General features: G+C 68.1%; 55 protein-coding genes (1 of these 55 cut by a window edge). 41 read left to right on the plus strand and 14 right to left on the minus strand.

Annotated features, from left to right (window positions below; all coding sequences use genetic code 11):
• Positions 1 to 897 (plus strand): restriction endonuclease fold toxin-2 domain-containing protein (locus ACIRON_RS28915; RefSeq protein ID WP_402998280.1); only part of this gene is annotated, 897 nt, incomplete at its 5' end.
• Entirely contained in the window at positions 897 to 1,310 is a 414-nt protein-coding gene (locus ACIRON_RS28920) for a hypothetical protein (protein ID WP_402998283.1), read from the plus strand. The genes ACIRON_RS28915 and ACIRON_RS28920, both read left to right, overlap by 1 nt.
• 80 nt (positions 1,311 to 1,390) lie before the next feature.
• On the opposite strand, the gene ACIRON_RS28925 is transcribed toward ACIRON_RS28920, so the two are convergent.
• From ACIRON_RS28925 to ACIRON_RS28935, 3 genes are all read right to left on the minus strand, one after another.
• Positions 1,391 to 1,990, minus strand: a complete 600-nt coding sequence (locus ACIRON_RS28925; RefSeq protein WP_402998285.1) for a hypothetical protein — start codon at positions 1,988 to 1,990, stop codon at positions 1,391 to 1,393.
• 238 nt (positions 1,991 to 2,228) lie between these two features.
• Complete coding sequence (locus ACIRON_RS28930; protein WP_402998288.1) at positions 2,229 to 2,783, minus strand: hypothetical protein; 555 nt, start codon at positions 2,781 to 2,783, stop codon at positions 2,229 to 2,231.
• Positions 2,780 to 3,946 (minus strand): DUF262 domain-containing protein, encoded by a 1,167-nt coding sequence (locus tag ACIRON_RS28935; protein ID WP_402998479.1) that lies wholly within the window; start codon positions 3,944 to 3,946, stop codon positions 2,780 to 2,782. Before ACIRON_RS28935 ends, ACIRON_RS28930 begins: the two co-directional genes overlap by 4 nt.
• A gap of 234 nt (positions 3,947 to 4,180) precedes the next feature.
• On the opposite strand from ACIRON_RS28935, the gene ACIRON_RS28940 reads away from it, so the two are divergent.
• The 3 genes from ACIRON_RS28940 (at position 4,181) to ACIRON_RS28950 (ending at position 7,616) form a co-directional block, all read left to right on the plus strand.
• Complete coding sequence (locus tag ACIRON_RS28940) at positions 4,181 to 5,242, plus strand: restriction endonuclease (RefSeq protein ID WP_402998291.1); 1,062 nt, start codon at positions 4,181 to 4,183, stop codon at positions 5,240 to 5,242.
• Positions 5,243 to 5,539: 297 nt separating this feature from the next.
• On the plus strand, positions 5,540 to 6,565 hold the full coding sequence (locus ACIRON_RS28945; RefSeq protein WP_402998293.1) for a DNA cytosine methyltransferase: 1,026 nt from the start codon (positions 5,540 to 5,542) through the stop codon (positions 6,563 to 6,565).
• 70 nt (positions 6,566 to 6,635) lie between these two features.
• A complete protein-coding gene (locus ACIRON_RS28950; RefSeq protein WP_402998296.1) occupies positions 6,636 to 7,616 on the plus strand; it encodes a NaeI family type II restriction endonuclease in 981 nt (326 codons plus the stop codon).
• On the opposite strand, the gene ACIRON_RS28955 is transcribed toward ACIRON_RS28950, so the two are convergent.
• Complete coding sequence (locus ACIRON_RS28955; protein ID WP_402998297.1) at positions 7,597 to 8,145, minus strand: very short patch repair endonuclease; 549 nt, start codon at positions 8,143 to 8,145, stop codon at positions 7,597 to 7,599. The two genes, ACIRON_RS28950 and ACIRON_RS28955, sit on opposite strands and share 20 nt — an antisense overlap.
• Positions 8,146 to 8,156: 11 nt before the next feature.
• Between ACIRON_RS28955 and ACIRON_RS28960 the strand changes: the two genes are divergently transcribed.
• The 9 genes from ACIRON_RS28960 to ACIRON_RS29000 all read left to right on the plus strand — a co-directional run bounded on the left by ACIRON_RS28960 (position 8,157) and on the right by ACIRON_RS29000 (position 17,248).
• Positions 8,157 to 9,179 (plus strand): LacI family DNA-binding transcriptional regulator, encoded by a 1,023-nt coding sequence (locus tag ACIRON_RS28960; RefSeq protein WP_402998300.1) that lies wholly within the window; start codon positions 8,157 to 8,159, stop codon positions 9,177 to 9,179.
• Positions 9,180 to 9,457: 278 nt separating this feature from the next.
• Positions 9,458 to 10,825, plus strand: a complete 1,368-nt coding sequence (locus ACIRON_RS28965; protein ID WP_402998302.1) for an extracellular solute-binding protein — start codon at positions 9,458 to 9,460, stop codon at positions 10,823 to 10,825.
• Positions 10,822 to 11,760: a carbohydrate ABC transporter permease gene (locus tag ACIRON_RS28970; RefSeq protein ID WP_402998305.1), complete on the plus strand. Its 939-nt coding sequence runs from the start codon at positions 10,822 to 10,824 to the stop codon at positions 11,758 to 11,760. Before ACIRON_RS28965 ends, ACIRON_RS28970 begins: the two co-directional genes overlap by 4 nt.
• Positions 11,757 to 12,596 (plus strand): carbohydrate ABC transporter permease, encoded by an 840-nt coding sequence (locus tag ACIRON_RS28975; RefSeq protein WP_402998308.1) that lies wholly within the window; start codon positions 11,757 to 11,759, stop codon positions 12,594 to 12,596. Before ACIRON_RS28970 ends, ACIRON_RS28975 begins: the two co-directional genes overlap by 4 nt.
• 26 nt (positions 12,597 to 12,622) lie before the next feature.
• Positions 12,623 to 14,158, plus strand: a complete 1,536-nt coding sequence (locus ACIRON_RS28980) for an alpha-N-arabinofuranosidase (protein ID WP_402998310.1) — start codon at positions 12,623 to 12,625, stop codon at positions 14,156 to 14,158.
• Between the two features lie 42 nt (positions 14,159 to 14,200).
• Positions 14,201 to 14,998, plus strand: coding sequence for a helix-turn-helix domain-containing protein (locus tag ACIRON_RS28985; RefSeq protein WP_402998313.1), 798 nt, complete (start codon positions 14,201 to 14,203; stop codon positions 14,996 to 14,998).
• Positions 14,991 to 15,944: a hypothetical protein gene (locus ACIRON_RS28990; RefSeq protein ID WP_402998315.1), complete on the plus strand. Its 954-nt coding sequence runs from the start codon at positions 14,991 to 14,993 to the stop codon at positions 15,942 to 15,944. Before ACIRON_RS28985 ends, ACIRON_RS28990 begins: the two co-directional genes overlap by 8 nt.
• 2 nt (positions 15,945 to 15,946) lie before the next feature.
• A complete protein-coding gene (locus tag ACIRON_RS28995) occupies positions 15,947 to 16,582 on the plus strand; it encodes a nucleoside/nucleotide kinase family protein (protein WP_402998317.1) in 636 nt (211 codons plus the stop codon).
• A gap of 225 nt (positions 16,583 to 16,807) precedes the next feature.
• The gene (locus ACIRON_RS29000) at positions 16,808 to 17,248 is read left to right on the plus strand and encodes a hypothetical protein (RefSeq protein ID WP_402998320.1); all 441 of its coding nucleotides are present in this window, start codon (positions 16,808 to 16,810) and stop codon (positions 17,246 to 17,248) included.
• 14 nt (positions 17,249 to 17,262) lie between these two features.
• Here ACIRON_RS29000 and ACIRON_RS29005 read toward each other — a convergent pair whose 3' ends face one another.
• Together ACIRON_RS29005 and ACIRON_RS29010 are read right to left on the minus strand one after the other, a co-directional pair.
• A complete protein-coding gene (locus ACIRON_RS29005) occupies positions 17,263 to 18,048 on the minus strand; it encodes a hypothetical protein (RefSeq protein ID WP_402998323.1) in 786 nt (261 codons plus the stop codon).
• A complete protein-coding gene (locus ACIRON_RS29010; protein ID WP_402998326.1) occupies positions 18,042 to 18,791 on the minus strand; it encodes a helix-turn-helix domain-containing protein in 750 nt (249 codons plus the stop codon). Before ACIRON_RS29010 ends, ACIRON_RS29005 begins: the two co-directional genes overlap by 7 nt.
• A 75-nt stretch (positions 18,792 to 18,866) precedes the next feature.
• On the opposite strand from ACIRON_RS29010, the gene ACIRON_RS29015 reads away from it, so the two are divergent.
• A complete protein-coding gene (locus ACIRON_RS29015) occupies positions 18,867 to 19,406 on the plus strand; it encodes a TOPRIM nucleotidyl transferase/hydrolase domain-containing protein (protein WP_402998328.1) in 540 nt (179 codons plus the stop codon).
• A 10-nt stretch (positions 19,407 to 19,416) separates the two neighbouring features.
• Here the strand turns inward: ACIRON_RS29015 and ACIRON_RS29020 are convergent, their stop codons facing one another.
• Positions 19,417 to 21,270 carry a hypothetical protein gene (locus ACIRON_RS29020; RefSeq protein ID WP_402998331.1) on the minus strand — a complete coding sequence of 618 codons (1,854 nt, stop codon included), beginning with the start codon at positions 21,268 to 21,270 and terminating at the stop codon, positions 19,417 to 19,419.
• A gap of 394 nt (positions 21,271 to 21,664) precedes the next feature.
• On the opposite strand from ACIRON_RS29020, the gene ACIRON_RS29025 reads away from it, so the two are divergent.
• Complete coding sequence (locus ACIRON_RS29025) at positions 21,665 to 25,645, plus strand: carboxypeptidase regulatory-like domain-containing protein (RefSeq protein ID WP_402998333.1); 3,981 nt, start codon at positions 21,665 to 21,667, stop codon at positions 25,643 to 25,645.
• Between the two features lie 139 nt (positions 25,646 to 25,784).
• Entirely contained in the window at positions 25,785 to 26,942 is a 1,158-nt protein-coding gene (locus ACIRON_RS29030) for a hypothetical protein (RefSeq protein ID WP_402998336.1), read from the plus strand.
• A 271-nt stretch (positions 26,943 to 27,213) separates the two neighbouring features.
• On the opposite strand, the gene ACIRON_RS29035 is transcribed toward ACIRON_RS29030, so the two are convergent.
• Positions 27,214 to 27,789: a mismatch-specific DNA-glycosylase gene (locus tag ACIRON_RS29035; protein WP_402998338.1), complete on the minus strand. Its 576-nt coding sequence runs from the start codon at positions 27,787 to 27,789 to the stop codon at positions 27,214 to 27,216.
• A 77-nt stretch (positions 27,790 to 27,866) separates the two neighbouring features.
• On the opposite strand from ACIRON_RS29035, the gene ACIRON_RS29040 reads away from it, so the two are divergent.
• The 5 genes from ACIRON_RS29040 to ACIRON_RS29060 all read left to right on the plus strand — a co-directional run bounded on the left by ACIRON_RS29040 (position 27,867) and on the right by ACIRON_RS29060 (position 32,529).
• Entirely contained in the window at positions 27,867 to 28,442 is a 576-nt protein-coding gene (locus ACIRON_RS29040) for a hypothetical protein (RefSeq protein WP_402998340.1), read from the plus strand.
• 10 nt (positions 28,443 to 28,452) lie between these two features.
• On the plus strand, positions 28,453 to 29,679 hold the full coding sequence (locus tag ACIRON_RS29045) for a site-specific DNA-methyltransferase (protein WP_402998343.1): 1,227 nt from the start codon (positions 28,453 to 28,455) through the stop codon (positions 29,677 to 29,679).
• A 32-nt stretch (positions 29,680 to 29,711) separates the two neighbouring features.
• Positions 29,712 to 30,524: an MBL fold metallo-hydrolase gene (locus ACIRON_RS29050; protein WP_402998346.1), complete on the plus strand. Its 813-nt coding sequence runs from the start codon at positions 29,712 to 29,714 to the stop codon at positions 30,522 to 30,524.
• A 109-nt stretch (positions 30,525 to 30,633) separates the two neighbouring features.
• Entirely contained in the window at positions 30,634 to 31,284 is a 651-nt protein-coding gene (locus ACIRON_RS29055; RefSeq protein ID WP_402998349.1) for an HNH endonuclease family protein, read from the plus strand.
• Between the two features lie 129 nt (positions 31,285 to 31,413).
• Positions 31,414 to 32,529: an aromatic acid exporter family protein gene (locus tag ACIRON_RS29060; RefSeq protein ID WP_402998352.1), complete on the plus strand. Its 1,116-nt coding sequence runs from the start codon at positions 31,414 to 31,416 to the stop codon at positions 32,527 to 32,529.
• Positions 32,530 to 32,627: 98 nt separating this feature from the next.
• On the opposite strand, the gene ACIRON_RS29065 is transcribed toward ACIRON_RS29060, so the two are convergent.
• A complete protein-coding gene (locus ACIRON_RS29065; protein ID WP_402998355.1) occupies positions 32,628 to 33,755 on the minus strand; it encodes a glutamate--cysteine ligase in 1,128 nt (375 codons plus the stop codon).
• A gap of 82 nt (positions 33,756 to 33,837) precedes the next feature.
• Here ACIRON_RS29065 and ACIRON_RS29070 point away from each other — a divergent pair, with 82 nt between their 5' ends.
• The gene (locus tag ACIRON_RS29070) at positions 33,838 to 35,181 is read left to right on the plus strand and encodes a threonine/serine exporter ThrE family protein (protein ID WP_402998358.1); all 1,344 of its coding nucleotides are present in this window, start codon (positions 33,838 to 33,840) and stop codon (positions 35,179 to 35,181) included.
• Here the strand turns inward: ACIRON_RS29070 and ACIRON_RS29075 are convergent.
• From ACIRON_RS29075 to ACIRON_RS29085, 3 genes are read right to left on the minus strand one after another with little or no spacing between them, the layout of a single operon-like run.
• On the minus strand, positions 35,176 to 35,700 hold the full coding sequence (locus ACIRON_RS29075) for a DUF402 domain-containing protein (protein WP_402998361.1): 525 nt from the start codon (positions 35,698 to 35,700) through the stop codon (positions 35,176 to 35,178). The two genes, ACIRON_RS29070 and ACIRON_RS29075, sit on opposite strands and share 6 nt — an antisense overlap.
• A gap of 14 nt (positions 35,701 to 35,714) precedes the next feature.
• Complete coding sequence (locus ACIRON_RS29080) at positions 35,715 to 36,551, minus strand: SDR family NAD(P)-dependent oxidoreductase (RefSeq protein ID WP_402998363.1); 837 nt, start codon at positions 36,549 to 36,551, stop codon at positions 35,715 to 35,717.
• On the minus strand, positions 36,548 to 38,089 hold the full coding sequence (locus tag ACIRON_RS29085; RefSeq protein ID WP_402998366.1) for a flavin-containing monooxygenase: 1,542 nt from the start codon (positions 38,087 to 38,089) through the stop codon (positions 36,548 to 36,550). Before ACIRON_RS29085 ends, ACIRON_RS29080 begins: the two co-directional genes overlap by 4 nt.
• A gap of 49 nt (positions 38,090 to 38,138) precedes the next feature.
• On the opposite strand from ACIRON_RS29085, the gene ACIRON_RS29090 reads away from it, so the two are divergent.
• The 3 genes from ACIRON_RS29090 to ACIRON_RS29100 all read left to right on the plus strand — a co-directional run bounded on the left by ACIRON_RS29090 (position 38,139) and on the right by ACIRON_RS29100 (position 40,465).
• Entirely contained in the window at positions 38,139 to 38,729 is a 591-nt protein-coding gene (locus tag ACIRON_RS29090; protein WP_402998368.1) for a TetR/AcrR family transcriptional regulator, read from the plus strand.
• A gap of 144 nt (positions 38,730 to 38,873) precedes the next feature.
• Complete coding sequence (locus tag ACIRON_RS29095) at positions 38,874 to 39,398, plus strand: SigE family RNA polymerase sigma factor (RefSeq protein ID WP_402998370.1); 525 nt, start codon at positions 38,874 to 38,876, stop codon at positions 39,396 to 39,398.
• Complete coding sequence (locus ACIRON_RS29100) at positions 39,395 to 40,465, plus strand: nitrate- and nitrite sensing domain-containing protein (RefSeq protein WP_402998372.1); 1,071 nt, start codon at positions 39,395 to 39,397, stop codon at positions 40,463 to 40,465. Before ACIRON_RS29095 ends, ACIRON_RS29100 begins: the two co-directional genes overlap by 4 nt.
• Before the next feature lie 106 nt (positions 40,466 to 40,571).
• Here ACIRON_RS29100 and rocD read toward each other — a convergent pair whose 3' ends face one another.
• Entirely contained in the window at positions 40,572 to 41,822 is a 1,251-nt protein-coding gene (gene rocD, locus ACIRON_RS29105) for an ornithine--oxo-acid transaminase (protein WP_402998375.1), read from the minus strand.
• 201 nt (positions 41,823 to 42,023) lie between these two features.
• Between rocD and ACIRON_RS29110 the strand changes: the two genes are divergently transcribed.
• From ACIRON_RS29110 to glmM, 6 genes are all read left to right on the plus strand, one after another.
• A complete protein-coding gene (locus ACIRON_RS29110; RefSeq protein ID WP_402998377.1) occupies positions 42,024 to 43,445 on the plus strand; it encodes a hypothetical protein in 1,422 nt (473 codons plus the stop codon).
• On the plus strand, positions 43,442 to 43,681 hold the full coding sequence (locus tag ACIRON_RS29115) for a hypothetical protein (RefSeq protein WP_402998380.1): 240 nt from the start codon (positions 43,442 to 43,444) through the stop codon (positions 43,679 to 43,681). Before ACIRON_RS29110 ends, ACIRON_RS29115 begins: the two co-directional genes overlap by 4 nt.
• Positions 43,682 to 43,806: 125 nt before the next feature.
• Complete coding sequence (locus ACIRON_RS29120; protein ID WP_402998383.1) at positions 43,807 to 44,211, plus strand: hypothetical protein; 405 nt, start codon at positions 43,807 to 43,809, stop codon at positions 44,209 to 44,211.
• Between the two features lie 254 nt (positions 44,212 to 44,465).
• Positions 44,466 to 44,909, plus strand: a complete 444-nt coding sequence (rplM, locus tag ACIRON_RS29125; protein ID WP_091051763.1) for a 50S ribosomal protein L13 — start codon at positions 44,466 to 44,468, stop codon at positions 44,907 to 44,909.
• A gap of 14 nt (positions 44,910 to 44,923) precedes the next feature.
• Positions 44,924 to 45,424, plus strand: a complete 501-nt coding sequence (gene rpsI, locus ACIRON_RS29130) for a 30S ribosomal protein S9 (RefSeq protein WP_176884242.1) — start codon at positions 44,924 to 44,926, stop codon at positions 45,422 to 45,424.
• Between the two features lie 104 nt (positions 45,425 to 45,528).
• Positions 45,529 to 46,884 (plus strand): phosphoglucosamine mutase, encoded by a 1,356-nt coding sequence (gene glmM, locus ACIRON_RS29135; protein WP_402998387.1) that lies wholly within the window; start codon positions 45,529 to 45,531, stop codon positions 46,882 to 46,884.
• Between the two features lie 86 nt (positions 46,885 to 46,970).
• On the opposite strand, the gene coaA is transcribed toward glmM, so the two are convergent.
• Positions 46,971 to 47,936 carry a type I pantothenate kinase gene (gene coaA / locus ACIRON_RS29140; RefSeq protein ID WP_402998390.1) on the minus strand — a complete coding sequence of 322 codons (966 nt, stop codon included), beginning with the start codon at positions 47,934 to 47,936 and terminating at the stop codon, positions 46,971 to 46,973.
• A gap of 70 nt (positions 47,937 to 48,006) precedes the next feature.
• Between coaA and glmS the strand changes: the two genes are divergently transcribed.
• The 9 genes from glmS to ACIRON_RS29185 all read left to right on the plus strand — a co-directional run.
• Positions 48,007 to 49,854, plus strand: coding sequence for a glutamine--fructose-6-phosphate transaminase (isomerizing) (gene glmS / locus ACIRON_RS29145; RefSeq protein ID WP_402998393.1), 1,848 nt, complete (start codon positions 48,007 to 48,009; stop codon positions 49,852 to 49,854).
• A gap of 13 nt (positions 49,855 to 49,867) precedes the next feature.
• The gene (locus ACIRON_RS29150; protein ID WP_402998395.1) at positions 49,868 to 50,221 is read left to right on the plus strand and encodes a holo-ACP synthase; all 354 of its coding nucleotides are present in this window, start codon (positions 49,868 to 49,870) and stop codon (positions 50,219 to 50,221) included.
• A gap of 111 nt (positions 50,222 to 50,332) precedes the next feature.
• Positions 50,333 to 51,703, plus strand: coding sequence for an NAD(P)H-hydrate epimerase (locus ACIRON_RS29155; protein WP_402998397.1), 1,371 nt, complete (start codon positions 50,333 to 50,335; stop codon positions 51,701 to 51,703).
• Between the two features lie 20 nt (positions 51,704 to 51,723).
• Entirely contained in the window at positions 51,724 to 52,911 is a 1,188-nt protein-coding gene (gene alr, locus ACIRON_RS29160) for an alanine racemase (RefSeq protein ID WP_402998399.1), read from the plus strand.
• Positions 52,908 to 54,005, plus strand: coding sequence for an alpha/beta fold hydrolase (locus ACIRON_RS29165; protein WP_402998401.1), 1,098 nt, complete (start codon positions 52,908 to 52,910; stop codon positions 54,003 to 54,005). The genes alr and ACIRON_RS29165 overlap by 4 nt, the downstream gene beginning before the upstream one ends.
• The gene (tsaE, locus tag ACIRON_RS29170) at positions 54,002 to 54,946 is read left to right on the plus strand and encodes a tRNA (adenosine(37)-N6)-threonylcarbamoyltransferase complex ATPase subunit type 1 TsaE (protein WP_402998404.1); all 945 of its coding nucleotides are present in this window, start codon (positions 54,002 to 54,004) and stop codon (positions 54,944 to 54,946) included. Before ACIRON_RS29165 ends, tsaE begins: the two co-directional genes overlap by 4 nt.
• Positions 54,947 to 54,956: 10 nt before the next feature.
• Entirely contained in the window at positions 54,957 to 55,607 is a 651-nt protein-coding gene (tsaB, locus tag ACIRON_RS29175; protein ID WP_402998406.1) for a tRNA (adenosine(37)-N6)-threonylcarbamoyltransferase complex dimerization subunit type 1 TsaB, read from the plus strand.
• The gene (gene rimI / locus ACIRON_RS29180) at positions 55,604 to 56,059 is read left to right on the plus strand and encodes a ribosomal protein S18-alanine N-acetyltransferase (protein ID WP_091051789.1); all 456 of its coding nucleotides are present in this window, start codon (positions 55,604 to 55,606) and stop codon (positions 56,057 to 56,059) included. Before tsaB ends, rimI begins: the two co-directional genes overlap by 4 nt.
• 45 nt (positions 56,060 to 56,104) lie before the next feature.
• A protein-coding gene (locus tag ACIRON_RS29185) for a hypothetical protein (protein WP_402998410.1) crosses the window boundary here: on the plus strand, positions 56,105 to 56,140 show its 5' portion. Its footprint extends 528 nt past the window's final position; the window shows 36 of its 564 coding nt (coding positions 1–36); its start codon is at positions 56,105 to 56,107; the stop codon falls past the right edge of the window.

The following is a 56,140-nucleotide window of genomic DNA, read 5'->3' on the forward strand; positions in this document are numbered from 1 at the left end:
ACCTCGAAGATGTGGTTCGTGCTCCAGCTGGGGCTGATCGGGGTGCTGACCGTGCTGGCCTGGCGCCTCACCCGCCCCGCCGCCTACGGGATCCCCGGTCTAGAACACTTCCGCAGAGCCATGCACCAACGACTCGCGATTCGCCAGGGCGCCCAGGACGGAGTCGCAGCGACAGCACGTCCTCCCGCGGCCATCTCGGGCGTGGCTTCAGCACACCAAGCTGCTTTCATCCCCGGCTACTCTGACCGGCCTGCGCGCGCCACCTACGGATACGTCCTCCCTGAGAGCGAAAGACCTGATCTGCTTCCGCTTCCTGGGGCATCGGACGCATCTTTCGTGCCCGGCCTCGTGCTAGGGGCGAAAGATGCGCCTGCTCGGCAGCTTGGCCCTGAGAAAGCGAAGCCTGATCTGCGCTACCCCGGCGGCTATGCGAGCGCCTGGCCGGCCGACAAACGGCATCAGTGGGTCGTTCGGCTAATTTCCGATCCGTCCAACGTGAAGCCAGAGAATAGAGAAGGACCTGCCTACGACTTCCAGCGGAAGCACGCGGGACCGAACAACGTCGTGCTTCGCGGTGGCGGTTCGGAGATCAACGCAGACGGCCTCGTCGAGGACCCCGACAAGGTCGTCACCATCGAGGCGAAGTATGTCAACCGCCCTGGTGCCTCGAACGCCGTCAACGAAGGTCGGATCCCAGCGTTCATGAAGGAGAAGATCGAGCGCGAGTTCAAGTCAGAGATGATCCGCTACGGACGAGTCATGAACGACCCATCGAACCCCATCGATCGCCTCCGTATCACGGTGTCCACCGCTGCAGCCGGTGAGTATTGGGGCAAACTTGCCCAAGAGCACCTCGGCCCCAACGCCGACGTCGAAATCAGACTGGAGTCTGACTGATGTCCAACAACCCCTTGATATACACCCCCGATGGCGAAGGCAGCCTCGCGTTGGAGACCGACGCCTTCGTCGAGGCCGCCTTCTCGCGGTGGCCGGGAGCCGAGGTCGTCTGGACCAGTGAAGATCCAGATGATCCCGTCGATGTCACTCTTCGAGTCCAGGACCCCGGGGACACACATCACTTCCAAATCTTCCACGCGCGTGCGCTCGATTCGGTCTGGTCTGATGGCAACGAATCGCAGGTCCTGCGGGTGGCTCAGTGGATTCGTGCGGCTGTCCCGGACAAAGACAAGCGCGTTGTCCTCTTGGACCCAGTGATGTGGGTGGCGGCCGTTGTCCAACCCGGAATGACCGAGGACGAAATCCTGGCGGCATGGACCGCCGAGCCGCCGATGCCGACCGAAGGCCCCTGAATACCTGCGAGCCGCATCGCCGTGCCGGTGTCTGGAAAGGCGCTGTTCCACAGGCGGCTATGAATGGGCTCGTCGAACCGTCAATTTTGGAGGAGCGCGACGTACGCGGGAATCAACGCGGCAACCGACACCAACAGAGCTAGAATCGCGATCACGACACCAACAACCGTCGCCCGATTAACCGTGATGGTCGACGGATCCCATCTGCTGATGGGAGGTCTAAGGATTGCGGGCATGGTAATTCGACTCAACGCTCCTCTGGCCAAGAGCCACGTGAGAACCGTGTTGACCATGAAGTAGACCTGCAATCTTGCCGTCTCTGGCGAGTCTACGTCGCCTTTTTCTGTCAACATCAAGTTTGCGAACTGTAGAGTTAGAATGAGAGCGCAGAACGACAATGCGCCAATCCGAATAACCGATGCTGCTGCGCGTCTGGTGGTAAGATCCGATCCGAGTTCAAAGAGTTCTTCTGTGATTCGTTTATCGGCGTGGCGGGCGGCAATCTTGGCGAAGAACCGTCCTAGGCCTGACCGCGTTCCTAGTTCGATTTTCACGCTTCCTGCAGGCGCGCTGACTACCACTTCTGCTACCAGGTTTCCCCGAGTGTTTCGCGGGCTGGCGATGCGCCGCAAATCGTCCAGTTCCTCTGCATGGATTTCGAAGGTGCGGTTGTCTGTCACCAGAACTGAGGCCGTGGCCTCTGGGCCTAACACTTCCAGAGCGCTCTTGGTAAACTCGAATAGGTGATCAGCGCGAACGCGGCTCGAGGGAGCCCATGCCTGTCGGAGGAACACGTGAGATAGGTCAGCATGCACGCGTAGACTCTAATGGGTGGAGATCGCGCTTGGGTGTGTTCGCCAGGATGCGTAGCCGTGTGTCGCTGTCAGGCTATGTGTCTGGACCGCACGAATACAGGAATCAGCTCGTCCGCTCATAGGCGACGACACTCCGACCCGAGCCGTCCAGCACCTCGACGCTCTCGCCGAGGAAAGTATCTATGAGCCAGTCGTAGATCTCTTCGCAGAGAATTAGGTAACGCTCAGGTGCGAGTCGTTGTCCGTTGAAAACGCGACCGTGCGCGACGTCGTTTCGTATCCCGAGAAGGTCTCCCAGGGTGTCCCGTCGAGGTGTCGTTAGAAACACCTCAAGTTCAGCGACGTGATTTGAGCCGAATCGCGCAATGAGGCGGGTAAAGGCATCCACATTGAGGTTGGGAGCCTGGTTAAAGTAGCTCCGAGCGAAATCTCGAGTGGGTCCGCTCGTCTTCTGGGTGAGATACCCATCGAGAACGAGGAAGACCACCTGCTCCAAGAAGCCAGCGCAGCGAAGGCAGAGATAACGGCGTAAATCTTCTTGGACCTTGAGGAATCCGACTCCTTTTTGTGCTTGCAGAATGCGGATCGTTTCAAGATACCGGCCGTACTCACCTTGGAGTCGTTGCCAGCAGGAGAGCGCTTCCGCGCGAGCTGTCATTGACGACCGCCCAAAGTGTTGAGTGCGAGCCTCAGACGTCCGAGCACGCTCTCCCGATGGGAGGTACTTCGTGTCACGTACTCGATATACCTTTCATTTTTCCGCAATTCGGCCAGTGATGTCTCCAGGTCGGAAGCATCAGGAACCTGGTCATTGAGATGTAGCCACATCAGCGATGAAAGCACGGCGTCGACGTGGGCGGCGTTTATCCGATTGTTAAGTCGGAGTGCATCTCTATTGGCTGCTTGAAACAGGATATGACAACTGCCATTGAATGCTCTCGTGAAAGAGTCGACATCTAACCCCGTCAGGCTTCGATTTCTCGTAAGGAAAGAATTCAGGCAATCTGACATGGGTGGGCGGTATGCCGAAATTCGGACCGAGTCGTCATCCCACCTCCCTCCTACCCGAGAGACGACTTCCTCCATTGCGAGAGATCGTAAGATCAGTTCATGGTCCTTCAATCTTTGACTGGGGGGACCGTAGAGATTTCTCCAATCTTGATTGGTGTTAAGATCTCTCACCCAGTTGATGGCTGGCCCAAGGAAGAGCGCCACGCGTATCTCTTGCGCTGTGAGGGATACGCCGCCGCTATTTAGTCGGTCGAACAGGCGATAGACCGATTCGGGTCCATCGTCGCCACTTGGCTCGATTACAGTTGCCTGGATAAAGGTGTTGTTCAAGCGTCGCTTGCTATCTGGTCCGAGGGTCTCGTATGTGCTTCCTTGGAGGTGCTCGGCGACATTGGTGAGCGCGAACTCCTTGCCATCGGGATAGTAGCCATCGTAGAACCGCTGAAGTGCAGTCAAGCGCTGTTGGCCGTCGAGTACGAGATATCGTTGGTCGGAGTCAAGGACCATGAAAATGCTGGGCACGGGCCAGCCAAGGAGGAGTGACTCGATAAACTTCTCCATACGTGTCTTGTTCCAGACGGGGCGGCGCTGGAATCCGTCAAGAGAAGCGCCGTCAGACTCATCAGGGTCAAACCTGGGAATTACGATGTCCCCGTCGTTGAGTCGCTGGACCAGTCCGCGAACGTCAAAGTCAGCCCCGAAGTATGTGAGAGCCGACTCCTGCATGTGGAACAAGCCCTCGTCGTCATCGAGACTCTCGTCGACAACGTCGTCGACGGCGTCAGCGGGTTTGGCAGCCTGATCATCCATGTGCACGGGGGGACTCTAGTGAAGAGTCAGTGTCTCCGTTGCAGAAACCCTCCGACCCGGTCCCCAGATATGGGTATGACGCTGACCGGGAGGTGGACGTTGCGCTGCCCGGTCCACGTGCGCTCAAGACTGCGGACGACTGGGCTGGCGGGCGGGTCGCCCCTGCGATGCTGGGGGCATCGCGAGTTATGCAGACTACGACGCCTGCCAGCGTTTTGTGGAAAGCTGATCCGCATGGAAGAGGTTCCGTTCTCGGAGGTTGCACGGACGGACCTGGTCATCGACAGGAAGTACGCCGGGGGCGTGGCTGGGAACCGCGGAGATGACCCAATCTCCAAGATCCTGCCGGTCGGTAACGCCGGGGGCTTCAGGTTCCTTGGAAGCCCGACACGAGGCACTGTTCGTGCACTTGTCCTCTACACGTCGATGGCTGACCTTGAATGGCCGGATCGCTTGGACCTCGGCGCAGGTACATTCACGTACTACGGGGACAACAAGAAGCCAGGACGGGAACTTCACGACACCCCTCGCAAGGGAAACTTGGCGCTCCGGGACATGTTCCGGGACGCTGGCTCCGCGGAACGACGCCGGCGTGTGCCCCCGATCTTGTTGTTCTCCAAGGCAGGACGAGGAGCCGGGGTAGCCTATAGGGGTCTCCTAGTCCCTGGCGCGGCCACCGTTCCGCCGGAGGAGCAGCTTGTGGCGATCTGGCGATCGTCTGGCGACGAGCGCTTCCAGAACTACAGGTCGTTGTTCACTGTTCTCGATGCCCGGTTAGTCACACGTGCCTGGCTCGACGACATCAGGGCCGGCAACCCGATGACCATGAACGCTCCGAGAGCCTGGTCAGTCTGGGTGCGCACAGGTATGCCAGATCCGCTCCTTGCTCCACGTTCGGTCGAGCATCGAACCAGAGAGCAGCAGTTGCCATCGTCCCGCTCGGACATCGAGCTGCTGACGACCATGCATCGGCACTTCGCTGAGCGTCCTACAGACTTCGAGTACTGCGCTGCCCACCTGTGGTGGATGCTGGCGCCTGCCACCGACGAACTCGAAGTGACCCGGCCGTCCCGCGATGGCGGTCGCGACGCAGTGGGGCGGTACAAGATCGGGCCACCTGCAGACCAGATCAAGATCGACTTTGCACTGGAGGCGAAGTGCTACGGCCCAACCACTGCCGTCGGTGTGCGTGACATCAGTCGGTTGATCAGTCGACTTCGCCATCGCAACTTCGGCGTCCTAGTGACGACCTCGTACGTCCATGCCCAGGCCTACCGGGAAGTTCGCGAAGATTAGCATCCTGTAGCGATCGTGTGTGGACGAGACATTGTGGATCTTCTCAAAGGGCATGGTTTAAGTACCCCTGCCGCACTAAGGGCCTGGTTGGAGTCTGAGTTTCCGCCAGACATCTCTTCGCGTCCTGACCTGGCCTTTCCTCTCGAAGCTGTCGCCGAGATCCACCCCGGTGCCAATCGTCGCCAAGCAGCAACCTAGAGCGTCGTTGTGACGCTTCAGTGAGACCTGGGTCACGGGAACGGGTGTTCGACGGCGCGCCTTTCGGAGAGAGGTTCGGCACCGCGTACGCTACGTGCCATGACGTCCTCGACACTGACCTCCATCGAGATTTGTGCCGGTGCGGGGGGCCAGGCGCTTGGGTTGGAGCAGGCTGGGTTTGAGCACGAGTTGCTCGTCGAGTACTGGTCTCCTGCAGTCCAGATCTTGCGTGCCAATCGCCCAAAGTGGAACATCGTCGAGAAGGACGTACGGGAGGTCGACTTCCGCCTGTACCGCGACGCGAACATCGACCTTGTTGCTGGCGGCGTCCCGTGCACTCCGGCGTCGAAGGCCGGCAAGCAGCTTGGTGCTTCTGACGAGCGGAACCTCTGGCCAGAGGCCATCCGGATGGTCGATGAGGTCAGGCCGCGCGCTGCCATGTTCGAGAACGTGCGTGGGCTGATGGATCCCAAGTTCGAGGGATGGCGCAACGAGACCCTTGAGGCCCTAGCTGCCCTCGGGTACGAAGACGCAGTTTGGGACATGATCTATGCGGCGGACTTCGGTGTGCCCCAGCTGCGGCCAAGGTCCGTGTTGGTTGCCTTCCGTGACGAGGAAGCTCGCGAACGCTTCCGTTGGCCGGAACCTGTGACTCCTGAGGGGTCGAGGGTCAGCGTCGGGGAAACTCTCAAAGATCTAGTGTCTGCCAACGGTTGGGAAGGGGCCGACCACTGGGCCACTGAGGTGGCAACCACGATTGGCCCCACTCTTGTCGGAGGGTCAGAGAAACATGGCGGTGCAGACCTTGGGCCGACGCGAGCCCGTGCCCAGTGGCGTCGCCTTGGTGTGGATGGTCTCGGACTCGCGAACCACGGAGTAGCGCCCGCAAAGAAGCACGACCCAAATGGGCCCTTCAAATTGAACGTGCGCATGGCCGCTCGCGTCCAGGGCTTCCCTGACATCTGGAAGATCGACGAGGTTCTCCGGAAGACCAACGCGTACAAGACCATGGGCAACGCCTTCCCGCCTCCAGCGGCCCGGGCTATGGGCGAGGCGATTCGGGCGGCCCTGGGGCCCGGCGCGGACGCAGGTCACGAACGGTCCGGGCAAGTGCCGGTTGACTGACGTCACCCATTTCGGGCGCTGCGGATAAAGTCCGTCCCGGATGTCGGTGCCCACCGCTACTGTGGCGTCCGTGACTGATGCAGTTGTTCCGGAACTCGTGTTCACTGGCCTTGACCCTGACCCGCAACGGGACGTGGTGTACAAGGCCTTCTTCGAGGCTGATCCACGCGGCGACCGTGCTGCGCAGATCTTCCGCGAGACATTCGACCAACTGTACGATGGGCAACACACCGGGCGGTTCCGCTGGGACCAGTTGTTTAAAACGGAGAAGACGCATTTCGGGACGTTGCTTGAGATCAATCTCCGGCGCGCGTTCGACGACGTCATCGATGATGGCCACCACCTTGACTATCGAGTGTCAGGGGAAGACATCGACTGCAAGTACTCGCAGCGGCGGGGTGGATGGATGCTCCCGCCGGAGTGCTTCGGACACCTGCTCCTGGTCGCGACGGCCAACGATGAGCGGGGCACCTGGAGCCTGGGAATTGTTCGAGCGTCGGAGGAGAACCGGCGAACTACCACGAATCGCGATGGCAAGACGAACCTCAACCCCCGCGGCCAAGGTCAAATCGCATGGCTCCACAAGGATGCGCCCCTCCCGCCCAACGTTCTGCTCGGGATCGATGTAACGACACTTAACGCGATACTTTCAGCGCCGGGTAAGGGCCAGGGGCGAGTCAACGAGCTCTTCCGGCGGGTGACCAACACTCGGATCGGCCGCAACACCATTGCGACGCTTGCACAGCAATCGGACTACATGGCGCGTGTCAGGGATAACGGGCACGGAGCTCGCACGGTGTTGCGGGAGGAGGGTTACTTGATTCCGGGCGACTATGACCCCCATCGACGCGTCGCGATGGCGCTCGGTGCCGAGCAGCCTAGCCGCGGCGAGGTCGTGAGCCTCCGGGTTGTGCCCGCGGCCCCAGGTGACTCCTGGAGTGTCGAACTTGAAGGCAGGAGTTGGCGCCTGGCACGACCTGGCGAGACGGTCGTGGAGCCTGCGCCACGATTGCCTTCGACGAAGAAGTCCGTCACATCGAAGAAGAGGTGAGCGCCTGCCGAATGAGCGCTGAGACCTTGGCAGGACTCTCGTGTTCCCAGAATCGGAGAACCTGCCATCCAGCCTCTTGGAGCACCTCGGTGGTCTCTGCATCTCGGGCGCGGTTTGTCGCAATCTTCGAGGGCCAGTAGTCGACGTTATGGTTAAAATCCTTGCGCCCATGCTCGGGGCAACCATGCCAGAAGCAGCCGTCAATGAAGATCGCGATGCGCTGACGCGTAAAGACGATGTCAGCCTTTCTGCGTAGGGTCGGTTCGGGTTGGAAGTGGACACGGTAGCGATAGCCAGCGGCATGCAAGATGCGTCGGACGGCGAGCTCTGGTCCAGTGTCACGCGAGCGGTTTGCCTGCATGTTCCGTCGTCGCTCCGGCGAGGACGCCCATGACTCGGTACTCACGTCTCTAGGTTTCCATACGTCGATGCGATCTTTAACTGTGCCGGAACTTGCATAACTTCGGGGCATCGAGCAGATGAGGTCCGTCGACCGCAGACCGGCGATGACGTAGTGCGTCGTTCGCATACGCTGACCCCATGACCAGGGGGCCGCGCCGGGCGACGGTGAAGGATGTCGCGGCGCTGGCGGGGGTGTCGCCTAAGACCGTGTCGAACGTGATGAACGAGACGGTCTTCGTACGTCCTGACACCCGCGAGAGGGTGCTGGCGGCGGTGGAGGAGCTGGACTTCGTACCGAACCTGAGTGCCCGGAGCCTGCGGGGCGGGCGGTCGGGGGTGATCGCGCTGGCGCTGCCGGACCTGGCGACGGCGTTCTCGGCGGACATGGTGCATCGGGTGGTGCAGGCGGCGCACGAGCGGGGGATGGCGGTCCAGATCGAGGAGACGGCCGCGGAGCCGCAGCGGGAGCACGATCTTGTCTCGCGTGCGCGGGAGCACCAGGTCGACGGGCTGATCCTCAACCCGATCCGGCTCAAGGACAGCATCATCGTCCACGACGACCATCTGCCGCCGGTGGTGCTGATCGGGGAGGTCGAGCAGCACAAGGTCGACCGGGTGCTGATCGACAGCCGGCAGGCCGGGTACGAGGTGGCGGCTCATCTTCTGGACCGGGGTGCGCGGCGGATCGCGGTCCTGGGTGGGGCGACGGGGGCTGTCGACGCCACGGCTACCAGCGCGCAGAGGCTCGAGGGTTACCACCGCGCGCTCCGCGAGCACGGCATCGAACCTGACGCGAGGCTCGAGATCAACGCCGAGGAGTGGTCGATGAGGGGCGGGGCCGAGGCGGCGGAAGAGCTGCTGAACCGGGGAACAACCTTCGACGCGATCATGGCGTTCACCGACTCGATCGCGTTTGGCGCGATGCACGTGCTCCAGGAGCACGGGCTCGAGGTGCCGAGAGACGTCCTGGTCACCGGGTTCGACGACGTCGAGCACGCCCGGTTCATGAACCCGTCGCTGACCACCGTCGCGCTGGACCGGCGCGCGTTCGCCGAGGCGGCGGTCGATCTGCTGCTGGCGCGGATCGGTGACCGGACGACCCCTCCGCGCGCGGTGGCGATCCCGCACGAGCTGGTCGTCCGGGCGAGTACGACGCGGTAGCTAGTGAGCGGTCCGGCGGCCGCGTGCGATCCACGCGCCGACGAGGATGCCCAGCAGGTAGCCGATGCCGGCGCCGATGAGCAGCGTCATGCTCATCGCGAGAGTGGCCTTCGGGACTTCATCCTTCCATTGGCACTCGTGATCGAGGCGTGGTCGGCCGGCGTCGACAGGGATCCACCGAATCGGGGACGAGGAGACACTTGCCAGGCCGATTACAACGATGTAATAGTTCGAGATGTAACGCACGTCACACCCCACCTCTGTGACAAGGAGACGCGATGGCACGTCGATCCACGATGCTTTCCAGACGCGGGCTGCTCACCGGAGCGGCCGCGATCGGCGGGGCGGCCGCGATCGGCGGGGCGGCCGCCCTCTCCGGCGGGCTCTCCGCCTGCGGCGCGGCCGGCGCCACCGGAGCGGCCGACCAGATCCAGTTCTGGACCCCGCTCAGCGGCGGCGACGGCGGCACCATGGCCGAGATGGTCACCAAGGCGACCCAGGGCGCCGCGTACGACGTCAAGACCACCACCCTGGTCTGGGGCGAGCCCTACTACACGAAGCTCGCGATGGCGGCGACCGGCGGTCGCCCGCCCGAGCTCGCGATCATGCACGCCTCGCGCATGCCCGGCTACGCGCCCGGCGGTCTCCTCGACTCCTGGGACGTCGGTCGTCTGGCCGAGCTCGGGGTGAGTGAGGACGACTTCCCCGCGGAGATCTGGAAGAAGGGCCTGAGCGGCGACAAGCTGTTCGCCGTCGCGCTCGACGCACACCCGACGGTGCTGATGTTCAACCCCGAGATCTGCGACAAGGCCGGCGTCCTCGACAGCGACGGCAAGCTGCTCCCGACGGAATCGCCCGAGGCGTTCATCGACCTCATCAGCCAGGTGGGTGGTCAGACCAAGGACACGCCACCACTGTCGTACGGCTATCTCGGCGACGGTGCCCAGATGTTCCGGATCTTCTACACCTTCTACACCCAGCACGGCGCCGCGATGACTTTCCCCGAGGGCGGCAAGGCCGAGATCGACGACGACATCGCCATCGAGTCGCTCCAGCTCATGCAGACGCTCCTCGACGGCAAGCTCGCTGTCCAGCGCAACGACTACGCCGCGGCGCTGGCTGAGTTCGCGACCGGCCGGAGCGGCTTGCTGTTCACCGGCGTCTGGGAGCTCCGCTCGGTCAAGGAGGCCGGGGTTCCGTTCGACATGACGGCGATCCCGACGCTGTTCGGGACCCCGACGACGTACGCCGACTCGCACGCTTTCGTCCTGCCGCATCAGAACGATCCGGACGAGCATCGTCGCGACCTGACCTATCGGTTCGTCGCCGATCTCCTCAAGGGTTCCTACGACTGGGCGACCGCCGGCCACGTACCCGCCTATCTCCCGGTCACCCAGAGTCCGGACTACGCGAAGCTGACGCCGCAGTCGCACTACGCCGATGTTGCCGAGCAGGTCGTCTACGACCCGGAGGCCTGGTTCACCGGGTCGGCCTCCAACTTCCAGTCCAACTTCGGGAACGCCGTCCAGCCGGCGCTGATGTCGGGGAAGGACGCGCCCGGCGCCATCGACGCGTTCCGTGCCCGGGTCGACCGGCTGCTGACGACCCGGAACCCGGTCGACCCCGATGGGACGTGGAAGCCATGACCGCGACCGCCGCGACACCGCTCGCCAAGACGGCGACCCGACCGAGTGCGACCACGACCGCCGGCCCCGACCGCGAACAGCTGGTGAGCTGGGCGTTCCTGGCGCCGTTCCTGATCGCGTTCGTGCTCTTCCTGGTCTGGCCGCTGGTCCACGGCCTCTACCTGAGCTTCACCAACCAGTCACTCACGGGCGCAGGGGGCTCGTGGGTCGGGCTCGACAACTACCAGGAGGCGCTGACCGACCCGACGATGTGGCGGGCGCTGCGTACGACCGTCTGGTTCACCATCGTCTCGACGGTCCCGCTGGTGATCCTCGCGCTCGTGATGGCACTGCTCGTCCATCGCGGGCTACCCGGGCAATGGCTGTGGCGGCTGTCGTTCTTCATGCCGTTCCTGCTCGCCTCCACGGTGATCTCGCAGATCTGGGTGTGGATCTTCAACCCGGACATCGGCGCGGCCAACGCGTTGCTGAGCAGGGTCGGGATCGAGCCGGTCGCGTGGCTCCAGGACCCCGCGACCAACCTCTACGCGATCGTCATCGCCACGGTGTGGTGGACGGTCGGGTTCAACTTCCTCCTCTACCTGGCCGCGCTGCAGAACATCCCCGACCAGCTGTACGAGGCGGCCGCCCTCGACGGCGCCGGGCCGTGGCGCCGGCTCACCTCGATCACCTTGCCTCAGCTGTGGCCGGCGACGGTGCTCATCGTGATGCTGCAGATCCTGGCCTCGCTGAAGCTGTTCGACCAGGCGTACCAGATGCTCATCGGCATCTCGACCGATACGACGCGGCCGATCGTGCAGTACATCTACGAGTCCGGGTTCGTCGGCTACCGCTTCGGCTACTCGGCGGCCATCTCGTACGTCTTCTTCGCACTCGTCGTCATCGTGGGCGTCTTCCAGGTGACCGCCCTGAACCGGAGAAGGAGCCTGTCATGAGACCAGGGGAGAAGCGGTTCGGGGTCGGGCGCATCGTCGCCTTCGTGGTCCTGGCGGTGATGGCCGTCGGCTGGCTGCTGCCGTTCCTGTGGGCGATCGCCACCGCGTTCAAGACCGAGACCGACGCCGCGTCCGATACGGGCTGGATCGGCGGCGACGGCCTGACGACCGAGGCGTTCCGGGCGATGCTCGAGAACGGCAACGTCTGGATCTGGGCGTTCAACAGCCTGTGGACCTCGCTGGTCATCACGCTGTTGACGGTCACGATCTCCGCGCTGGCGGCGTACGCCTTCTCTCGGCTGCGCTTCCCGGGCCGCCGCTGGCTCTTCGCCCTCGTCGTGGCGGCGATCATCATCCCGCCGCAGGTGCTGATCATCCCGCTCTTCTACGAGATGCTCACCTTCAACCTGGTCGATACACCCTGGGGGCTGATGCTCCCGCAGATCGTGGCGCCGGCGATGGTGTTCATCCTCAAGCAGTTCTTCGACGGGGTGCCCGTCGAGCTCGAGGACGCGGCCCGCGTCGACGGCGCGAGCCGGCTGCGGGTGTTCGTCTCGATCGTGCTTCCGCTCTCCCGCCCGGTGATGGCGGCGGTCGCGATCTTCGTGTTCATCAACGCCTGGAACAACTTCCTGTGGCCGTTCCTCGTCATCAACGACACCAGGTTGATGACCCTGCCGACCGGGCTGCAGACGGTCATCGACGCCCACGGGATCCAGTACGCACAGACGATGGCCCAGGCCGTCCTCGCCGCGCTGCCGCTGATCGTCGTCTTCCTGTTCTTCCAGCGGCAGATCGTCAAGGGCGTCGCGACCACCGGCTTCGGTGGCCGGTAGCCAGTTCGTATCGACCAAGGAGCTCCATGACCCGCGCACGTATCACCATCGACCGCGACTTCACGATCGCGGACGTACCCCGTCGTCTCTTCGGCTCGTTCGTCGAGCACATGGGGAGATGCGTCTACACCGGCATCTACGAACCCGGCCACCCGATGGCCGACGACCGTGGCTACCGCAAGGACGTGCTCGAGCTCGTCCGCGAGCTGGGCCCGACGGTCGTACGCTATCCCGGCGGCAACTTCGTCTCCGGCTATCGCTGGGAGGACGGGATCGGGCCTCTCGCGGATCGGCCGCGCCGTATCGACGGCGCCTGGCACACGATCGAGACCAACGCGTTCGGGCTCCACGAGTTCATGGGTTGGGCGCGTGAGGCCGACGTCGAGGTGATGGAGGCGATCAACCTCGGTACGCGTGGGGTCGAGGAGGCGCGGGCGCTGGTCGAGTACGCGAACCATCCCGGTGGGACGTACTGGTCCGATCTTCGACGGAGGAACGGAGCCGAGGATCCGTTCGACATCAAGCTGTGGTGCCTCGGCAACGAGCTCGACGGGCCCTGGCAGATCGGCCACAAGACAGCGCATGAGTACGGTCGGCTGGCCCAGGAGACGGCCAAGGCGATGAAGCTCGTCGACGACTCGATCGAGCTGGTCGCGGTCGGCTCCTCGAACCGCTACATGGAGACCTTCGGTTCGTGGGAGCACACCGTGCTCACCCACGCCTACGACGAGATCGACTACATCTCGATGCACGAGTACTACCAGGAGCGCTCCGGCGACGCCGCCTCGTTCCTCGCCGAGGCCGTCGGGATGGACGCGTTCATCGACGGCGTCGTGGCCACGATCGACGCGGTCAAGGCCGCCGGCAAGCACACCAAGCAGGTCGACATCTCCTTCGACGAGTGGAACGTCTGGTACGCCGAGGGGCTCGACTCCGCCGACCAGCCCCACCAGGTGAAGAACGAGTGGCGCGAGCACCCGCGGCTGATCGAGGACACCTACTCGGTCACGGATGCCGTGGTCGTCGGGACCTTGCTCAACAGCCTGCTGCGCCACGGCGACCGCGTACGCATCGCCAACCAGGCGCAGCTGGTCAACGTGATCGCCCCGATCCGCTCGGAGGAGGGCGGACCGGCCTGGCGGCAGACGATCTTCTGGCCGTTCGCCCGGATGGCCGCTCTCGCTCGCGGCCGGATCCTCCGGCTCGCCGTCTCGGCCGACCAGCTCGCCACCGAGAAGTTCGGCGACGTCGACGTCATCGACGCCGCCGCGACCTGGTCGTCGGAGGAGGGTCGGGTCGCGCTCTTCGTCGCCAACCGGGGGCTTTCCGAGGCCTCGGACGTGACGGTCGATCTGCGCGGGCTCGGGGTGTCTGGTGTGGTCAGTGCCGAGGTCCTCACCATCCCCGAGGGCGGCGACAGGCACACCTCGAACGTGGAGTCGGCGCCCGATGCTGTGGGGCTCGTGCCGCTGGAGGGCATCGGTGTCCAGGACGGGAGCGTGCGGCTGAACCTGCCGCCGTTGTCGTGGGCGGTCGTCGAGCTCGACGTAGTCTCGGAGTGATTCCGTGTTGCGGATCCGCAACACCAGGCGTACTTTGATGGCATGAAGGTCACGCTCGCGCAGCGGATCCGCAACGCCCGCCTGATGAACGCGCTGTCCGCGCGCCAGGTCGCGGCGCTGGCCGGCGTCTCCCCGTCGACCGTGACCAGGGTCGAGTCGGGAAAGATGAACCCGACGTACGACGTCGTTCTCAAGCTCCTCGAAGCTGTCGGGCTCGACGAGCGGTTCGATCCGGTCTCCGACCCGCTCGCGGTCGCCGCCGCACGCTGGGTGCTCGGGGTCGGTGAGGAGCCGCCGGACGTGGACTACTGGATCAACCGGTGGATCCTGACGGGGACGTTGAAGCTCGACCAGACCGGTGATGTCACCATCCCTGACCTGCAGACGTTCGCGTTCCGGGCCGGCCGCGGCGCGCCCCTGGCCTGGCGTCCGGACCTGGTGCTGTTGCGTCAGGATCGCGCCTGGGGGGACGTGTCGGAGGGTCTCCAGTCGACGGGTCTCGGGTGGGCGGCCACGGGGGATCGGGCGGCTAACCGGCTGGTGCCGAGCGCTACTGAGGCTTACCCCTTCTTCTATGTCGAGGATGTGAAGCGCGCGATCGATGCCCTCGGGCTCGTCTACAAGGCGCCGATGGAGTGGGGTGAGCCGATCACCTTGATGCCATTCGACGGTTTCAGCGAGGCTGGGCGTTGGCAGGACGACGATGGGGCTTGGTACGCCGCGCCGTGGCAGGTCGTTCTCGACTGCTACGGCGGCACCGACCGCATGCCTGAGCAGGCGGACGAACTGTTCTTCTCCATGACCGCATCATCGGACGACGAGGAGGCCACCAGTGCCTGAGCAAGGACGCTTCAACGTACGCCGGCCGGCGTTGGCCGGGGTGTTGAGCGCTCCCCGATCGAAGACCAATGTCTACGCTGGTCAGGAGGCACTGCTCGTCGAGAGTCGGGCGGCCCTCTGTGCCGCGATCGACGCCCTGGCTGCCCATCGCGACGCGGTGACGCTGGCGGGCGCTCACGCCGTTCACGAACGCACCAGAGATGTTGGCCTGCGTGCTCGCGAGACCAAGGACGGAGATCTGGCACTCACTCCAGACTTGGTCTCGGACTCGCCGCTGATCGAGAGCCTGATGCGTGGCGCGGGGTTCAGGACGCTCGCCGAGCTCGAAGCCGAGCTGCGCGAGCGCGATCCCGCATCCCGGAGGAGGTTCGAGGCCCAACCTGGCCTGTGGGGCACGGGGATGGCCACGGACGGGACCGCACTCGGCGAGGTGGACCTACTCGTGCCGACCTCGATCGCTGGCGGCGGCCGCCGGTCGGCGCGAGCGCTCAAACGACACGGAAGGCAGGCCACTCGCCACACGCCCGGTCTGGAACTGGTCGTTCTCGACCGTTCGTTGATGCCGCTCGAGAACTATGTCGACGGCACTGTCCGAGAAGTATGGGTCGCGGGTCACGCCGGGCTGCTCTGTGCCAAGGCATACAAGCTCGGCGAGCGGATCCAGGAGCGGGATGCGAACGGCCGGGACCGTGTCCGGACCAAGGATGGGCTCGACGTCTGGCGGCTGCTCGCCTCCAGCGACGGCGCAGCTGTGCGAGCGGTCTTCGACAGGCACCTCGAAGACGCGCAGAGCGGCCAAGCGATCCGAATCGGTCTGGATCACCTTCGAACGATCATCGGCGATGGCCATATCGGGCTGCTCGCCGCCGTCGATCTCGCGGGTACCGTTCCAGAGGGCGAAGTATCGCGGGTCGTTCGTGATTGGTACGCCGCGTTCGAGGGGTGACGGTGGACTTGCCCGACGATGCCGTCGCAGACCTGGCAAGACAGGTCCGAGCCAAGGTCACCGACAGGTTGGTCCTGGGGATCGTCGGGCCGCCGGGGGCGGGGAAGTCGACGCTGGCGGAGCGGCTGCGGGACGTACTCAATGAGGACGGGCGGGTTGCCGTGGTGGCGCCGATGGACGGGTTCCACCGGAGCAACGCGGAGCTGGACTCGATGGGCGCGCGAGCGCGCAAGGGGGAGCCGGACACGTTCGATGCCGAGGGGTATGTGGCCGCGCTGCGCCGGGTGCGGGAGCGGCGAGGGCGGGTCGAGTGGCCGACCTTCAGCCGGGTCACGGACGAGCCCGTCCCCGGCGGGGTGGTGATCGACGGCGAGCCGATCGTCATCACCGAGGGCAACTACCTGCTCCTGGACGAAGGGCCCTGGCAGGACGTACGCGACCTGCTGGACGAGGCCTGGTTCGTCGACGTCCCCGACGAGATCCTGGTGCCGAGGTTGCTCGAGCGGTTCCTCGCCGGCGGGAGATCGCGGGAGGAGGCGGAGGCGAAGATCGCCGCCAGCGATCTGCGCAACGCCGCGCTGGTGCGTACGACGCGGGATCTGGCGGATCTCATCATCGACGGCTTCGCGCCGGACTAAGGTCTGACGGCCTTGGCCGATTTCCCCGGGAGTGCGTGAACGATGAGTGATGCCCGGCATCGGCGTCGACAGAAGCGGCAACGGAAGTTGAAGGGCGGGTCGTCGCGAAGGGTTGTACGTCAGGTTCGCAGAGCTGAGGCACGCCGGTCGATGCCTGAGGCGTGGAAGGGGTGGCCCGACTGGCTGCGTTATTCACTCGGGGGCGCGGTCGTCATCGGAGGATTGATGCTTCTCCTCCCCGCAGGCGAATGGATCGACGTCCAGGGTGACACGAAGGAACGGGCTGAGGTCGTGGCGGTGCGTGCGCATCCAGGAACTGACAACTGCCATATGCGGGGAATCGGCGGGGGCAGACCCAACCGCGCCATCACCTGGTGGTCCCTGAATCCTCCGGACGGGATGGACGAGACCTTCGTACAGATCGAAGGTTGCTCGGTCCCGGCCGTCGGTGAGATCTACACTGTCTACCGCGTCGGGGGCGAGCCTGGAAACGTTCTGGTGCGGGTGAATCCGGTGGACTCGTTCGGTGAGGTTCTCCAGTGGGCGGGAATGGCGGCAGGATTCGGCGTCGTTGTCGGACTCATCTATCTCGGCTTCGACCGGGCCCAAGACCGATTCGCCGCTTGGCGCGCGAAGCATCCGGCTCGATGGTGGACCAGGCTCTGAATCGGCGTACGTCCTCAGGCCTCCGAGGCGGCGCAGTCGATGAGGAACGACATCAGCTCGGTGGCGTCGTCGGTCACGACGAGGGTGTCGAGGGCGTGGTCGAGCTCGAGGCGCCGGACGTGGGGGATGGCGATCGCGTCGAAGCCGTTCGAGATCAGGATGCCGGTCATCATCAGCAGGGCGGTGCGCTTGTTGCCGCCTGCGTAGTAGCGGGTCCGGGTGGCGGAGCAGAAGTAGATCAGCGCCTGCAGCCGCGGGTCGCCGGTCTCGGCGAGGCGATCCTGCAGCGCGGCGAAGCGGGCCCTGAGCAGCTCGCTGCCGTTGCGGCGCAGGGTGCCCTCACCGCGGAACCGTCCCGCGTCGAGCGTCTCGTGGCGGGCGACGATCCGGTTGAGGCGGTCGGACGTCGATTTGTCGACTCGGAACCTGCCGTAGCCGATCAGGTCGCGGAGCGCGCCGTAGGCCTCGCTGAGGGCCAGTACCTGCAGCTCGTCCTCAGCACTGTGGTCACCGACCGTGACGCCGGCGAGGAGGGTGCGAACCTCGGAAAGGGTGAAGTCGTTGCCCCCGAGCTTCGCGGCGTTCCAGACCAGCTCGGGCAGGCTCTCGCGGAGCCGACGCCAGGCGCGTTCGGTGTCGGTCGGGAGGACGCGGGCGGTGTCGACCTCGGTCCACCAGACGCCGGTGTCGTGCAGCTGGTCGTCGCGGTCCGCGACCGGGCGGTAGGTGTCGTCGGCGGCCGGTTTGCGGGCGGCGTACGTCTCGGGGTCGGGGGCCCAGCGGGGCTGCTTCGTCACCATGTCCGGATCTCCTCGCGGGCGCGGGCCGCGGCGTCGCCGCCGACCGAGATGGCATCGATGGCGATCTGGATCGGAGCCGCGTAGACGACCCGGTCGCGCTCGAACGTGCCGAGGAACAGGTCGGGCTCGGCGGCGGCGACGACCACGGTGGATCGGTGCGGGGCGGACGCCGCACGGAGGGCTCCGCCGGCGAGAAGTGGCCGGATCGCGTCCGGGTCCTCGCACCACAGCACGGTGATCAGCGGGACGGCTTCGTCGAACGCGGGCAGCTCGAGTCCGGCCGCGCCGGAGAGTGCCCACCGCTGCCCGGAGGAGTCTCCGGCGGAGGCGAGCCGCCCGACGGTGGCCTCGCCGGCGAACCGGACGGCTTCCGGCCGGTGCAGTACGCCCGAGGCCCGCGCGGCCTCCTCGATGATCTGGACGGGGTCGCCGTCGGTCCAGGTGTCGAGCCGTTCGGCCCACCTGTCGATGACGGTGGCCACGTCGGCCGGGTAGCGATCGTCGAGGATCGCTCGCGCCGCCGCGGCAGCCGCCGGGGTCGCCAGCGGCGCGGTGCTCATCGAGAGGCCGACGCCACAAGCGGTCGCGATGTTGTCGAGCGTGACGACCGATGGACTGACCTGGTCGTTGAGGATCCGGTGGACCGTCGAGGCGGACACCCCGGCGCGCGCGGCCACCTGGCGTGCGTTGAGCCCCGAGCGCTCGATGCACTCGGCGACGAGGCTGCCGACCTGCTGTTCCATATATGCAACCCTAAGGTGGCCGGTTGCATATATGGAACAGGCGTGCCGACGTACGTTTCTTCTAAGGTGTGCGGCATGACGCGACCGATCACGCTGCTTGTCGAGGGGGAGTCGGACAAGGCTCTGGTGGAGGCGCTGGCGCCGCGCTACGGGGTGGACCTCGAAGACCTCGGGATCGAGGTCGTCTCGATGAACGGCGCCGGCAACGCGGGTCGGTACATCCGGGAGACGACGGCCGCGGGACATCGAGTCGGCGGGCTCTACGACGAGGCCGAGGAGCACTTTGTCACCAACGCGCTCGGCCGCCAGGTCGGCGAGGACCTCTCCGGGCAGGGCTTCTTCGCCTGCCGACGCGACCTCGAGGACGAGATGATCCGGGCGATCGGAGCCGCGCGGATCGTCGAGATCCTCGAGGCCAACGGCGAGGGCGGCAAGTTCCGTACGCTCCAGAACCAGCCCGAGCACCGCGGCGAGGAGGTCGCCGACCAGCTGCACCGCTTCTTCGGCACCGCCTCCGGACGCAAGATCCGCTACGGCACGATCCTCGGCGAGGCCGTCGAGCTCGAGTCGATCCCGGACCCGCTCATCGGGCTGCTGACCTGGTGCTGGGGCTAGCCCCCGGGCCCTAGGGCTCCATGTCGTCGTGGACGACGACGCGAGAGAGCTCAATGGTGCCGTCGGGGCACTTCCAGAAGTGCAGCCGACGGGCGCTGGGCGTGTGGATCTGCATCGAGACGCGGTAGCAGACCGCGCCGTCGGGACGGGACTGTGGCGCGGAGTTGCCCCCGGCAGAGGTACGCAGCTGGTGCAGCTCGCGGCCGGTCGACTGCTCCGCGAGGCCGGTGAGCACCTCCATGACCACGTCCGCGATCTTGTCGACGGTGATGCCCTCGAGCGCGTCGACGCTGCCGAGGAACCTCTCCCCGATCGCATAGTCGGGCAGCGGGCGGGTCGGCTGCTCGCCGACCGGGATGCGGCGGGCCCAGGCGGCCTCGACCAGGTGGCGGAAGCCGCGCTCGCGGTCGGCGAAGACGGGCAGGGCGACCTCGGGTGGCGCGGTCCGCTGCTTGGCGCGCCGCAGCTGGGAGCGCATCCGGGCCAGCTCGGCGTCGCGGGTCTCGACCTGCCGTGCCGCCCGGGCCAGGTCCTTGGCGAACTGCACGCGCTCGTTGCGCAGCCCCGAGACCTGGTCGCGGAGCTCGGTCAGCTCGGCCTCGAGATGGGCCTTCTCGGCCTTGATCGCGGTGACCTGCAGCGACATCGACTGCACCGCGGCCTTCTTCGCCGGTGCGGGCTCCTTCTCCGGCATCGGCGCGGGCTCGGGTGCGGGTGCCGGAGCCGGCCGGACCGCGCGGACCGGCTCGCCCTTGCGGCGCGGCATCATCGCCGGGCTCGGGATCGCCGGCTTGACCGGAGCCGCCGGCGCTGCCGGAACCTCCGCAACCTCGAGCTCCGGAGCGACAGGCTCGACCGCTTCGACAGGCCCGACCGGCTCGACAGCCTCGGGCACGGTCTCGACGTGCTCGACGACCGCAGGCGGAGGAGCGTTCGGGTCGAGCCAGGGCGGGCCACCGGCGTACAGGGCTAGGGCCTCGCGGACGGTGTCGTGCTCACTGACCTCGCGCAGCGACAGCCGCCACTTGGGTCCGGTGGCGACGACCCGGGCGAGCACGACCTCACCGGGGGTGAGGAGCGCCTGGAGGTCGTCGTCGGGGTCGCCGGTCACATCCGAGCGGAAGAGCTCGACGGTGACGTCGGGGTGCAGGCGCAGGTCAGCGGAGCCGGCCAGGACGGAGCGGACCTCGGCGGGGACGACGTCCCCGGGGGCGTACGTCTTGAGCGCCTCTTCGGCGGTGGGGCGGCTCTCCCGGATGTCGAGCCAGCGTGACTTCTTCTCCAGTACGCCGTCGACGTGCATCCCGGGCGCCAGGACGCGCTCGATCGGGACCCCTGCCTGGGCGAGTTGGGGCGGGACCGAGGCCATGTCGCCACCGACGAGGTCGACCAGCGCGCGCTCGCTCATGATCGAGCGGACCGTGCCGGCGCGTCGCTCGCGGGTGGAGGCGGTGCGGGCGCTGTCGAAGAGGCCTGCCGCGGCGGCCATGTCGAGGGCGTCGTCGATGAGCTGTCCGGTGAGCTTGCGGCCCTCGGACTTGCTCCACGCGAAGCGCAGCGGGGCCTGCTTCAGATCGATGTTCCACCCCAGGCCGACCGGGTAGACCCGACCGGCGCCGCCGTAGACCTGCGTGCCCGGCGTCATCTTGTTGGAGAAGGCCCAGGTGTGCCCGCCCGTCGTGACCAGGTAGAGGTCGGCGAGGTCGCCGATCTCGGCGGCGATCCGCTCGACATCGGCGTAGGGATCGGTGTGCCCCGACGCGACCGTCACCACCACGGTCGGCTTCGTGCGGGAGTCGCCGTTGAGCAATGCCGCCAGGGCCTCGGCCTCGGACGTGTTCGTCACGCGCTTGATCGCAGACATGCCCCTCCTTTCACAAAAACTTACAGCGAACGGAAAGCGGACCCAGGTCAACGACCCGGCCTTTGACGGAGCATTCGGCTGATGCCGATACCGGGGGCGGCTGTCAATGACGCGCAGGTGTCATATTTGCCTCGCCCAGTCTATCTAGAGGCGTGACGCAAATACGACAATGGCAGGTATCTGCCGCGTTCCGGCGGCCCGAATGACTGCGGCTGTAACAAATTCGGAGAACGCTTTCCCCTGGCAATATTCGATCCGTCCGCATTACCCGGGAAACGCGCACGATCTGTCACGGGCTTTGCCGACGGTTTCCGCAAGGAGACCCACCTTGAGATATTCACGCCTCGGCCGATCGGCCGTAGCAGCCACAGGCATACTCGCCGCAGCGGCTGCGATGCTTGCCACCCCCGCATTCGCCGGCACCCCTACAGTCGACGACAAGGCCCCCGCGGCCAAGCTCTCATCCGTTCTCGAGTCGAAGTTCGAGAAGTCGGACTCGACCGACTTCTGGCTCCGGTTCTCCGACAAGGCCAACCTCGGGCCCGCTTCGTCCATCAAGGACTGGACCGAGCGCGGTCAGTACGTCGTCGACGCGCTGGAGAAGACGGCGAAGGCATCTCAGGCCGGCGCCGTCGCCGAGCTCGACTCCGCCAAGGTCTCCTACAAGACGTACGCCATCTCGAACGCGATCCTGGTGAAGGACGGCTCCGAGGACCTGGCGCTGAAGCTGGCCGCCGACCCGGAGATCAAGACCGTCCACGAGCGGGCCAAGCTCTCGCTCGTGGAGCCGGTCAAGGAGGAGGCGGCCACCAAGGCGCCGCAGGGCATCGAGTGGGGCATCGACTTCATCAACGCCCCTGAGGCCTGGGAGCAGGGCGCGACCGGCGCCGGGATCACCGTCTCCAGCGTCGACTCCGGGACGGACTACACCCACCCGGCCCTGGTGAACCAGTACCGCGGCAACAACGGCGACGGCACCTTCACCCACGACTACAACTGGTTCGACGCCTACGGCGACTGCACCAGCGGTCCCTGTGACCTCGACGGCCACGGCACCCACACCATGGGCACCATGGTCGGCGACGACGGCGCCGGCAACCAGATCGGTGTCGCACCCGACGCCGAGTGGATCGAGACCAACGGCTGCTGTGGCACCGACGCCGGTCTCCTCGAGTCGGGCTGGTGGCTGCTGGAGCCGACCGACCACAACGGGGAGAACCCGGACGTCTCCAAGCGCCCGCAGGTCATCAACAACTCCTGGGGCTGGAACGGCGTCGGCTACATCGACTCGTTCTTCGACGATGTGAACGCCGCTTGGAACGCAGCCGGCCAGTTCTCCTCGTGGGCCTCGGGCAACCCGGGTTCCATGTGCCAGGGGACGTCCTCGCCGGGCGCGAACACGCTCACCTACTCGGTGGGTGCGGTCGACTCCTCCGGCACCGTCGCCTCGTTCTCGGGCCGCGGTCCGGGTCAGGACGGTCTGGTCAAGCCCAACATCGCGGCGCCGGGCGTGAACGTACGCTCGTCCATCCCGGGTGGTGGGTACGCCAACTACAACGGCACCTCGATGGCGGCCCCGCACCTCGCGGGCGCGGTCGCGGCGCTCTGGAGCTACAACCCCACCCTGATCGGTAACGTCGAGGAGACCCGTCGCCTGCTCAACGAGGCGGCGACCGACGTCGACGACACCACCTGCGGTGGCACCGCCGAGAACAACAACGTGTACGGCGAGGGCTACCTCGACCTGGCGCGCCTGATCGCCCTGGCTCCGGCCGAGGGCGGCACCGTTGCCGGCACGGTCACCAGCGGCGGCGACCCGATCGAGGGCGCGACCGTCGAGCTCGACGGCTCGGCTCTCGACCGCACCCTCACCACCGACGCCGAGGGTCACTTCTCGGCCGACGTGTTCGTGGGTGACTACGACGTGACCACCTCGGCCTTCGGCTTCATCACCGAGACCGGGACCGCGTCGGTCACCGAGGACGCCACCACGACCGTCGACTTCGACCTCGCCGAGGCCCCCAAGCACACGGTCAGCGGCATCGTCACCAACGCCAGCACCAACGCCCCGATCGCGGGGGCCCAGGTGCTGCTGTCGCCGGGCAACCTGTCCGCGACCTCGGGCGCCGACGGGACCTACTCGATCGCGGGCGTCCCGGAGGGGACGTACACGATCTTCACCGAGGGGTCGGGCTGCGCCGAGGCGACGAGCTCCGAGATCGAGGTCACGGGCAACAAGACCCACAACGTGAAGGTCGTCTTCTCCTACGACGACTTCGGGTACTTCTGCTCGGAGGGTTCGAGCGGCGTACGCTCCGGCACCACCGCGCTCGGGCTCGAGGGTGACGACGCGGCCGCCTCGGTGGACCTGCCGTTCAGCTTCTCGCTCTACGGCGGCAACTACAGCAAGGCGTACGTAGCCTCCAACGGTCACGTGAACTTCCTCGCCTCCAGCACGGCCTTCAGCAACGGTGCGATCCCGTCCACGGGCGTGCCGAACGCAGCGATCTACCCGTTCTGGGACGACCTCGACGCCCGCGGCGCCGCGGACGTCTACACCGGGGCGACCACTGTCGACGGCGTGGACGCGTTCGTCATCGAGTGGCGTGACGTCTTCCCGCTGAACAGCTCCACGGACCTGCTCGACTTCTCGGTCACCCTCTTCGAGGACGGCCGCGTCGAGCTCGGCTACGGAGACCTGCCCAGCACCGATCGCGCCCGGGGCAACTCGGCCACGATCGGCATCGAGAACGCCACCGGCACCGTCGCCACGCAGTTCTCCCTCAACACCGCGTCGCTGAGCGACAACAAGTCGATCACCTTCGACCTGGCCCCGATGGGCACGGTCTCCGGTGTCGTCAAGGACTACAACACCAAGGAGGGCATCGACGGCGCCGAGGTCACCCTGACCCCGACCGCCGGTGGGACCGTCAAGACGATCGAGACCGGCGCCGACGGCTCCTACAGCGTCGACATGGTGACCGGGAAGTACGGCGTGAGCTTCACCGCGCCCGACTACGAGGCGATCAGCCGCAACCTCACCGTCGCCGAGGACACCACGCTCACCTCCAACGCCCAGCTCAAGGCCGGCCGGCTCGCCGTCACCCAGACGGCGCTGAACGCCAACCTCGCGATGGGTGGCTCGGTCTCCCGCAACCTGAAGATCACCAACACCGGGTCCGCGCCCGCCGAGGTCGATCTGGGTGCCAGCGGCGAGGAGGTCGTCATCCAGGGTGACAAGACCGCCTCGGCCGGCGTCACCAAGAGCGTCACCAAGAAGGCCACGGCGGTCAAGACCAAGGACGGCGCCGGCTCCAAGGCGTCGGGTCTGACCTCGTCGAAGGCGGGGAGCAAGCTCGGCTCGTCGGGCCAGCCCTCGGTCACGGCGCTCGCGCCCACGCCCGCGGGTGAGACGACCCTGTCCCACTCGAGCTCGCACGAGGTCGTGCAGGCCAGCTCGGTCGCGTGCCCCTCGGGGACCACGACGATCCTGCGGACCTACTCGCCGGGTGACTTCGGGATCTCCGGAGGCTTCACGCCCACCAGCGTGAGCTTCGCGGTCCAGGAGTCTGCCAACGGGAGCACGCCGGTGACGGCGACGCTCTACACGCTCCCGGCCGGTGCTGCGTTCACCTTCGCCAACCTGACCTCCATCGGGTCGGGCACCACGACGGTGACCAGCGACTTCGGGGCGACCTACACGGTGCCGATCGCGGCATCGACGGAGATCGCGCCGGACGACATCCTGGTCGTCTCCGTCGCCGGTGGCGCGGTCTACTTCGGCGGCAACCCCGCCGCCGAGACCTCGCCGACCTACCTGGCTTCCGACGCCTGCGGTACGCCGGAGCCGACGGATGCTGCGGACCTCGGGTTCCCCGACTCCAACATCATCCTCGATGTGACCGGTGAGTCCGGTGGCGCCGGCGGTGGCATCGCGTGGCTGGACGTCCAGCCGCCGTCGTTCACCTTGGCGCCGGGCAAGTCGGTCACCGCGATCGCCACGTTCGCCGCCACGGTCGACCAGCCGGGCACCTACACGGCGAACGTGACCATCGGGAACAACACCCCCTACACCGTGGCGCCGGTCCCGGCGACCATGATCGTGAAGGCGCCCGCGGGCTGGGGCAAGATCACGGGCACGGTGACGGGCTCGGGCTCGCCGGTCGAGGGTGCTGTGGTGGCTCTCGACGGGGTGTCGTACGACGTGACGCTGCGGACGGATGCTGACGGCACCTACGGGTACTGGATGCAGAAGTCCAACGCGCCGCTCCAGGTGGTCGTCGCGGCCGACGGGTTCGTCCCGGCGACCAAGAAGGCGCAGATCGTGGCTGGTCAGACGACTGTCTACGACTTCGACCTGAAGCCGCTCGACTAGCTCGACAGCGAGGCCCCGGGCACCAGCCGGTGTCCGGGGCCTTCGCTTGTTCGTTCGGAACCGCTCTGGCGCGGCTCGAATGTCGGTGCTGCGGTGTACGATCGCGGCGCTTGCGAGAACAACCCCCTAACCAGCCCCTATGCCTCATTCCTCCATGCCGGCCGTCGCCGAGATCCTGCGCCTGCGGGCTCCGTTGAGCCTGCAGGTTCTGCGCGCCGCTTTGAAGGGCAAACGGGTGCTGCTGACCGAGGAGGAGCTGCTCGCCGTGCTGAAGTCGGGCGGCTTCGTCGAGGGGCCGCCGGGGCAGTGGAGCCTGGCTCCTGCCTCGACCGCGGCGCCCGCGCCGGCTCGGTTCAACCAGGCCTCGCTGGCTTCGCGTGCGGGGGTCGAGGGTGACGTACTCCTGAAGGTGCTGGAGGCGCTGGTCACCGACCACCCCGAGGTCAACTGGGGTGCGCTGCGGGACCGGCTCGAGTCGGGCGCCGACGTGGCTGTCTCCGACCGCACGCTCGGGCTGCTCGAAGAGGGCGTACGCCGCTTCGAGGTCGCCCGGCTCAAGGCGGAGAAGCAGCAGGCCGAGGAGCGTGCGCGGGAGGCGGAGCGGCGCCGGGAGCTGCAGCAGCTGGCCGAGAGCGAGGTCGCGATGCTGCGCGCCGAGCTCGACGACGAGCGGCGACGCGCCCACGACGCGGCCCTCGAGCGGGACCGGCTGAGGCAGGAGGCCGAGAAGCTGGTGGCGCTGAAGGAGCAGGAGGCCGCCGCCTGGGTCGCCACCGCCGCGGGCGGCTGGATGCTCGACCTCGGCGCGCCGGAGACCTTCGGCGAGGAGAAGCTCCGCCAGGCGCTCGGCCAGCTCGAGTCGGCGCTGGTCGTCCTCAACGTGAGCATCGGGTCGCGGGAGCTCGAGGCGGTCGTGGTGCACCCAGGTGGGGTCGCGGTCATCGAGCAGCACGACATCCCCTCGACCGCCGGCATGGTCGAGGTGCCCGCCTCGGGTGCGGCCTCCGTCGACGGCCGCCCGCTGGAGGTCGCCGATCCGCGGAGCGATGTGCTCGCCGCCGTACGCCTCCTGCAGAAGACCGCCTCCCTCGACCTCGCCTACCTGCCCGTGCTCGCCTTCCAGGGGCCTGCCGAGGCCGAGGGTGAGGACGTGCTCGTCTGCCTCACCGCCGAGGTCGACCTCGCCGTCGACGACATGCTCCACTCCCAGTCGTCGCGGGTCTCGGCCGACGCCGCGGTCGCGCTGCTCGCCAAGCTCGGTGTCCCAGAGCTTCCCGAGCCACCTTCTGGTTTCTGACTCCCTGCCGAGTCGTCAGTGAGGTCGGCCGAGTTGTCAGTTAGGTCGGCCGAGTCGTCAATTAGGTCGGTCGAGTCGTCAGTTGGGCCGGCCGAGTCGTCACATGTGTGTGCACTCGATCGACGTACGTGACGCCCCGGGCGACGTGGGTGACGCCTCGGCAGGTCAGATCAGTAGTTCTGGCGGTCGAATCTGCAGTTGTGGGCGACGAATCTCTACTTTCGTCGCCCACATCTGCAGATTCGGCTCCCGTTTCTACCGACTCGGCGGGTCAGATCAGGCCGGCGGCGCGGGCGGCGTCGGCGTAGGCGGCGGCCAGGGTGGGGACGGTCTCGTGGGCGTTGAGGCCGGACGGGTTCGGTACGACCCAGAGCTCGGCGCCGGCCAGCGGCTCGGGCTGGCGGCCCTGCTTGGCCTTGGGACGGTTGAACGCGGTCCGGTAGGCGGTGATCCCGGCGATCGCGACGACGGCCGGTTTCCTCCGTGCGACCAGGGAGAACAGCTCGGCGCCGCCTTCCTTGAGCTCGGCGTTGTCGAGCTCGGACGCCTTCGCGGTCGCGCGCCGGACGATGTTGGTGAAGCCGATGCCCCGAGCCCGGAAGTAGTCGCGGTCTTCCGGTGTCATCCCGGCGGAGGCGTCGATCGGTCGGGTCGTGATCCCGGCGCGGAAGATCGCCGGATAGAACCGGTTGAGCGGGTGCGCGAAGTGGGTCTGGGTCGCTGCGGTCCACAGGCCGGGGTTGATGCCGACGAAGAGGAGACGCAGGGGCTGGTCGTCTGCGGGAAGGAGGTCGGGGACCGAGGCACCGTAGTAGGTCTGGAGCTCGGCCTGGGTGAAGCGGGCCACGGCGCGATCCTTCCATCTGGATAACGAGCGGGCCTGCGGGGGTGCAACAGCGGGGTGCCGTGGGGAGTATGTGGAATATGTACCCCACGCGTCTTCTCCCACTCGCACTCGCTGCGACGGCGCTCCTGGTCACCGCTTGCGGCACCTCTGACGAGGCGAGCGACCCGGGCACGAGCCCGTCGCCCTCGGCCTCTTCGTCGTCTTCCTCGGCGCCGGCCTCGCCGTCCCCATCCGGGACCCCGAAGCCCAAGCCCAAGCCTCAGCCCGAGCCGTCCCGCCCGCCGAGCTCGGAGAAGCCCGTACGCGGCCTGGTCTCCGCCGGCGGCGCGGCCGAGGGCGACCTGGAGAAGACCGCGACGCCGCTTCCGGACGAGGCCGCGATCAGGGCGTACGCAGCCACCCTCGGCACCTCGCTCCAGACCCCCTTCACCACGAAGGCGACCACCTTGCTCGCGCACGTCCCGGCGGGCCAGCGGCTCTATGCCCAGACGGTCTACGACGGCTGCGAGGCCCCGGACCCGGCGACCATCACCGCCACCACGTCCGGCGCCGACGTGGTCCTCCAGGTCACCCCGCCGAAGAGCACCAAGATCCAGTGCCTGGTGGCCGAGCGATCGGTCGCGTTGCTCTCGACCGACATCCCCGTCGGCTAACGTTCCCCGCGTGCGGGAGCCGTGGAACACCTTTGTCGAGGGCGACAACCTCGATGTGCTCCAGGCGCTCGCGAAGGCGGGGGAGAAGTTCGACCTGATCTACATCGACCCGCCCTACAACACCGGGAGCCTCTTCGCCTACCACGACGACCGTCGCGGGGAGGACGGCAAACGGGCCGGCCGCCATGAGGCCTGGGCCGCGATGATGAGGCCCCGCCTGGAGGCGGCGCGCACCGTGATGTCCGAGCGTGCGGCGATCTACGTCTCCATCGACGACAACGAGGCCGCCCACCTGAAGGTCCTGATGGACGAGGTCTTCGAGGAGCGCAACCAGCTCGCGCAGATCGTGGTCAACCTCAACCCCAAGGGCCGCCAGCTCGGCAACGGGTTCGCCACCTCCCACGAGTATCTGCTGGTCTACGCCAAGGACGCCCGGGCCTGCGCGCTGGAGTCGAGCATCCCCGAGGCCGTCAACGAGCAGGACTTCCCGCTCGTCACCGACGACGGGCGTCATTACCGGCGGCTGCCGCTGCGCAACACCAACAAGAAGTTCAACCCGGCGACCGCCCGGACGCTCCACTTCCCGGTGTGGGGAGACCCGGACTCCGGACGCGTCGCGGTGGAGCCGTTCGACGGCGGCCAGGAGATCTGGCCGGTCTTCGGCGACGGCCGCCCGGCGGTCTGGCGATGGAGCGCCCCGCTGATCGCGGCCCGTCCCGACGACCTGATGTGCCGTCGCGTACGCGGGAAGCTGGGGGAGCGGGTCGACGTCTACCAGCGCGACTGGCTCGCCCGCGACGCCTCCGGCGAGGCCCGCCGCAAGAAGCTCACCACGATCTGGCTGGCCGAGGAGATCGGCTCGACCGACTCCGCCGTCGCCGAGCTGAAGTCCCTGGTGGGGCCGCTGTTCGAGTCGCCGAAGCCGACCGGTCTGATCCGGCGGATCCTGGCCACGATGCCGGCCGACGCGCGGGTCCTCGACTTCTTCGCCGGCTCCGGCACCACCGGCCACGCGGTCGCGCTCGCCAACGTGGAGGACGGGGCGCGGCGTACGTGCTGGTCGGTCCAGATCGCCGAGACGACCCGGCCGGGGTCGAATGCGGCCAAGGCCGAGATGGCGTACGTCTCCGATGTCACCCGCGCCCGGCTGCGGGCCGTGGTCGCGGCTCACGGGAACGGCGGCGTGGAGGGGTTGGTCGAGCGCGACCTGGGTGAGCTTCTCGAGAAACCGGCGTGACGCGGGGCGCGTAGGAGGGCAGGATCGCGGCCATGGCTCTCAGCGTCCCCCGCCTCCGGATCGGCTCGACCGAGATCATCGCCCTCGCCGACGGCGAGGGCGCGTTCTTCTCCCCGCGCGCGGATGCCTTTCCTGAGGCCACGGCCGCGCAGTGGGCCGAGGTCGACCGCTACGACCCAGGCGCGGTCGATGCCGAGGGCCGCTGGCGTCTCCAGTTCCGTGCCTACGCGATCCGCGGCGACAAGGGCCTCACCGTCGTGGACGCCGGGATCGGTCCGGCGGACGGCCCGGCCGCCTCGTGGGCACCCGTGCCCGGTGTGCTTCCTCGGTCGCTCGAGGCCGCGGGCATCGACCCGGCCGAGGTCGACACGGTGGTGCTCACACATCTGCACACCGACCACGTCGGATGGGCGGTCGTGACCGAGGCCAACGGCCGCCGTCCCTACTTCCCGAACGCCGAATACCTGCTCCAGCGGGCCGAGCACGACGCTCTCGACGCGCTCAACCCCCAGCTTCGCGAGACCCTCACCGACCCGCTCGCAGCGGCTGGTCGGCTCCGGCTCCTCGACGGCGACACACCCCTGCGCGCCGGGCGTACGGTCGCCACGCCCGGTCATACGCCCGGGCATCAGAGCGTGCTGGTCGCCGAGGGGCGCGAGCTGGTGCTCGTCACCGGCGACCTTCTGGTGCACGCGCTCCAACTGCTCCACCCCGAGCTCGCCTACTCACACGAGATCGACCCTGAGGCGGCCAGGCACTCGCGAGAGCGCATGCTCAGCCGCGAAGCCGCCACCACGCTGCACCTGGCAACGCCGCATCTGACGGAGCCGTTCATCTCGGCGTGATCGCGCCGCCGGGTGAACTTCTCGAAAAATCTGGTAACCGTGTTACATGGGCCGCGTAAAACGCGGCATCGTGAGGGCGCGACAGAACACCTCACCTCGGGAGACCCCCATGAAACTCCGTGGCCTGTTCATCCTCGCCTGCGGCGCCCTCGTGCCGCTCACGATTCCGACGGCAGCCAATGCTGCGTCCTACTCCGGAACCCTCACCTCGGCGATCTCGTCCCTGACGGTCGCCTCCGAGAACCGCACCGGCTACAGCCGTGACCTCTTCCAGCACTGGATCGACGCCGACGGCGACGGCTGCAACACGCGCAACGAGGTGCTGATCGCGGAGGCCGAGGAGGCCCCCACGGTCGGCTCCAGCTGCTCGCTGTCGGGCGGCCGCTGGTACTCCTACTACGACGGCGTCTCCTGGACCGCCACCAGCGACATCGACATCGACCACATGGTCCCGCTCGCCGAGGCCTGGGACTCCGGGGCCCGCACCTGGACCTCGACCGAGCGCCGCGACTACGCCAACGACCTCGGCTACTACGGCTCCCTGGTCGGCGTCACCGACAACGAGAACCAGGAGAAGTCCGACGCCGACCCGGCCGAGTGGATGCCCGACCTGCAGAAGTGCCGCTACCTGAAGGAGTACGTCTCGGTGAAGATCCGCTGGCGCCTCGCCGTCGACAGCACCGAGAAGTCCGCGCTGCAGAGCCTCACCTCCGCCAACGGCTGCGGCAGCCAGACCGTCTCGGTGACCCTCGCCCGCTGACCCGCCCCGCCGAGACGTCACCCGCGTCGGTCGAGTGGGCGCCCCCATGCCCACTCGGCCGACGCGGCTGACTTCTCGGCCGGCGGGAGTGACGCCTCGGCGGGGGTTGGGGCCGATAGGATCTCGGGCATGGCGTTCTCTGCTCCGCGACTGACTCGCGAGCAGGTCGATTCCGACGTACGTCGCCGGCTGGCGCGCCTGAAGTCGAAGCGCTGGCACGTGCTGCAGGCCGCCGGGGCAGCCGGGGCGGCCTGGTTCATCGCGGCGTCCCTGTTCGGCCACGTGCAACCCGTCTTCGCGCCGATCGCCGCGGTGGTCAGCCTCGGCACCTCCTACGGCCAGCGGCTGCGGCGAGTGACCGAGGTGACCATCGGCGTGGCGCTCGGGGTCTTCCTGGGCGACATCGTGGTGCAGGTCATCGGCGAAGGCGCCTGGCAGATGACCCTTGTGGTCGCGATGGCCATGGCCGTCGGGATCTTCATCTCCTCGGGGCAGGTCTTCCGCAACCAGGCCGCGGTGCAGTCGATCTTCGTGATGGGGCTGCTGCCGACGCCCGGCGCGGCGTTCACGCGCTGGACCGACGCGCTGATCGGCGGTGCGGTCGCGCTGGTGGCCGCCTCGATCGTGCCTGCCGCGCCGCTGCGTCGGCCCGGCGAGCAGGCGGCCGTGGTCGCCAAGAAGATCGCCTCACTGTTGCGCGCCGCCGGCCAGGTGATGCTGGACGCGGACGCGGTGTACGGGCTCAAGGTGCTCGCCGACGCGCGCGCCACCGACCCGCTCATCCGCGAGTTGCAGGACGCCTCCGACGAGGGCATGTCGGTGCTGGCCGTCTCGCCGTTCCGGTTCCGACATCGCAGCCACGTCCACCGGATGGCCGAGCTCGTCGAGCCGCTCGACCGCGCGCTGCGCAGCACCCGGGTGCTGGTGCGGCGGACGGCGGTCTCCGCCTACCGCGGCGACGTGGTGCCGGAGAGCTACTACCAGCTCGCCTTCGGGCTCGCCGACGCCGTCGACGTCGTCGAGGCCGAGCTCGCCGCCGGCCTAGGCCCGGACGGACTGAGCCAGGAGGCCAGGTCGGTGCTGCTGGCGGTCGGCGAGCACTCCTCCGAGGTGGAACGTACGGAATCGCTCAACGCCGAGGTCATCCTCGTCCAGATCAGGTCGATCATCGTCGACCTGCTCGGGGTCACCGGGATGGGACAGTTCGAGGCGACCGACGCCCTGCCGCCGCTGCCGTCGCGCTGAATGTTCACCGAGGTAACTCGGTGAACGCGGACTCCCCTCGGGGAACTCCACGAGGGCAGCGACGGCCGACCGAGTTACCTCGGTGAACATTCGCCACGCTAGAGCGACCCGCGCAGGTCGCGTACGACCGAGTCGACGACCGCGACCAGATCGCCCTCGGTGGAGGCAGCGATGGCGCGTTGTCGCTGGTAGGAGGCACCCTTGTGGATGATGTCGTGCACCCCGGCGAGCTCCTTCTCACAGCCCAGCTGGGCGGCCACCGGCTCCAGGCGCACCAGCAGATCGGCGAGGTCGTCGGTGACCAGTCGCTCCTCGGAGGCGTCGTTGAGGATCACGATCGCGTCCAGGCCGTAGCGGGCGGCGCGCCACTTGTTCTCCTGGACGTGCCACGGCGGCATCGTCGCGATCGGTTCGCCGGCCGCCACCCGGGAGTCCAGATCGACACAGAGGCAGTGGGCCAGGGCGGCGATCGCGGCCAGCTCCTGGACCGTGGAGACCCCGTCGCAGATCCGGTTCTCGATGGTGCCGATCCGGGGCGAGGGCCGGATGTCCCACCGGATCTCGGAGATGTCCTCGATCACGCCGGTGACCGTCTGGTCCGAGACGTACGCCTCGAACTCCTGCCACGTCGCGAACTGGAACGGCAGCCCGGCGGTCGGCAGCTGCTGGAACATCAGCGCTCGGTTGGAGGCGTAGCCGGTGTCCACCCCCGCCCAGATCGGTGAGGAGGCCGACAGCGCCTGGAAGTGGGGGTAGTAGGTCAGCAGCCCGTTGAGGACCGGGAGCAGCCGGTCCCGCTCCGGCATCCCGACGTGTACGTGCACGCCCCAGATCAGCATCTGTCGGCCCCACCACTGGGTGCGGTTGATCAGCTCCTCGTAGCGATGCCCCGCGGACAGCTCCTGAGTGGTCCAGGACGCGAACGGGTGGGTCCCGGCGCCGAAGAGATCCACGCCGAGGTCGTCGCCGGCACGGACCACGCCGACGGTCGTCTCGCGGATCTGGTCCATGGCCTCCTCGACCGTCTCGCAGATGCCGGTCACGATCTCGACGGTGTTGCGCAGCAGCTCCCTGTGGATCCGCCCGGGATGGGGGACCCGGGGCTTGGCCCGGGCGAAGAGATGGTCCGCGACATTGACCAGGTCCCGGGTCTCGCGGTCGACGAGCGCAAGCTCCCACTCGACGCCGAGCGTCGGCCGGGGGGAGGGGTGGAAGTCGATCCGCATGTATCGAGCGTTCCTTGCACGGGGCCGTTTGTCGAGCATCCCCCATGCCTGTCGTTCACCTGCTTGATGGCACCCTGTGACGGTGGACGCGCGTGAGGTGAACCTGACTCTGGACTTCTGCCTCCGCGTCGGTGAGCTGCTGATCTCGACCGGCGCCGGGGCCGCTGACGTGACCGCGACGATGAGGTCGCTCGCCCAACATCTGGGCCTTCGCGAGGCCGAGGTCGACGTCACCTACACCAGCCTCTCGATGAGCTATCAGGCCGATCCCGAGGCGATCCCGATCCACACCACGCGGCAGGTCAAGAACCGCACGATCGACTACGACCACCTGACCGCCGTCGACCACCTGGTCCGCCAGGTCGTACGCGACGAGGTGGACCTCCAGGGAGCCCGGATCGCGCTTGGCCGCATCATCTCCGGAGGCCACCGGCGGCCGCGCTGGGCCGCGACCCTCGGCATGGCGGTGATGGCCGCCGCGTTCACCGTCTACGTCGGTGGTGAGCCCGCCGTCGTCGTCCTCGCCTTCATCTCCGGCGCCGCGATCGACCAGCTGCAGCATTTCCTCCACCGCCGCTGGCGGCTGCCGCTCTTCTACCTGCAGGTCGCCGGCGCGGGCCTGGCCACCCTGCTCGCCGTCCTCGCCGCGGCGCTGCCACCGGACCTGGACGTATCCACCTCGATCACGGCCAACATCACCGTGATGCTGGCCGGGATCAGCTTCATGGGTGCCCTCCAGGACGCCCTGACCGGGTTCCATGTCACCGCCAGCGCCCGGATCATGGAGGCGCTGGTCTCCACGGCGGGGATCATCGCCGGGGTCACCGGCGGCCTGGTCTTCGCGGGTGCGGTCGGCGTGCCGATCCACGGCACGGCGGCGAGCAACGTCAGCTCGCTGCAGTCGATCACCCTTGCCACCGTCGGCGGGGCGATCGGTGCCGCGGCCTTCGCCTACGCTGCGTACGCGCCCAAGCGGACGATGGTCCCGATCGCGGTCATCGCCGGCATCGCCGTGGTGCTGTCGATCGTCGTGCCCGGCGACGTCGGACGTACGTGGCGGGTGGCCGTGGCCGCCCTCTTCATCGGTCTGGTCGCCTACTCGGTCGCCACCCGGCTGAAGGTGCCGCCGCTGGTCATCGTGGTCTCGTCGGTGGTGCCGTTCCTGCCCGGCTACTCGATCTACCGCGGTCTCACCATGCTCGCCCAGGAGACGCCGGCGACCACCTCGGTCGGCCTGGTCGCCCTCTTCACCGCGGCCTCGGTCGCGCTCGCCCTAGCCTCCGGCGTCTACCTGGGCGAGTTCATCGCCCAGCCGCTCAGTCGCCGGTCGTGGCGGATCGAGACGCGCCTGTCCGGGCCGCGCCTGGTCGGTCCGCTGCGGAAGGACCGGGCCACCCCGGTGCCTGCCACCGAGACCGACTCATAGGCCGCCCAGCACCTCGAACCAGCGCTCGGGGGTCGTGTCGTACGGCGCCTGGCTCTCCTTGACCGCGAGGAAGACGCGCTCGGCGGAGCCCTCGGTCATGGAGATGATCTCGGGCGGGTAGCCGTACTCGAGCTGGTGGTGCTCGAACTCGTCCTCGTCGTCGATGTAGACCGAGCCGTCGAACTTCTTCACCACGTCGAGGTCCAGGTCGATGCAGGTGACCGTCGAGTCCTGCCACACCGGCGGGGTGCACATGTCGACATATATCTGCGAGCTCACCCGGTCGTTGGGCCGGTTGAACGCCGGGAAGTGGGCCGCGTCGTGGTGGGGGACCAGGCTGACCGACTCCCAGTCGGCGACCCAGCCGTGACCGGGGCGGGCGAACTCGGTGCCGATCGGGTGGCCGATCCACTCGCCGTGCTCGTCCTCGCCGAGGTAGAGGCCCGTGAAGGACCAATGAGGCCGGCCACCCCACTTCGTGAACTCGACACGAACAGGGTGACCGGCCTCGAAGCGCATGGCGCCAGTCTGCCTCAGCCCTGCTTCTTCGGCATCACGTACTTGGCCCCCAGGGCGATGAGGTCCTGGTAGCGCGAGCCGGTGAACTTGCCGAAGTTGTGGATCACGTGGGCGTCGAGGCCGACCAGCACGCGGGCCTGCTTCTTCTCGATGCCCTTGACGATGATCTCGGCGGCGCGCGCCGGCTCCATCTTGGCGAGCTTCTCGTCGAAGAACTTCGCGGTCGCGGCCTGGTCGTCCTTGGCCGAGACGCGGGCGCTACGGGCGACCGCGGTCTTGATGCCGCCGGGGTGGACCGAGGTGACGCCGACCTTGTGGCCGTCGATCAGCATCTCCTCGCGCAGCGCCTCGGTGAAGCCGCGCACGGCGTACTTCGCGGCGTTGTAGAAGGCCTGGTCGGGCATCGAGACCAGCCCGAAGAGCGAGGAGATGTTCACGATGTGCCCGTCGCCGGACTCGATCAGAGCCGGGAGGAAGAACTTCGTGCCGTGCACGACGCCCCACCAGTCGATGCCCATGATCCAGTCGATGTCCTCCCAGTCGAGGTCGTTGACCCGACCCGACAGCGCGACGCCGGCGTTGTTGACCACCAGGTTGACCTGACCGAAGTGGGCGATGACGCCCTCGGCGTACGTCTTGAACGCCTCGCGGTCGGCGACGTCGAGAAGGTCCGACTTGATCTCGCGGGCGCCGGCCTGCTTGGCGAGCTCGACGGTCTCGTTCAGACCGGCCTCGTTGACGTCGGAGAGCGCCAGCCGGGCGCTGCGACCGGCGAGGTTGACCGCGAGGGCGCGGCCGATCCCGGAGCCGGCTCCGGTGAGTACGACTACCTTGTCGTCGAAGGACTTCATGCGGGGACACTCTCCTCGGTCTTGTCAGTCTTGTCGGTGGCGCCGGCCGTGGTGGCGGCGGTGACGGCGTACTTGTCGACGTCGAACTTGCTGGTCAGGTGGCGGAACAGGAAGGTGAAGCTCGGCCACAGGGTGGTGTTGCGACCGTGCTCGTCGAGATACCACGACGCGCAGCCGCCCTCGGACCAGACGGTCTTGTCCATCTTGCGCTGCAGGTCGTCGTTCCAGGCGGAGGTGGCGTCCTCGGTGGGTTCGACGGTGGCGTACGAGTTCGTACGCATGGTGCGGATCGCGTCGCGGATGTAGGCCACCTGCGACTCGATCATGTAGACCATCGAGGAGTGGCCCAGGCCGGTGTTGGGGCCGACCACGAAGAAGAGGTTGGGGAACTCCGGGACCGTGGTGCCCTTGTAGGCGCTCATCCCGGTCTCCACGAACCGCTCGGCCATGGTGCGGCCCTTGCTGCCGGTGATGGCATGGGCGATCGGCAGGTCGGTGGTGTAGAAGCCGGTCGCCACGACGAGGACGTCGATCTCGCGGCTGGTGCCGTCCTTGGCGACGATCGCGTTCTCGCTCACCCGGGCGATGCCGTCGGTGATCAGGTCGACGTTGTCGGCGGCCAGCGCCGGGTAGTAGGCGTTGGAGATCAGCGTGCGCTTGCAGCCGAGCGTGTAGTCGGGGGTGACCTTGCGGCGCAGCTCGGGGTCCTTGATGCCGCGGCGGATGTTGTTCTGCGCCATCAGCTGGTGGGCCAGGGTGAGCTTGGGCTCCACGGCGAGGCCGAGGACGCGGACCTCGAGGCCCCAGTAGACCGCCGCGCGGGCGAGCCGCTGGACGCCGGGTACGTGGCGGAAGGCGGCCTTCTCGAGCTTGGTGTAGCGGTGCTCGTTGCGGGGGAGGACCCAGGGCGCGGTGCGCTGGTAGACGTCGAGGCGAGCGGCCTTCTTCTGGATCTCCGGGACGATCTGGATCGAGCTGGCACCGGTGCCGATCACCGCGACGCGCTTGCCGGTGAGGTCGACGTCGTGGTTCCACTGCGCGGAGTGGAAGATCTCGCCCTGGAAGCCCTCGATGCCCTCGATGTCCGGGAGCTTGGGCTCGGAGAGGGCGCCGGGGCCGGCGATGACGGTGGTCGCCGCGTACGTCTTCTTGCCGTTCTTTCCCTCGGTCTCGACGAGCCAGCGCTGCCGGCTCTCGTCCCAGGTCGCGGCGGTCATCGCGGTGTCGAAGACGAAGCGGTCCAAGGTGCCGGACTTCTCGGCGACCTTGTTGATGTACGCCTCGATCTCCGGCTGCGGCGAGAAGCTCATCGACCAGTCGGGGTTGAGCGCGAAGGAGTAGCTGTAGAGCTGGCTGGGGACGTCGCAGGCGGCGCCGGGGTAGGTGTTGTCGCGCCAGGTGCCGCCGACGCCAGAGCCCTTCTCGATGACGACGAAGTCGCGCTCGCCGTCCTCCTCGAGCTTGATCGCCGCGCACAGGCCTCCGAAGCCGGCACCGACGATCAGGTGGTCGACAGGGGTGAGGTCAGCAGTGGTCATACTTCGAGTATGTCTTGCTTATTGAACGGGTGTCAATAGAATCGTCAGCATGAGCCGACGGACGAGACTGACGCCCGAGCAGCGCCGTGAGCAGCTGCTCGACCTGGGCATTCGCCTCTTCGCGCACCACTCCCTCGATGAGATCTCCATCGATCTGGTGGCGCGTGAGGCCGGCATCTCGCGCGGGCTGCTCTACCACTACTTCGGCGACAAGATGGCCTTCCGTGAGGCGGTCGTGCGCCGAGCCGCCGACGCCCTCGTCGCCCAGACCGCCCCGCCCTCGACGGGGGAGCCCGTGGAGCGCCTGCTGGCCTCGATGACCGCCTATGTGGACTTCGTCGACGCCAACTACGAGGGGTACGTCTCGATGGTCCGCGGCGCGGCCAGCGACCCGGTCCTGCGCGAGATCTACGACGAGGCCTTCGGTGCGCTGGGCGCGCGGATCTTCGAGGCCGCTCCCTCCTTCGTGCCCGACTCCCCGGCCGCGCGCCTGTTGGTGCGCGGGTGGCAGGCGATGTCCGAGGAACTGGTGCTCTCGTGGAAGGCCGATCCTGCGGGGTTCTCACGCGAGGATCTGCTGGGGGTGCTGGCAGGGTCGTTGCCGGTATTGCTGCAGATGCTGCCGTCTGGCGAGCTGTAACACGTCGTTCGTAGATCTATCCGGTCGTTCCGATAGGGCGAACAGTCCTACGAACGACGTGTTACAGGGGCGGCGAGGCCCAACCGATCCGGTTCCGGCTACGTCAATAGGGCGTCGGGGGTCGGAATCGGAGGAGGAGAGACGTTGAGCAGGGACGAGGAGTTCACCGCCTACGTCAGGGAGAGACGCGCGCACCTGTACCGCGCGGCCTACCTGCTGTGCGGCGACGAGCATCGCGCCGAAGACATCGTGCAGCTGACGCTGTCGAAGGTGTACGCGGCGTGGCGACGGGTGCAGAAGGCCGACAGCGTCGATGCCTACGTACGCCGCGTGCTGGTCAACAGCCACCTGGACGAGGGCCGCCGCCCGTGGCGGCGCGAGCGCGCCGGTGAGATCTCGGACCGACCGGCGCCGGTCGGTCTCGGCACCGAGGACCTCGACGAGCTCTGGACCGCGCTGCGGTCCCTTCCCGCAGGTCAGCGCCGGGTTGTCGTGCTCCGGCACTACTGGGGCCTGTCGGTCGAGGAGACTGCCGCCGACCTCGGCATCAGCAGCGGGACGGTCAAGAGCCAGACCTCGGCCGCCCTGGCCGGCCTGCGCCGCGCCCTCCGTCCTGGCCTCGCTGCCCCCGACGTTGCCCCCGATGCTGCCCGAGGAGGCCGGCGATGAACACCTTCGACGACGACACGCTGCTGCGCGAGCGCCTCTACCGCATCGGCGCCACCGCTCCGGTCCCACCCTCGGACCCTTCCGAGGACGTACGCCGCGGCCGCCGCCGTGTGCGCCGGGCCCGAATGCTCGCCACCGCCGGGACCGTGCTGGCGGTCGGGATCATCGGCATCGCCGGGGTCGCGCTGCGGCCTCTCGTTGCGGATCGGGCCACCGACCCGGCCGTTTCCCCGACCTCCACATCTTCCTCGTCGGTGCGCCGGGCGGAGTCGGTCGCGCAGGCGCTGCCCAGCACGTTCGGCCTGGCGATCAACCTGATCTTCGAGCGCGACGCCGCCCTCGCGGACGTCCCTGACGTGGTGATGAAGCCGATCCAGGAGAAGACCGACGAGGCCGTCGTGACCTGGACCGAGAAGGTGGAGCAGATCGACGGCGGGGACCAGGAGCTTGCTGATCTCGCCTCTGAGATCCAGCAGTCGTTGGCCGCCTTACCGGAGACGCGATCCAAGGTCCGTACGAAGGAGACCCTTATGCAGGGAGCGCTGGCCTACTCGGCGCTCTCCGACGACCTCCTCGCGATCTCGACGCTCGTGCCGTATGTCGGTGACGCCGAGATCGACGACGAGATCGAGGCGCTCGGCCACCTGGGCCCGGCCTTCCGGTCGCTCGGCGCGCAGCGGTACATCATGATGACGGCACTCTCCAAGCGTGAGGCCATGCAGTATTCGGGCGCTGCGGGCGCGGATGCTCTCAGCAAGCAGGAGTTCGCCGAGCTTGCTCGGGCCGAGGCTGAGTGGCGCCTGTCGCTCTCGGCGCTCTACTCGTCGAGCTCGGAACCTCAGCGTGACTCCCTCGACCAGATCACCAAGAACACTGCCAGCAACGGGGCCGTCGGGGTTCCCGCGCAACGGGCGGTCAACCAGGTCCTGGCCAACGGCGACCTGGACCGGGTCACGATGACGCCGGACCAGCATACGCAGTCCTGCACCGAGCTGTTCCGCGGGCTGCAGGAGCTGTCCAACGCCGCGGCGGACGAGCTCATCGCCGACCTCGCCGAGGTCGACTGACCCCGGCACGGCGAAACAGCCGAGATGGCAGTTGTGGGCGACGAAAGTTGAGTTTCGTCGCCCACAACTACAGATTCGGCCTGCCAGAACTACAGGCTCGCCGGGGTCAGGCGGAGACGGCCGCCTCGAGCTGGTCGAGGGCCCAGTGGAGGTCGTTCTCGGCGATCACGAGGGGCGGCGCGAGGCGGATGGTGGAGCCGTGGGTGTCCTTGGCGAGTACGCCGAGGGCCAGGAGGCGCTCGCAGATCTCGCGACCGGTGCCGACGGCGGGGTCGATGTCGACGCCGGCCCACAGACCGCGGGAGCGGAACCCGACGATTCCCTTGTTGGGCGCCTTGCCGACCATCGCCAGGAGCCGGTCGCGCAGGACCTGGCCGAGCGCCTCGGCGCGGGCCTGGAACTCGCCGGTCTCGAGCAGCTCGATGACGGCGGTGCCGACGGCGCAGGCGAGCGGGTTGCCACCGAAGGTGGAGCCGTGCTGGCCGGGGCCGATGACACCGAGGACGTCGCGGTCGGCGACCACGGCGGAGACGGGGACGATGCCGCCGCCGAGGGCCTTGCCGAGGATGTACATGTCCGGCTTCACGCCGGCGTGGTCGCAGGCGAAGGTGTAGCCGGTGCGGCCCAGACCGGCCTGGATCTCGTCGGCGGCGAAGAGCACGTTCTCGCGGGTGCAGAGCTCGCGCAGCCCGATCAGGAAGTCGTCGCCGGGGATGACGACGCCGGACTCACCCTGGATCGGCTCGACCAGGACGGCCACCGTGTTGGGGGTGATGGCGGCCTCGATCGCGGCGAGGTCGGCGTACGGAACCATCACGAAGCCGGGGGCGAACGGGCCGAAGCCGTCGCGCGCGTCGGCGTCGTCGGAGAAGCCGACGATCGTGGTGGTGCGGCCGTGGAAGTTGCCGGCCATCACGATGATCTCGGCCCGGTCGGCGGGCACGCCCTTGACGTCGTAGCCCCACTTGCGCGCGACCTTGATCGCGGTCTCGACCGCCTCGGCGCCGGTGTTCATCGGCAGCACCATGTCCTTGCCGCACATCGCGGCGAGGCGGGCGGTGAACTCGGCGAACTGGTCGTGCACGAACGCGCGCGAGGTCAGGGTGACCTTGTCGAGCTGCTCACGGGCGGCGGACAGCAGGGCCGGGTGGCCGTGACCGAAGTTCAGCGCGCTGTAGCCGGCCAGCATGTCGAGGCAGCGGCGACCGTCGACGTCGGTCACCCAGGCGCCCTCGGCGTGGCTGATCACCACCTCGAGGGGGTGGTAGTTGTGCGCGGAGTGCGCCTCGGCGGCCGCGAAGGCAGTGGGGGTCAGGCTGGTCGCAGCGGTGGCCTGAGCCTCGTTGAGCAGGGTCATCGCACTCCTCCATCTCGTGGGGCGTTCTCGGTGATCTGAGCAGGATCATCTGATTGTCAGACAATCCTACGATCAGGCTACGCCAGATGTCTCATCGTTGTCGCCAGGTCGGTAACGCGACAGCAAATCCCGGTGCAGACGGTGCATCCGGGGGTATAGGTTCCGTCCGTCCGCCTCGCGTTCTCTGGCAGCGAACCACAGATGCGCATCCGCGCACTGGTGGCGGCTGCTGCCGTCGCCCTGATCGTGCCGGCAGTGCCGGCTTTCGCGACGGAGACCCCGTCGACCACCACGGAGCCGTCGGAGACGGCCACCACCGAACCGGCGCAGCCCGAGGCAGAGACCGGAACGGAGGCCGAGACGGGAACCGAGACGGGAACCGTGACGGAGCCGGACCCCGCGGCCGAGCCCGAGACCGGGACGGAGTCCGAGACGGACCCCGGCGCCGAGGCCGAGGAGTCGACCGCCGCCGTGGTGACCACCGTCGTGATCACCGTCCCCGCCACGACCCCGGCCGGGGGCGCGACGTTCCCGGTGACGTACGACGTGGAGAACGTCGAGGCGCTCGGGGCCAACCCGACGGCCAACTGGACGATCACCGGCTCGAACGGCACCTCGCCGAACGGCCCGCAGTCCGCGCCGATCACGCTCGACGCCGACGGCGTCGGGACGGTCCAGGCGACGATGCCGACCGCGACCGACACCTATCGGATCACCGCGTTCGTCGAGGGTGAGGGTGGCGCGACCGACCCGGTCACCGCCGACCTCGGCGCGGTCGACGCCACCAAGCCGGTCGTCACCCTGAGCCGCAGCCTGACCACCTTCTACCCCTACAAGGACGGCTACCGCGACACCGTCACGGCGAAGTTCACCGTGAACGAGACCGTCGGCTTCACCGCCAAGGTCGTCACCTCCGGCGGCACCCTGGTCCGCACCCTGGGCTCCTCCTCGAGCTTCAGCGGCACCACCTCGTACGTGTGGAACGGCTACAACAACGCCGGCACCCGGGTCTCGGGCACCTACTACATCCGCGTCGAGACCAAGGACAAGGCCGGCAACGCCACCAACGCCCAGATCTCGGTCGCCGCATCGGCCAAGAAGCTCACCTGGAAGACCTACTCCAAGAAGGTCACCGCCAAGGACGCCCTCAACTACAAGTACGTCGGCTCCTGCTCCACCCTCAAGGCGCCGGCTCGCAGCGACTGGGCGGGGTCGCGCGGCTTCCGCTCGAACGTCAAGTGCAACGGCGGCGACAGCGCCAAGTCGCGGGTGCTCACCGACAGCGTCACCTGCCTGCCCCGGTCCGTCGACGGGAACTACCGCAACCTCACGATGAAGCACTACGGCGGCCGGCCGAAGGGCTACACCAAGAACGTCTACCTGGTGACCCACGTCTATAAGCCGCAGACCTCTGGTGCCTGGACGCTGGCCCAGCGCCACCAGTTCGGCAACTCGGTGAAGTGGAAGACGATGGCCTCGGTCTCCTCGCCGAACGCCCTGGTCGCCGACCGCAAGTCCACCCAGTACTGCCCGTCGCTCTGGTGGGCCACGGGTCTCCAGTCGGGCTCGCGCTACGACGTGTGGAAGTACTCGGTCGGCATCCAGTACCGGGTGCTCGCGTGACCGCGATCGATGCGCGGACCTTCAGCACGAAGGTCCTGATCGTCGTCGCCGCCGGTGCGCTGCTGCTCGGCCTCCTGGCGGGCGGTGCCGTCGGTGCCGTCTTCCTCGGTGGCGGCGAGGCCCCGGACCAGAAGCCGGTCACCGGGCAGCCGCAGGAGCGGGGCGAAGGCCCCGACTCGGCCCAGCTCGACGAGGACGCGTTCGCCCCCGAGGGTGAGGTCGGCGCCGACCAGTAGCTGAGGGAACGAACCGCAGAAGACGTACGCCGCCGGGCGCTGTCCCGGCGGCGTACGTCTTTGTTCTCACCGAAGTCAAAGGCCTGGCACAGCCTCACCACAGGTGCCGGGCGGACTCTGGAAACATGAGCGACCAGAGTAAGGACGACGAGGCTCCCGAGCCGGTGCAGCCACCGGTCGAGGAGGCTGCTGTCGAGCAGGCCGCTGTCGAGCAGGCCGCTCCGAAGAAGAAGCTCTCCGAGCGGGTCTTCGGCTGGAAGAGCGTCGCGGTCGCCGCGGCCGCCGGTCTCGTCATCGGCGGTGGCGTCGCCGCGGGAGTCGCCGCGGTCGTCGACGGTGGCTCCGACCAGGGCCAGCGGGAGTTCGGTCAGCGCGGCGGCGGTCAGACGCCGTACGGCCAGCCGCCGGACGGCGGGCAGATGCCCGACGGTGGTCAGCGGCCCGACTTCGGCCAGGACGGCGGTGGCCCCGGTGGCTTCGGCCAGCCACAGGACCAGTCCGACGGGCAGTCCCAGGGTCAGTCGAGCTGACCAACCCCAAGATCGCGTACGCCGCCCGGCTCCCCGACCGGCGGCGTACGTCTTGATTTGTCTCTGTCGTGCGGGGGCTCGTAACCTTGTGCGGTCGTGACTCCTGCCGCGTCCTGGCCATTCGCACGGTCAGGGACGCAGATCCGGATGACTACCCCCGTGGTAGGGCAAGCCGGGCCGTGTTCGTCAGAAGCCACGCAGCACCATCCCGGTGCGCATCCGTGCGCCGGGTCCAACGAACTAAGAAGGCACACGTGCGTACTTACGCTCCCAAGCCGGGCGACATCGAGCGCGCCTGGCTCGTGATCGACGCGACCGACGTCCGTCTCGGCCGCCTCGCGGTCCAGGCCGCTGAGCTCCTCCGCGGCAAGCACAAGGCGATCTTCGCGCCCAACGCGGACACCGGCGACTTCGTCATCGTCATCAACGCCGAGAAGGTCTCCCTCTCCGGCAACAAGGCCAAGACCAAGCTGGCTTACCGCCACTCCGGCTACCCGGGTGGTCTGACCGCGACCCCGATCGGCGAGATCCTCGAGAAGGACGCCCGCAAGGCGATCGAGTCCGCTGTGTGGGGCATGCTGCCGAAGAACAAGCTCGGCCGCCAGATGCTCAAGAAGCTCAAGGTCTACTCCGGTCCGACGCACCCGCACGCCGCGCAGCAGGCCGTTCCGTTCGAGATCAAGCAGATCGCCCAGTGAGCCAGGACCAGGACATGACTGAGAACACCGTAGAGGTCGAGGAGACCTTCGAGACCGACGAGCAGGGCCTCGCGTACACCTCCGAGAGCGCCCCGTCCGCCGACACCCCCGAGCGCCCGGCGACCATCGCCCCGGCTGCCGCCACGGGCCGCCGCAAGGAGTCCGTGGCCCGCGTCCGGATCGTCCCGGGCACCGGCGAGTGGACCATCAACGGTCGCACCATCGAGGACTACTTCCCCAACAAGCTGCACCAGCAGATCGCGAACGAGCCGTTCGCCGCGCTGCAGCTCGAGGGCCGCTTCGACGTGATCGCCCGTATCGACGGCGGCGGCATCGCCGGTCAGGCCGGCGCGCTGCGTCTCGGCGTGGCCCGCTCGCTCAACATCGTTGACGAAGAGGCCAACCGCCCGACCCTGAAGAAGGCCGGTCTGCTGACCCGCGACGCCCGCGTCGTGGAGCGGAAGAAGGCCGGTCTCAAGAAGGCCCGCAAGGCCTCGCAGTTCAGCAAGCGCTGATCGCCCTGCAGATCGCCTAGCATTGTTGGGGTGCCTCGGCTCGCCGAGGCACCCCAACACATTTTTCGGGCGGGGGCCGACGTACGAAAGAAGGTCACACGGACGTGGCACGCCTTTTCGGCACTGACGGAGTTCGCGGTCTCGCGAACGGCGAGATCCTCACCGCCTCGCTCGCCCAGAACCTGGCGACATCGGCGGCACTGGTCCTGACCGAGGAGCTGCGCGGCTCCGGCAGCGGACGCAAGCCGCTGGCGGTGGTCGGCAACGACTCGCGCGTCTCCGGGCAGTTCCTGCAGGCGACGGTTGCCGGTGGTCTGGCCTCGGCCGGTTGCGACGTGATCGACGTCGGCGTGCTGCCGACGCCCGGGGTCGCCTACCTCACCGCGGCCCTGCAGGCCGACCTCGGCGTGGTCATCTCGGCCTCGCACAACCCGATGCCCGACAACGGCATCAAGTTCCTCCAGCGCGGCGGGCACAAGCTCGACGACGTGCTCGAGGACCGGATCGAGGCACACCTCGACGAGCCCTGGGACCGCCCCACCGGCGCGTCGGTGGGCCGGATCTCGACCCACGAGAACCCCGTGGAGACGTACGCAGCCCACCTGATCTCCACGCTGGAGCGCCGCCTCGACGGGCTGACCGTCGTCGTCGACTGCGCCAACGGCGCGGCCGCCGCCGCGGGCCCGCTGGCCCTGGACCAGGCCGGGGCGAAGGTGATCGCGATCAACGACGTCAACGACGGCCTCTCGATCAACGACGGGGTCGGTTCGACCCACCCGGAGATGCTCCAGAAGGCGGTCCTCGAGCACGGCGCCGACGTCGGGTTCGCCTGGGACGGCGACGCCGACCGCTGCCTGGCCGTCGACGGTGAGGGCAACCTGGTCGACGGCGACCAGCTCATCGCGATCCTCGCACTCGGGCTCCACGACGCCGGCCGCCTCCCCGACGACACCGTGGTCGTCACCGTGATGAGCAACCTCGGCTTCGTCAAGGCGATGGACGCCGCCGGCGTCCATGTGAAGCAGACCGCCGTGGGCGACCGCTACGTGCTCGAGGAGATGCGCTGGGGCGGCTACGCCATCGGTGGCGAGCAGTCCGGCCACATCATCATGAGCGAGCACGCTACCACCGGCGACGGCATCCTCACCGCGCTGCACGTCCTGCAGCGGATGACCCTCACCGGGCGCACCCTCGCCGACCTCGCCTCCGTCGTCACCCGCCTCCCGCAGGTCCTGCTCAACGTCAAGGGCGTCGACAAGGCCCGCTGCAAGACCGACGACGGCCTCCTCGAGGCCGTGGCCGCCGAGGAGACGGCCATGGCCGGCTCCGGGCGGATCCTGCTGCGTCCCTCCGGCACCGAGAACCTCGTACGCGTCATGGTCGAGGCCCCCACGCATCACGAGGCCGAGGCGTGTGCCGAGCGGCTCGCGGACGTGGTCCGTTCCCGCCTGGCTCTCTGACCCCTCCCGTCACACCCGTTGCCGAGTCGGCTCGTCAAGACGAGCCGACTCGGCGTGGTTTTCGGTCAGGATGAGCCGACTCGGCGTCAGATCTTTCGGAGCCGCACGTAGCGGACGGAGTGGTCGCTGTCCTTGCGGAGGACGAGGGTGGCGCGGGAGCGGGTGGGGAGGACGTTCTCGCGGAGGTTGGGACCGTTGATCTCGTTCCAGATCTCGGTCGCGCGGGTGATGGCCTCGTCGTGGCTCAGGGCCGCATATTTCGTGAAGTAGGACGACGGGTCGCGGAAGGCGGTCTCGCGCAGCCGCAGGAAGCGGTCGACGTACCACTGCTTGATGTCGCGCGACCCCGCGTCGACGTAGACGGAGAAGTCGAAGAAGTCCGAGAGCGCCAGCGAGATGGTGCCGTCGGCGCGGACCCGGGAGGGCTGCAGGACGTTGAGGCCCTCGAGGATGACGATGTCGGGCTTCTTGACCAGCACGGTCTGGTCGGTGACGTCGTAGGTCAGGTGTGAGTAGATCGGCGCGCGCACCTCGTCCTCACCCGACTTGAGGTCGACGAGGAAGCGGAGCAGGGCCTTGCGGTCGTACGACTCCGGGAAGCCCTTGCGCTCCATCAGGCCGCGACGCTCGAGCTCGGCGTTGGGGTAGAGGAACCCGTCGGTGGTCACCAGGGCGACGTTGGGGTGCTCGGGCCAGTGGGCGAGCATCTGCTGGAGCACACGAGCCGTGGTCGACTTGCCGACGGCGACGGATCCGGCGACGCCGATGACGAACGGCGTACGCTCCGGCATCGTCTTGCCGAGGAACAGCTCCTGCTGGTCATGGAGCCTGTCCGAGGCGCTCACGTAGAGGCTCAACAGCCGGCTCAGCGGCAGGTAGACCTCCTCGACCTCCTTGAGGTCGATCTGGTCGCCCAGGCCCCGCAGAGACTCGATCTCGGCCTCGGTCAGCGGACTCTCGGTCTCGGTCGCGAGCTCTGCCCACGCGCTTCGGTCGAGCTCGACGTAGGGCGAAGAGCCGCGGTCGTCGCCGTGTGGCGCGGGGTGTGACATGGCAACGATTGTTACGCACATGCGCCGCCGCTTCCTGCTGGGGTCCACGAGAGCCGTAGGATCATCCGCCATGTGCGGCATCGTTGGGTACGTCGGAGACCGGTCGGCGCAGGACGTCGTGATCGATGGCCTGCGGCGGTTGGAGTACCGCGGCTACGACTCGGCCGGGATCGCGCTGATCTCGGCTGACGGGGCCCTGGCGGTGGACAAGAGGGCCGGCAAGCTCGCCAACCTGGAGAAGGCGATCGCGGGCACGCCGTTGCCGGCGTCGACGACCGGGATCGGCCACACCCGCTGGGCGACCCACGGCGGTCCGACCGACGGCAACGCCCACCCGCACGTCGGCCGCACCGGCCGGGTCGCGGTCGTGCACAACGGGATCATCGAGAACTTCGCCGAGCTGCGTGCCGAGCTGGAGACCGAGGGCCACGAGTTCAGCTCGCAGACCGACACCGAGGTGGCCGCTCATCTGCTCGAGCGCGAGGTCGTCGGCGGGGCCGACCTGACCGTCGCGATGCAGAAGGTCTGCTCGATCCTCGAAGGCGCCTTCACCTTCGTCGCGATCGACGCCTCCGACCCCGACCGGGTCGTCGCCGCGCGCCGCAACAGCCCGCTCGTGGTCGGCCTGGGCGAGGGGGAGTCGTTCCTCGGCTCCGACGTCGCCGCCTTCATCGAGCACACCCGCGAGGCGATGGAGCTCGACCAGGACCAGGTCGTCACGATCACCCGGTCCGGTGCCACGGTCACCAACTTCGACGGCACCCCCGCCGAGGGCCGCCGCTTCCACGTCGACTGGGACCTGGCCGCCGCCGAGAAGGACGGCCACGACTGGTTCATGCGCAAGGAGATCCTCGAGCAGCCTCGTGCCGTCGCGGACTCGCTGCTGGGACGGCGTACGCCTTCGGGGTCGCTCCATCTCGACGAGATGCGGCTCGACGACGACGAGCTGCGCGAGGTCACCAAGATCATCATCATCGCCGCGGGGACGTCGTTCTACGCGGGCATGGTCGCGAAGTACGCCATCGAGCACTGGTGTCGGATCTCGGTCGAGGTCGAGCTGGCCTCCGAGTTCCGCTACCGCGACCCGATCCTCGACAACTCCACCCTGGTGGTGGCGATCTCGCAGTCCGGCGAGACCGCCGACACGCTGCAGGCGATCCGGCACGCGCGCTCGCAGCGCTCGAAGGTGCTGGCGATCTGCAACACCAACGGCTCCACGATCCCGCGCGAGTCCGACGCGGTCATCTACACCCACGCCGGCCCGGAGATCGGCGTCGCCTCGACCAAGGGGTACGTCACCCAGCTGGTCGCCTGCTACCTGCTCGCGCTCTACCTGGCCCAGGTCAAGGGCACGATGTACGGCGACGAGATCGACGGCGTGATGACGCAGCTCGAGGCGATGCCTGATGCCGTGGCGAAGGTGCTGGAGACCGCACCGCAGGTCTACGAGCTCGCGCGTGAGTACGCCGATCGCCGCGCCTTCCTGTTCCTGGGCCGCCACGCCGGCTATCCGGTGGCGCTCGAGGGCGCGCTGAAGCTCAAGGAGCTCGCCTACCTGCACGCCGAGGGGTTCGCCGCCGGCGAGCTCAAGCACGGTCCGATCGCGCTGGTCGAGGAGGGCCTGCCGATCTGGTGCATCGTGCCGCCGCGCGGCCGCGACTTCCTGCACGACAAGATGCGCTCGGGGATCATGGAGGTACGCGCTCGCGGCGCCCGCACGATCGCACTGGTCGAGGAGGGCGACGACTCGGTCGACTCGGTCTCCGACACGATCATCCGGCTGCCCAAGGTGCCGGTGCTCCTGCAGCCGCTCGTCGCGGTCGTGCCGATGCAGCTCTTCGCCTGCCAGCTCGCCACCGAGCTCGGCTACGACGTCGACCAGCCGCGCAACCTCGCCAAGTCCGTCACGGTCGAGTGACGGCGGTCCACTGATGGCTGTCCTCGGAGTCGGGATCGACGTCTGCGACCTGGAGCGCTTCGAAGAGTCGCTGGAGCGTACGCCGCGGCTGCGCGAGCGTCTGTTCACGCCCGCCGAGGCGACGAAGCCGATGGCCTCGCTGGCGGCCCGGTTCGCCGCGAAGGAGGCGCTCGCCAAGGCGCTCGGCGCGCCGCAGGGGATGGAGTGGCACGACGCCGAGGTGATCTCGGAGTCCTCGGGCCAGCCGCGCTTCGAGCTCCGCGGGACCGTGCTGGCGCATGCCACGAAGCTCGGCGTCGCCACCGTCCACCTCTCGCTCTCCCACGACGCCGGCATCGCCTCGGCGATGGTCGTCCTGGAGGACTGACCGGGCCTGTTCGAACCTTCGGCCCGATCTCCCCAGCACCCCAGCGCGTAGGCTTGGACCATGCGGCGTGCGCACTCGGTTGAGCAGGTCAGAGCGGCAGAGAAGGCCTTGATGGCGAGCCTGCCAGAAGGTGCCCTGATGCAGCGTGCGGCGGCCGGGCTGGCCTACGCGGTCATCGGCCATCTTCGCGGGCGGGGTCTCGGCGGGGTCTACGGCAAGCGCGTCGTGCTCCTGGTCGGGAGCGGTGACAACGGCGGAGACGCGTTGTACGCCGGGGCGATCCTTGCCCGCCGTGGCGTACAGGTCGAGGCGTGGTTGCTGGCGGATCGCGCGCATTCGGGTGGGGTCGCCGCGCTGCGGGCCGCTGGTGGCGGGGTTGTGAAGCTCAGCGAGGGCTATAGGTCACTCTCAGGTTCACAACCTTCGGTCGTCGTGGACGGGATCGTCGGGATCGGCGGGAAGCCCGGGCTGCGGCCGGATGCCGAGGAGGCGCTGGCAATGCTGGCCGGGGTTCCGGTGGTGTCCGTGGACACACCGAGCGGGGTCTGCGTCGACACCGGCGAGATCGACGGTGCGCATGTGACCGCTGATCTGACGGTCACCTTCGGATCCCACAAGCCGTGTCATCTGCTCGACCCGGCCGCCTCGGCGTGCGGAACGGTGCAGCTGGTCGACATCGGCCTCCGGCTCCCGAAGCCGGTGATCGAGAGCCTCGAGGCCGCCGACGTGGCGGACCTGGTGCCGCGTCCCGCGCCGGACGGGCACAAGTACACCCGCGGCGTGGTCGGTCTTCGCGTCGGCAGCGCCACCTATCCCGGTGCCGCGCTGCTGGCCGTCTCCGGCGCCAACACCGGACTGGCCGGGATGGTCCGCTACGTCGGCACCGCCTCGGAATGGGTCAAGCGGCACAACCCGGAGGTCGTCGGCGACGGCCAGGCACAGGCGTGGGTGGTCGGCTCCGGCAGCGCCGACGGCGCCAACAGCGCGCTCGCGTTCGCCCGGGCGAGCGGCGTACCTCTGGTCATCGACGCCGACAGCCTGCGCGCGCTGAACGGGCCGCTCGGGGTGCCCGCGATCCTGACTCCGCACGCCGGCGAGCTCGCGGCACTGATCCGAGAGGATCGCGGCGACGTCGAGGCTCGTCCGCTGCACTACGCACGGCTCGCGGCCAAGCGGTTCGATGCGGTGGTGCTGCTCAAGGGGCGGCGCACCACGATCGCCTCACCTGACCCCGACACGCCGGTACGGGTCAACACCACGGGCACCTCCTGGCTGGCCACTGCTGGCTCGGGGGACGTGCTCGGCGGGCTGATCGGGTCGCTGCTCGCGGCCGGGCTCGCGCCCATCGACGCCGCGTCTGCCGGGGCCTGGCTGCACGGGACCGCAGCCACTCTCGCGAGCGCGGGTGGGCCGGTGACCGCGAGCGGCGTGGCCGCGGCGATACCCGCCGTTATCCGATCCCTTCCTGCTGTCTCGAGTTAGCAACAACTATCCTTGACACCATGTCACCGAGCCCAGCGCCTCGGGCTCCGCTTCGGCGAGCCGAGATCGTCATCGACCTCGCCGCGATCCGACACAACGTCTCGCGGCTGCGGGAGCACCTGCGAACGCCGATCATGACGGTGGTCAAGGCCGACGGCTACGGGCACGGCCTGGTCGAGGCCGGGCGGGCCGCCCGCGAAGGCGGCGCCGACTGGCTCGGCGTGGCCTCGGCCGACGAGGCGCTCGCGCTGCGCGCGGCCGGCGACGAGGGCCGGCTGCTGGCCTGGCTGATCATGCCCAGCGAGCCCGCCGAGGAGCTCGTGGCCGCGGGCATCGACGTCACCGCCTACACGATCGCCGACCTGGAGAAGTACGCCGCCGCCGGCGACACCCTGGGCCGAACGCCGCGGGTGCAGCTCAAGGTCGACACCGGACTCTCCCGGGGCGGCGCGGCGTTCGCCGACTGGTCGAAGCTGGTCGGGCTGGCGCGCATCCTGGAGGCCGAGGGAGCGATCCGGGTCACCGGGATCTGGTCGCACTTCAGCGCCAGCGAGAACACCGCCGATCCGGCCTCCGCCCTTCAGGAGAAGGTCTTCGGCGAGGCGCTCGCCGTCGCCGAGGAGGCCGGTCTCCGGCCCGAGGTGCGCCACCTCGCCAACTCGGCGGGAGCGCTGCTTCGCCCCAGCGCGCGGCTCGACATGGTGCGGGTCGGGATCGCGACGTACGGCATCGACCCGGCGCCCGGCGTCGAGGGATCGCCGTGGGCCGAGCTCGGACTCGTCCCGGCGATGACCGTGCGGGCCGAGCTGGCGCTGGTGAAGCCGATCGAGGCCGGTGCGGGTGTCTCCTACAACCACACCTGGGTGGCCGAGGAACCGACGACGGTGGGGCTGGTCCCGGTCGGCTACGCCGAGGGCATCCAGCGTCGTGCCGGGAACCGCGCCGAGGTGTGGATCGACGGAGCCCGGTACCCGGTGCGCGGCACCGTCTGCATGGACCAGATCGTCGTCGATCTCGGGGAGGCTTCGGTCGAACCCGGTGCCGAGGTGGTCCTGTGGGGCACAGGTGCCGATGGCGAGCCGACCGCCCAGGACTGGGCCGAGGCGAGCGAGACCATCGCCTACGAGGTCGTCACCAGAATCGGAGGACGGATGAAGCGCCGTTATGTTGACACAGACGTCGACACCGAGCAGGGAGGCGACAGATGAGCAGCATCGCAGCACGGATCGGCCAGATCGCGGCAGGGACTCTGGGAGCGGCTGCGGTCGCTGCCGCGGCCCGCGGCGCGGTGGTGGTCAGGAAGCGCCGCCGCGCGATCGAGGAACGCCCCGAGGACCGGACCCCGCTCGGTACGCTGCGGTCCTGCCCGGTCACCGTGGTGACCTCCGACGGCGTACCTCTTCATGTCGAGGTCGACGAGGTCGACCCGGCTCACACGCATCCCGGTGCGGCGAACGAGGTGACGCTGGTCTTCGTGCACGGCTACTGCCTCAACCTCGACTGCTGGCACTTCCAGCGCGCCGCCTACCGGGGTCTGGTGCGGTCGGTCTTCTTCGACCAGCGCAGCCACGGCCGCAGCGGCCGCTCCTCGCTGGGCAACGCCACCATCGACCAGCTCGGTGACGACCTGCTCCGGGTGCTGGACGCGGTCGTGCCTGAGGGCCCGGTGATCCTGGTCGGCCATTCGATGGGCGGGATGACGATCGCCGCGCTCGCCGAGGACCACCCCGAGCTGTTCGCGCCGTACGACGAGGGTGGCCGCATCATCGGCACCGCCCTGATCTCGACGACCGCCGGTGGTCTCGACCCGAGCCGGCTGCTGATCCCGGTGCTCCCGGCCAAGCTGTCCGGCGGGATCGCCAACAGCACCATGCGGACGCTGGCTCGGGGACACGGGGTCGTCGACCGGTTCCGTGTCATGGGGTCGGCGGTGGCGACCGTCTTCACCGACGTGTTCGCCTTCGGGGACGAGGTGCCTGAGACGTACGTCGAATTCGTGGACGGACTGCTCTCGCAGACACCGTTCGAGGTCGTCGCGGAGTTCTTCCCGAGCTTCCGTGCGCTGGACAAGTTCGAGTCGATCGCCACGCTCGGCCGGGTGCCGACCACGATCATCTGCGGCACCGCCGACCGGCTGACCTCGATCGGCCACAGCCGCAAGCTGCACTCCTACATCCCGGGCTCCCGGCTGGTCGAGTGTGAGAAGGCCGGCCACATGGTCATCCTCGAGCGGCACGGTCAGGTCAACGCCGAGCTCGACCAGCTGCTCGCCTCGGCCACCCGGGATGCGGCCTCGGCATGACGCTCGTCTTCGAGCGGGTCGGGCCGGAGGCCGCGACCGAGGTGCTCGGTATCGTCCGGGCGGCCTTCTCGGCCCGCCCGCCGCTGGATCCGCCCGCGGACGCGCTCGGGGAGACCGAGGGGTCGATGAAGGAGCGCCTCTCCGGCTTCGGCGGAGTGGTGGCGCGGTTGGACGGGGTCGCCGTCGGGGCTGTCGTCATGGATCCTGCGGACTCGACCCTGTGGCTGCGTCGATTCGCTGTTCTGCCTGATCAGCAAGGTCATGGGGTCGCGCACAAGATGGTGACGTACGCCGCCGGGGTCGCGCGTGCGGAGGGTTTCGACGATCTCGCGGTGATCGCTCGCGAGGAGCTCCCGGAGACGTTGCGGTTCTGGGTTCGCCAGGGTTTTCGCGAGGTCTCGCGCGAGTCGCCGGCGGTGCGGCTGCATCGACAGCTGAACGAGTACGTCGTCGAGGCGCTCGACGCCGACGCGATGACGGAGCTCGGTCGGCGGGTGGCCGGGCTGGTCGCCGCCGGTGACGTACTCGTCCTCTCCGGCGGCCTCGGCGCCGGCAAGACCACGTTCACCAAGGGCCTCGGGGCGGGGCTCGGGGTGCGCGGCGAGATCACGTCGCCGACCTTCGTCATCGCCCGGGTGCATCCCTCCACGGTCGGCGGTCCGGAGCTCGTCCACGTCGACGCCTATCGGCTCGGCGGGATCGAGGAGCTCGACGACCTCGACCTCGACACCGATCTCGACGACGCGGTGACCGTGGTCGAGTGGGGCGAGGGCCTGGCCGAGGGGCTCTCCGAGGCGCGGTTGGAGATCCGGATCGTACGCGCCGAGGCCGACGAGGCTCCGCTGGATCTGGTCGAGGCGCCCGACGGCGCGGATCCTCGGCGTGTGGAGATCCTCCCGGTCGGGGCCCGCTGGCGCGGCGTGGACCTCAGCGCGCTCTAGGGTGTGAGTTGTGCTTCTCGCCTTTGACACCGCCACGCCCCAGGTGACTGTGGCGCTCCACGATGGCGACGACGTCGTCGCCGAGGTCGTCTCCGACCGCACCATGAAGCATGGTGAGCAGCTCGCGCCGCTGATCTCGGGCGTCCTCGCCGAGGCCGGGATCGTGCGCCAGGATCTGACCGCCATCGCCGTCGGTGCCGGCCCCGGGCCGTTCACCGGCCTGCGGGTCGGGCTGGTCACCGCCCGGACCCTCGGGTTCGCGCTGGAGATCCCGGTCTATGCCGCCTGCACGCTGGACGTGCTGGCGGTGGAGGCCGTTGCCTCCGGGATCGGTGCGCCGTTCTTCGTGGCGACGGACGCGCGGCGCAAGGAGGTCTACCTGGCCTCCTACGACCCCGACGGCGTACGCCTCGAGGGCCCTGTCGTCGCCCGTCCCGCTGAGGTCGCCACCTCGGGGCCGGTGGTCGGTGAGGGAGCGCTGCTCTATCCCGACGCGTTCCCGACGCCGCTCGGCCCGGTGCGGCCGTCCGCCGGTTGGCTGGCCCGGGCCGTCGCCGAGGAGCAGGTCGAGCTGATGGATCCCGAGCCGCTCTACCTGCGTCGGCCCGATGCGGTGGAGCAGGCTGCCCAGAAAAAGGTGCAGAAGAAGGTCTCTCAGTGACCGTACGCCCGGCCGGCCCGGACGACGTCGACGCGATCGCCGGCCTCGAGCTCGAGGCGTTCCCCGACGACGCCTGGACACCCGAGTACCTGCAGGTGGCGATCGACGGGAAGATGCCGACAGTTCGGATCCTCGTCGCCGTCGATGATGCGGGAACGGTCATCGGTCATGCGCTGGTGAGCGTCGTCTACGAGATCGCCGAGCTCCAGCGGATCGCGACGGCCGAGGAGCAGCGCCGTCGCGGAATCGGTGGGTCGCTCCTCGCGGCGTCGATCGATCTCGCTCGGAGCGAGGGAGCCGAGCGACTTCTCCTCGAGGTCCGCGAGGGTAACGCCGGGGCCATCGAGTTCTACCACCAAGCTGGATTCGTCGAGATCGACCGCCGCGAGCGCTACTACCGCGACGGGGCGACGGGGATCGTGCTGGCCTTCGATCTTGTTGCTCCGGCCTGAGCAGCGAGGCTGACGGAGCCCAAACTGTCGGTGCTCTGTGCTGCGATGGGTGTCATGCACCTCAGACGCAACGCCTTCGAC

Source organism: Nocardioides sp. NPDC101246, assembly GCF_044767415.1.
GTDB lineage: Bacteria > Actinomycetota > Actinomycetes > Propionibacteriales > Nocardioidaceae > Nocardioides.

Excerpts from the sequence above, each read along its gene's own strand:
- ACIRON_RS29100 (WP_402998372.1), top strand. The coding sequence starts at position 39,395 with ATGAACACCTTCGACGACGACACGCTGCTGCGCGAGCGCCTCTACCGC.
- ACIRON_RS29085 (WP_402998366.1), bottom strand. The coding sequence starts at position 38,089 with ATGACCACTGCTGACCTCACCCCTGTCGACCACCTGATCGTCGGTGCC.
- ACIRON_RS28975 (WP_402998308.1), top strand. The coding sequence starts at position 11,757 with ATGAGACCAGGGGAGAAGCGGTTCGGGGTCGGGCGCATCGTCGCCTTC.
- rocD (WP_402998375.1), bottom strand. The coding sequence starts at position 41,822 with ATGACCCTGCTCAACGAGGCTCAGGCCACCGCTGCGACCAGCCTGACC.
- ACIRON_RS29110 (WP_402998377.1), top strand. The coding sequence starts at position 42,024 with ATGCGCATCCGCGCACTGGTGGCGGCTGCTGCCGTCGCCCTGATCGTG.
- ACIRON_RS28920 (WP_402998283.1), top strand. The coding sequence starts at position 897 with ATGTCCAACAACCCCTTGATATACACCCCCGATGGCGAAGGCAGCCTC.
- ACIRON_RS28980 (WP_402998310.1), top strand. The coding sequence starts at position 12,623 with ATGACCCGCGCACGTATCACCATCGACCGCGACTTCACGATCGCGGAC.
- ACIRON_RS28935 (WP_402998479.1), bottom strand. The coding sequence starts at position 3,946 with ATGGATGATCAGGCTGCCAAACCCGCTGACGCCGTCGACGACGTTGTC.
- tsaE (WP_402998404.1), top strand. The coding sequence starts at position 54,002 with ATGACGCTCGTCTTCGAGCGGGTCGGGCCGGAGGCCGCGACCGAGGTG.
- ACIRON_RS29065 (WP_402998355.1), bottom strand. The coding sequence starts at position 33,755 with ATGCGGATCGACTTCCACCCCTCCCCCCGGCCGACGCTCGGCGTCGAG.
- ACIRON_RS29055 (WP_402998349.1), top strand. The coding sequence starts at position 30,634 with ATGAAACTCCGTGGCCTGTTCATCCTCGCCTGCGGCGCCCTCGTGCCG.
- ACIRON_RS28945 (WP_402998293.1), top strand. The coding sequence starts at position 5,540 with ATGACGTCCTCGACACTGACCTCCATCGAGATTTGTGCCGGTGCGGGG.
- ACIRON_RS29080 (WP_402998363.1), bottom strand. The coding sequence starts at position 36,551 with ATGAAGTCCTTCGACGACAAGGTAGTCGTACTCACCGGAGCCGGCTCC.
- ACIRON_RS29165 (WP_402998401.1), top strand. The coding sequence starts at position 52,908 with ATGAGCAGCATCGCAGCACGGATCGGCCAGATCGCGGCAGGGACTCTG.
- ACIRON_RS29120 (WP_402998383.1), top strand. The coding sequence starts at position 43,807 with ATGAGCGACCAGAGTAAGGACGACGAGGCTCCCGAGCCGGTGCAGCCA.
- ACIRON_RS29040 (WP_402998340.1), top strand. The coding sequence starts at position 27,867 with ATGTACCCCACGCGTCTTCTCCCACTCGCACTCGCTGCGACGGCGCTC.
- glmS (WP_402998393.1), top strand. The coding sequence starts at position 48,007 with ATGTGCGGCATCGTTGGGTACGTCGGAGACCGGTCGGCGCAGGACGTC.
- ACIRON_RS29000 (WP_402998320.1), top strand. The coding sequence starts at position 16,808 with ATGCTTCTCCTCCCCGCAGGCGAATGGATCGACGTCCAGGGTGACACG.
- ACIRON_RS28985 (WP_402998313.1), top strand. The coding sequence starts at position 14,201 with ATGAAGGTCACGCTCGCGCAGCGGATCCGCAACGCCCGCCTGATGAAC.
- ACIRON_RS29005 (WP_402998323.1), bottom strand. The coding sequence starts at position 18,048 with ATGGTGACGAAGCAGCCCCGCTGGGCCCCCGACCCCGAGACGTACGCC.
- ACIRON_RS29090 (WP_402998368.1), top strand. The coding sequence starts at position 38,139 with ATGAGCCGACGGACGAGACTGACGCCCGAGCAGCGCCGTGAGCAGCTG.
- ACIRON_RS29025 (WP_402998333.1), top strand. The coding sequence starts at position 21,665 with ATGCTTGCCACCCCCGCATTCGCCGGCACCCCTACAGTCGACGACAAG.
- ACIRON_RS29060 (WP_402998352.1), top strand. The coding sequence starts at position 31,414 with ATGGCGTTCTCTGCTCCGCGACTGACTCGCGAGCAGGTCGATTCCGAC.
- ACIRON_RS29050 (WP_402998346.1), top strand. The coding sequence starts at position 29,712 with ATGGCTCTCAGCGTCCCCCGCCTCCGGATCGGCTCGACCGAGATCATC.
- ACIRON_RS29075 (WP_402998361.1), bottom strand. The coding sequence starts at position 35,700 with ATGCGCTTCGAGGCCGGTCACCCTGTTCGTGTCGAGTTCACGAAGTGG.
- ACIRON_RS29010 (WP_402998326.1), bottom strand. The coding sequence starts at position 18,791 with ATGGAACAGCAGGTCGGCAGCCTCGTCGCCGAGTGCATCGAGCGCTCG.
- coaA (WP_402998390.1), bottom strand. The coding sequence starts at position 47,936 with ATGTCACACCCCGCGCCACACGGCGACGACCGCGGCTCTTCGCCCTAC.
- ACIRON_RS28940 (WP_402998291.1), top strand. The coding sequence starts at position 4,181 with ATGGAAGAGGTTCCGTTCTCGGAGGTTGCACGGACGGACCTGGTCATC.
- ACIRON_RS29015 (WP_402998328.1), top strand. The coding sequence starts at position 18,867 with ATGACGCGACCGATCACGCTGCTTGTCGAGGGGGAGTCGGACAAGGCT.
- ACIRON_RS29150 (WP_402998395.1), top strand. The coding sequence starts at position 49,868 with ATGGCTGTCCTCGGAGTCGGGATCGACGTCTGCGACCTGGAGCGCTTC.
- ACIRON_RS28930 (WP_402998288.1), bottom strand. The coding sequence starts at position 2,783 with ATGACAGCTCGCGCGGAAGCGCTCTCCTGCTGGCAACGACTCCAAGGT.
- ACIRON_RS28965 (WP_402998302.1), top strand. The coding sequence starts at position 9,458 with ATGGCACGTCGATCCACGATGCTTTCCAGACGCGGGCTGCTCACCGGA.
- ACIRON_RS28970 (WP_402998305.1), top strand. The coding sequence starts at position 10,822 with ATGACCGCGACCGCCGCGACACCGCTCGCCAAGACGGCGACCCGACCG.
- alr (WP_402998399.1), top strand. The coding sequence starts at position 51,724 with ATGTCACCGAGCCCAGCGCCTCGGGCTCCGCTTCGGCGAGCCGAGATC.
- ACIRON_RS29020 (WP_402998331.1), bottom strand. The coding sequence starts at position 21,270 with ATGTCTGCGATCAAGCGCGTGACGAACACGTCCGAGGCCGAGGCCCTG.
- ACIRON_RS29155 (WP_402998397.1), top strand. The coding sequence starts at position 50,333 with ATGGCGAGCCTGCCAGAAGGTGCCCTGATGCAGCGTGCGGCGGCCGGG.
- ACIRON_RS28960 (WP_402998300.1), top strand. The coding sequence starts at position 8,157 with ATGACCAGGGGGCCGCGCCGGGCGACGGTGAAGGATGTCGCGGCGCTG.
- ACIRON_RS29030 (WP_402998336.1), top strand. The coding sequence starts at position 25,785 with ATGCCTCATTCCTCCATGCCGGCCGTCGCCGAGATCCTGCGCCTGCGG.
- ACIRON_RS28955 (WP_402998297.1), bottom strand. The coding sequence starts at position 8,145 with ATGCGAACGACGCACTACGTCATCGCCGGTCTGCGGTCGACGGACCTC.
- rpsI (WP_176884242.1), top strand. The coding sequence starts at position 44,924 with ATGACTGAGAACACCGTAGAGGTCGAGGAGACCTTCGAGACCGACGAG.